The sequence below is a fragment of the Legionella steigerwaltii genome (genome assembly GCF_001468065.1).
Lineage (GTDB): Bacteria > Pseudomonadota > Gammaproteobacteria > Legionellales > Legionellaceae > Legionella > Legionella steigerwaltii.
In genome coordinates this window covers 1-44,402 of sequence record NZ_LNYZ01000012.1, presented here as the reverse complement: position 1 = coordinate 44,402, position 44,402 = coordinate 1, and the positions used below count along the sequence as shown (strand labels likewise).

The following is a 44,402-nucleotide window of genomic DNA, read 5'->3' as shown; positions in this document are numbered from 1 at the left end:
ATAAGGTTTGGTAGACCTTAACAGTGTGGCTCATCTAGGTGCCGGGTAAAAGGGAGGATGAGTCCATATCATTGCTTGCTGATTTAATTGTAATGCTCGATATGTTCGACTTATCATCTTTTAAGCATAACAAGAATATCTGAACATTAAGTCAGCATTTAAAGGGTTTATTGCGGGTTTATGGTTTTTTATCGTCTTTTATTGTTTGATCGGCAAAAATTCATAGTAGCAAGTTCGATTCCCGACATCCTGCCAACTCATAGATTTATAAAGAATTTTTATTAAATTGTTCCGCTGATTGTTGCTTCTTTGAAATGGTAAATAACTATCTGAAGAGGGGCTGTGGAATAACCTTCAACCATGGACTATACTGTTTTTACTGCCATCAAAAAGTGAGACTCATTATGGAACAAGGCACTCCAATGGAGTTAACAAAAATTAAAAAAATTGTTGCTGAGATTAAAGAATTTCCTACTAAGATTGATTCTGCAGAGTTGGCTAAAAATGCACGACACTTACTGAAAAAATATGCATTATTATCTGAAAAAATCGAGAGAAACGTATTAATTACTGCTGCGCATCAAAAAGATCTTGCTAAAATTCGTACAGAAGAGTTCAAAGCTATAAGGCGTACATTAAAAGAAAAAGCAAATTTAATCCTACGTGCAAAAAACAACAAGGATGTTCAAAGTGAAAAACTTGCGAAAAAAGCCGTAAAAAAACCAACCCAAAAGGCCTCAAAAGCAGCTGATGCGTCAGTTGCAAAAGAAACAAGCTCAAAAAAAACGGTGAAAAAATCATCACCTAAATCTAACAAAACAGCTGCTCCCAAAGAAGGCGCATAATTTCATTCTGTCGCAAAGAGCGTTCATAAACCATATATAGGGGGGGGGGCAAAAATATTTCTTAATAAACAATAGAGCTTCACAAGCTTTTCATTTAATCAATTTCATTTTCTATGAATAAGCCTAGGTTAAAACCCAAGCTGTTATTTCTTGCTAAACTTAGTAAATGGACAATAGGATTTAATTTTTGTCTGTGACTCATGTAAAAAGATACATGACCAATTTTTTCAGCTCTCAAAAGGAAGGAGATGAGTAAATGAAAAAACTTCATGTTTTACTAATTAGCACCTTGCTTTTCGGTTGGATGAACATTGGCTATGCAGATGAACAAGCGTGCAATAAAAGTTACGATTATTGTATGAGCTCATGCGAAAGCCAATATAACCATTGTACTGCGAATAATAATGAGGAATCTTACTGCAAGGAGCAATATCAACCCTGTATTCAAGGCTGCAGCAATACTCGAGATAGTTGTTTAACTCAGTAATCTTAAAAAGCTTAAAATGAAAACATTATACTTAAGTGTTGCATTGTTCCTTGTTATTGGATTTAACATTCCTGTTTATTCATCTTCAGAAGATGCAATAGCGATTAAAGGGAATGTACAATTATATAAACTGGCGGCTAATTGCCCGCAGAATTGTACATCATGCTGGGAACAATGTACTAAAGACGATGATTGTGGTGTTGGTCAAAGCTGTATTGCAACTGCTTGCGGTAATCGATGTGTTAAAAAAGCCGCAGATTAGCTAATCTGGGGATGGCCAAACTTGCCACAGCGCTGCAACGCAGCCTGTAGCAAAGGATTACAGTCTAAAACAAGGTACAAGAACGCATTGGGCTTGGTTTCTTAGTCGAAGGCTCTGCCTTTTCCTGCCCCTCTTTGTCATCAGCGGCATAAAATCCATGTTGGCTTAGCCCTGGATTGCTTGGGCTTGTTTGTGAGTTGACAGTCATGGACTCACCAGCAGGCAGAGCGTGCTGACTATCACCCGCTTTCTCCACTTCTTTTTCTCCTTCCTGCGCTGCAGATCCTGCATCACTTGGAGCGTGACTGCCTTTAAGGGCAGTCTCATCAAGGCCAAGTTCCCGACAAGTCAACTGGACCCGTTCCGTTACCTCGGTCGGCACACGTTCTTCCTGAAATAGGTCTGGGTGTCTGGCAAAATACTGGGCCACAAAATCCATTAAGGTCTTGGGATTTTCAGGATGGATAGATAACTTTGCATACTCTTCCCGTTCGGAAAACCCTTTTTCCAATAACTTAATAGTGTGCTTAGCAAAATTAAAATAAACGACACCCTCACCGTCAATGCTGCTGCATAGAGTGGGCTCCCCACCATCATAGTGGTTTAAATTTAAGGTCACACCCTTGGGAATAAGATGCTTATTCTCGGAAAAAAACCGTTTTGTGTACTCAAGGTTCGGTTGATGAGCATCAAACACATCAAAAACAATGTCTTCACCGGGATGCTGGGTTGCAGCATCAACAGCTGCCTTTTGCAGTTGCGCGAAAAGTAGGGCTGTTTTGTCTTGATCAAAGGGGCAGGTAGGGTGGCCTTCGTTGTCAGGATTGTCAATATAATTGCCGTTTTTTACTTCTGCTATCGCTTTATTGAATGCTGTTCCATAGGGTAGCTGATTATATAGATCAGCTAAGAGAAAGGGATCAAAGACGATGCCTAAATCTTGGCAAACAGTCTCAATTGTGGAAAAAGCGGAGCCTTTGAATCGATTATGAGTACCAACATTTGTTAAATCCACTTCATAAGATTGCCTGTTGGAATAAAGAAAGGCATAGACAGAATCAAAGTGTTTGTTTTGTTCCTTTAATGTATCGAGAAAGGCTTTGTTGTGTACTAAAACGGCATTGCCCAAATGCTTTGCAAAATTTTCATGATCCGCATTTAGATAATTCTTATTAAAAAGGCCGCCATCAATACCAAAAGAGATATAGCGTATGGTCATATAAATATCCTATAGAAATTAACTTATGAATTTTGTGAGAGTATTTTAAACAAAAAAACTTAAGAAACTATTAAATTTGTGTTCTATTTGAATGTTTATTAACCATGAATCCCGCGCCAAATGGAATAGAAAATAAGAAAAATGATGACTAAATGCTAAGTTATAGTTCAAACTATGGCTGTTTATTCTAATGGTAAAAATAGTATGGGTATCACAAATATTAATCACATTACACTTGCATGCACTGACATTAATAGGTCTTTCGTATTTTACAAGGATATCCTAGGGTTTAAGCCGCTCGTAAAATGGGATAAAGGAGCATATTTTCTTATAGGGGATTTTTGGTTCTGCCTCAATGTTGATTTAGCAAGGAAACCGCAGCCTTGTTACACTCACTATGCATTTAGTGTAAGCATTAACGACTTTCAATTTATAGCTAAAAAAATTACTGAATCCGGGGCATATATATTCAAAGACAATACTTCGTCAGGTGAATCACTCTATTTTCTTGACCCAGACGGACATAAACTCGAGATTCATGTTGGTAACTATCAAACCAGGATTACAGCTAAAAAAATAGATATTGGCAATTGGAAGAATGTAGAGTGGTTCGTATGATCAAAAATTGATTACCTCAATTGAAAATAAGCTATTAGATCTAACGCTCCGAATACGCCTACCTCCGTTGTAGCGATTTCAAGCGGGGGCCTATATATCAAATGGTTTTTGATGGGTAATCAAGCACTGGTATACTAAAAGATAGAAAGCGCAATCCCCAAAGACCGAACACGCTTGCACCTATTAGCAAATAAGCGATTCCATAGGGCAAGTGCAAGTTTGCTAATAAAAAATGTCCGATAACCGGTGAAAGGCCACCTACAAAACCCATGCTGAGATTATAAGATAATGATGCAGCTGTATATCGAAGATGTATGGGGAAATATTCTCGCATTAAAACTGGGACACAGGCTTCCTCGATACTATATACACAGAATAATAACATCAAGAAGAGTGGTTGTTGGTAAACATAAAAGGCATAAAATACAGGAATTGCGATGATAATATACAGCAAACAACAATAAACTAATAACCGCTTGGCTCCTAAGTAATCCGCTAATAATGCAAATGCAGGTACTAAAATAAGACTAATGCTAATAAATAGCGTTTCATATCGAACCGCTTCGTTTAAAGAATAATTTAATTCTTGTTGTAAAAAAGTACTCACATAGCCCATCAATGCATAGCTGCCCACAGCGCCCACATTAACAACGCAAAACAAGCGCCATAATGCTGGTCTATGATAGGTTAGTACCGTTTTTAAAGGATTATTGACTCTTAGCGAATGGGTTAAAAATTCCGACGATTCTTTTAAATTAGTGCGATAACCAAAACCAATCACCCCAATCAAGCCACCAAATAAAAATAGTAAACGATAACCCCATGCGGATACGGCCGTCTCTCCTAATAAGGCATTTAATCCAATAGTGCTCAGTGAGGCAATCATGATCCCGAAGTTAGAACCATTATTACTTAAAGCACTAAAGAAAGAGCGTCGATGTGGCGATGCAGATTCAGACAAATAAATCATACTTCCTGCAAATTCACCACCTAGACACAATCCTTGAGCAATACGACATAAACACAAGGATAACGTTGCAAAGGGGCCAATCTGGTTATAATCAGGTAAACACGCTAAAACAATGCTTAAACTGGTTAGGCCAGTGATCGACCATCGTAGTGCCAATCGACGGCCATAGCGATCGCCTAAATATCCAAAAAAAATCCCACCTAATGGTCTAAAGAAGAAACTTACAGCATAAACCGTTAATGTGCCTAATAAAGCCAAATGCTGGGCTGTTGGGGGGAAAAAATGCTGTGCTAAAATTGGCGCCAGCAATAGATAAAGCGCAAAATCATACCATTCGATAAAATTGCCACATACAGCAGCAAATAATGCGTGTTGTTTTAATTTCATAGTAATTACATGAAGGTGTCCCTGTTTGCCCCTACGATAGATAACTACAGAAAACTTGGTGCCATTAAGGCTAAAGTTACGTCATCTGCAATTATTGTTTCTCATGGAGGGAAACCGGCTAATGCAAAAATTTGCTGCATAATACCATCACGAGTCCTGCTTGCCTATTGGTAAGGTTAATCGCTGGTTTTGTGAACGATATAGATGTTCGAAATATTTTTGCTAAAAATAGCATTGTCACTGAGAGTGGCACTTTTGCTGAAAAAAAATCAAGTCTTAGTTTTACTGACGAAACATTGACGATCCTGAAAAGGAAAGTTGGTCTGGTTCGTCCTGTGGGGACATTTAAATGGGGGTGTCCTTCGCAGGGAAAAGACAGGCATTCTAGAGGGGCGTAGGTAAGGCAAATGGCTCCTTTTCAGTAGGCTTCGGTTTTATAACCTATACTTAATGTACAGAAGAAATCGAGATGTAAAATGAAAAACATTGAATATGTTAAAGATCCTAAAGACAGAGAACAAATGGTTCGTGCAGTCGCTGAGATGGTGATATTACAGCTGCAATTATCAGTATTCGGTGACCTAGTTGAAGAAAGAGACGAAGAAAGATATCGCCTTTATTACGACCTTATGCGGGACCAGGGAGAATATGATAAATTTAAGAAGCGACGAGCTACTTTTAATTCAGAAGAAGGAGAAATTTATCGTGAATTAAGTCATTTCGATCCTACAGTTGAGTATGGCCGTGAACAAAATATTAAAACGATAAATGAGAAAGTGAAACAAGGACTTCAAGACGCAGAAGAGAGTATTCATTTATATCGAAGCGTGATTCAAAGCGATTATGCCCAGCTAGGAGAGGATGATTTTACGCCGCAGCAGAAGAGCGATTGGGATAAAGCTCGGGTAGGAGAATATTTGTTTGACCCCACTATTTCAACGGAGGAAGTCATACGAAGATTAGTGATGTGGTCTAAGATAATGAACCCCAAAGGGGTTCCCGCTTTAAAAGCACTAGAGATAGCTTATAACAATTATAAATCTGCATCTGTTATGGGTAGGAAAGCAGCAGAGCAGGTATTAATGAACTGCTTTTATGCACTTGAACTCGATAATAAATCTCTAGGTCCTCTTTTGAAAAATTTTGAATCGGAAAATTTAAAACCCTTACAGAAATTTTTATTTTTATGGAGTATCAGCACAGCAGAACAAAAACAAATAAGAGCAGTGATGAGTTATCCTAAAGATTTTCAGAACATGTTCGATTTTGTAGCTAATAATTTAAATAAAATGAGCAACGCACAGCGCGATCAAATTTTATTTGCGATGAAGAGCTTAGAAGCTGCAGAAGCTCCATTTAAAGAGCTCTTAAGGCAGGGTATTACCCGGGATGAATGGGAGCATGTTGACGAAACGCTTGAAAAGCTGAGTAAAGAAATTAGCAGTGCAGAGATGGATTTAGATGATATTGATAGAGAGAACGAACCTAAAAAATTTAAGGCGCAACAATTGCATATAGATTATTTAGAAAGAAAAGAAGCTGCATTAGAAGCATTTAAAGCAATGCAAGGTGAGAAACCATATAAGGAACTACATGAAAAATTTCAGGAGGCTGCTAAATTATTTGTTGATGTGGTCAAAGGAATCCAACTTCGTTTGCCTGAGTCTCTGCCTCAGCCCCAAGAAGCAGCAGTAGCAGAAGAAGCAGAAGAAGTAGAAGACGAGTCAAGGGTTGCTCCACCGCCTTTGGAATTAATGATGCCAGTTCCAATGCCTATGGAACAAGGCGCGCAAATAGAAAAACCGCTTTCTATCCAAGGAATCCTTAAAAAATTAAATCAAATGGGTAGAGATATTTCTGAAGCAGATCTTCCTACTTTAGAAAGCCTCGCAGATGATCTAAAAAAATATCGAGAACGCATAGAGAATATTAAAACTCAAAGCCCCGTGTCTGAAGATATGCAGAAAAAAATCATAGCAGACATTGCAAGCATGCAAGAAAAGATTGAGGAACGAATTAATGAAATACCGCTCACGATCCATCATAGAGCAGTATAGGAAATATAAACCACCTATTTCTCGTTTTTCAAAAATATCATGCTCAAAACGCTTACATGAAAGCAAGTAAATTTTGTTGGGTCTCGACCTAACCAACTTGCTATAATGTCCTCATATAAATAATGATTTTTTTGATATGACTAAATGGCTTAGATCAGTTTTTATTTTTACGGTGATTAGTTTTTTTATATGGGAATTGCATTGTCATATGCCCATATTAATTCAAGGGGTTCAGGAGCTAGGGACTTATTCATTTATTGGATTTTTCATTCTTTATTGTTTTACCATGTTGTTATTTTTGCCTATCGAGCCTATCGTTTTAGCATCAGGAGCTATGTTTGGATTTTATTATGGTTTTTTGATAGCTTTATTTTGTGCCGTTGTGAGCGCAGCTATTGCGTTCATAATAAGTCGATATTTAGGCTTATATTGGTTGCCTCGCGGTAAAAATAAATTATTAGCTCAATGGTTAGAGCGTCTTGAGTCATTTGGATGGAAATCACTTGCTGTAGCACGCTTAACGCCTTTTCTGCCGTGTTCTATTGTAAATTATGGATATGGATTAACGAATATTCGGTTATTTGTTTATACAATCACAAACCTTATATTTTTTATACCCTATAAACTCATCATTACTTATATCGGCTCTCATTTATAGCGCAACCCGGAAATTAACTGCTTTTATGGGGACGGTCCGGGACGGACCGGGTCCGTCCCCATCAAGGTTATTACAAGTTGAATGAACTTCATGAAATTAGATTTACAAAAAAGCTGTATGTGTTATATCTATTAACTATGTATTGTTATGATGCAAGTTATGAGGTAGTTAGTAGATGCACTCAAAAAAAGAAATTTTTAAAGAAAAGAAACGAAGGATGACATCCAATTCACCTGTTGGAAAAAAAGAAGATTTTACTCTTGCATTCGAACAATTTCTGCGAACAGACCTCTTAGTACAGAATCTCAATACACCAGCCTCTTCAGCTTATGATCGAGTGAAACAGGAAATTGCCGATGCAGAGGAAGCGCTCAATAAAATAAAAAAAAGAAAACGCAGGAACCCCCAAAGAGCCACATTAAATGAAACGATCAATAAAAAGAGAAAATGGATAAAGGACGTAGAGACTGTTGAAAATAAATACTTCTTAGCCCTCTGGACTACAATGTTTCACGGTTATCGTATGGATGTAGTAGTAAATCAAAATGAACATATTAAAAGACAGGGACTTGCTGTCCAAGTAGCTAGTGAAGAATTTGCAAAACTATTGCAAGCGGTTCTCTTTCAAGAAATTAAAATAGAAGGAAAAGCATATTCTGCTTCGGATTTAAAAGAATACAAAAACATTCTTAACCGGTTTCATGAATCAGTTAAAGAAATAGTTATCGAAGATAAAAATGAAATTACTTCAGAACGAATTAGAAAACTTCTTGCGGGTAATGATTTAACAATCGAACACAAGTGCAAAGGTCATGCAATCTATACGCAAATCTATCAAGAACGAGATCAACTCGTCATTACCCATTGCAATCGTGGCAATGGCCAAAGAGCGAATCATAATTTAGTTTATCGCATTAATATCGCTGGCTTGGATTTAAATCAATTAAGAACAGCCATAAAAACTATAACTGAATTAGAAGTTGTAAAGGGTGATGAAGAGAACTATAAGAAATTTTACGATCAATATGATAAGACTCTTAAAGATTTAGGTTTCAGCTTTAGTTTAGGCAAACATGTAAAATCGCAAAAAATAGGGAATTGTGTTCTGGCAAATTTAAAAGGTTTATTAAAAGAACGGTTACCCGAAGATGTATATAAATGGTGCATTACGGAAATGAGGGGCCTAAGCACGGTTCAACATTTAATAAGTCCTATGCTGGAATCAGGAAAAAATCTAAAAAATAAAACATTTAATATAGATACTGAAGAGGATTTTTTTCACCTGAGGCAATTAATCCATTATATTTTTGACAAATCGGTAGAGGGAATAATCAATGCTCATTTTGGGAATTTTAGAAAATCTGAAAACCTAAAGAAAGCATTCAAGGCTCTAGGTGAGTATGAGAAAATTATTAATGAGAATAAGGCGCTGAGCTCTGCAAATAGAGCTGCTATAAAAAATTATATTCATTCCAAAATAGATCCATATAAAAAAGTATTCACCAATTCTGAAATGTGTAAACCAAAGATATTTTATGAGGTACTATGGAATGAGGCCCAGAAAATTGTTGCCTTATCCTCTGATGATTCGAGCAAAAAAGAATTTTTTAACTATTTAATCAGTAAAGCTACGAGCAACCCCAATTTTTTTACGGATATTTATGATTGTTTCTACAGCGAAAAAAAGGAGAATGGTGGTCCGTTAGTTAAATTAGTATTTACCCAAGCAATAGAATTTATTACTAATGATACAGTTCTAAATGATCCCGAATACCTTGCTGTCTATCAAGACTCACTAAGAAAAATACTTTTAAAAGAATGTGAAAAGTCGCCATGTGATCGCGAGCTGATTTCTATTTTAACGAAAACTCAACTCACATGTGTCAATCCAAATTTATATGTCTCAGCCTTTGCTGCGATGAGAGATCATAAAAAAACTGAGAATAAGTATGCTTCACTTCAATTAGTGTTAGATTCGGCTTTAAAAAATTCTCAATTTTTAGATTTATTCATTCGCAAGAAAAAGCCCCAAATGCCTACTTTTTTTAAACAGAAAGAAGAACACTTTGAACTTTCTACCTTTTTTAAATCGGCAGCGGAATTTATTATTGAAAATACAGAACTGCCTTTGACACAAGAAAAATTGCAACTCCATCTGGATAAAATTGTTCACAGTTCAATAGAACGTACAGCTGACAAAGATAAAGTAAAAAGATTTTTAGAATTGTTCTGTTATAAACAATTACTCGACTCTAAAAAAATCAATGAAAAAAATATAAGGTATTGGAAAAATCTTAATGTGCTAGCTCATCAATGCAAACAAATCCACTATTGTTATTCTGATGCAATTAAAGTAGCAGATAATGTACTTAGTAGTTATCGTAAATTAGAAACTTTATCCACTCGACCAGCATCGAAACGAGATGGAAAAGCATTTAATCGAGCCACGGATGTAACAACGATTTTGGGAACATCGTATTCGAATTGAATCAGATTTTTGCTCTCAAGTAAGTTATTGTTGGGTCGCGGCCCAACCTACCCGTTATTTGCAACTATACTCAAAAAGATAAATGACTTTTTTATCTGTCGTTAATATTTTTAAATTCATATTTTTCTTTTTGAGTATCAACCATGCAATGCAATCTTGATGACTCAAATTTTAAAAAGGCCTACTGATGAATTATGGAAAGATCCGCATAAATATATCTTATATTACCTTTCTTATACTATTAATCACTGCAAACTGTGTATTAATTATGTGTACGCTTGATAAAAAAGGTCTAAATCCCAACACGTCACCTTTGGTTTGGGCTTCGGCTGCGATCTTCCTGTCTTTTATTATGGATCGTATTTTAATGATGCTGTCTCAAAGTTTACAAATAAATAAAATTCCAAATAATGATGGGAAAAATAAGTCAACTATACTCTATGCAATTTTACATGTTACGTTCAGTATTATTTTATTAATTGTTGTTATCTATTTTTCAGCAAGGTTTATCCATTTTTGGTATAAGAGTTTATTCCCACCTAATCAGAATTTAGTTTATTCTCCACAATTTTTCGGACTAATTGGGGGTTATTTATTCTATATAATTGTCCGGGTTCCTCTAAAATACTTTTTTAGTTTCATTTATTCAAGTATTGGTAAAGTATCAAAATTACCCACGTATAGACTAATAAATGATGGCGTTGAAATTAACTTCAACATGATTGATGTATCCGATCCAAAGAAACAATATACTGCTTTTTTACACTTTAAAGATATTGAAAGAATCCAAATTCTGACCTATATGGATGCTCTTTCTTATTTTAGATACCAAATAAATGCTGATATACGACTTCAAGCTATGGAAAATAGTTTTTTGTTAGGTAAAAAACAACCGGATTATTACATTTCACCTCCAGCTGGAAATGGCACAAATGTCATAATAGAAGGAACAAATTTATTTTATTTTTTAACTTTTAAAACCAAGGATGCCACTGATCTAACCGATGCATTTAAAGCGTTTAAAGAACAGATTTCTTAAAATGGTCATTCCTGAGAGTCCAAATGATATCGAGCCCCCCTAAATAAGGATCAATTCTTGTATTATGGTCAGAGGCAATTCAATTCATTAATTTTAAAGCGATTTGGCTTTTAGAAAAACAACCAAACTTCTCACGTAAATTTTCAAAATGCCTTTCAATCGTTCGTCTGGATACATTCAGTATTTTTGCCGTTTCATCAGAAGTTTTTCCTTTGATATACCAAAATAATACTTCTTTTTCACGAGGAGTAATTTGAATTTTAGATTCTGATAAATAAAAAGATGCTGGGAAAGTTTGCTCTATAAAATTATTTTGTTTTAATGTCAAATCCCATAAATTAGCAAATTCAGGATCTCGATTTTCTTGAAATGGGTTTTGGTTTAATTTATTACGAATGAATGTAATTTTGTTTTCAAAATAGAGATTAAATTTTTTAAGTACATTGAGATTATTCAAATAAATGTGGTTAATATCCTGCTTTCCAAGCGGGGCATCAAAGGAATACAATTTAATGGTGCAATTATCCGCAATTTCTAATATACGAAACGAATGTCCATAATCAAAATGATTAAGAAGTTGAAATACGGGTAAGCTATATTGTTTGTATTCATCTTGATAAACGTCGATTAGATAAAACCCAGTTTTAGGATAAGTCTTTAAAATACTAGTAGGTGCACTTTTAACCAATTGTTGGTTAATACATTTCTCAAAATAATTGCTGTCACTTCCTAACCAAATCAAATTGCCTTGATTACTTATTTCAACATAGCTGAAATGATTAATACCTATTTCTTTAAATAGATCATTACAAATTTGATTAACATAATCGGAATAATTTATTAATTCGTTGGTGTTCATCAATTAACTAATAGCTCCGGATTATTCAAAAACATCGAGTCATCAAATCGACAAAGGACAATAATTTAACACATTGATCATAACAAGAGAATCTTCTTTCAGATTTGCAAAGCAAATTTTAAAAACTAATCTTTTTAGGAGTTTATTATCAACGACTTACTTAACTCCGAAGCAGAGATTGGGTAAAACCACCCATCCACGATTTTTTTTACCTGAATTAATATACGCCGATTTGGTTTTTGTTTATATATTATGAACGATATTTATTATTGGCGACATATTTTTGGTGATGACGATCTGCTGGTAACTTACAAAGCAGAAATAGAGCAGCTTTTGGCGGGCGATTATAAAAGCTTGTCGTTAGAAAAGCTTCATGGTGTTTCAGGGATTTCTATTTATAGCATCCGTGTGAATAGGGAGACACGCCTTTTATTTACTGCATACAAGGAAAAGTTATGTTTGCTGGATGTAGTATATAACCATGATTACCATAAGAATCGTTATTTAAGAAACCCTGGATTGTTAAAAGCTTTTCTGGCCAAGCTTGATAATCGCAATATTGAGATTCAATTAAACACTGAAAAGTTATCACTCTCCACATGCCGCAGTGACGAGTTAGAACAGCAATTACCCAATAGCAAAGAAAAGGGCAAAGTCATCGCAATTGATTACTACAAGCAAGATTTTATTCTCTTAAGTGAACAGCAGGAGCATGCTTTCCGTACCAAACTACCCGCTATCATCTATGGACCTGCTGGCTCTGGCAAAACCTGTGTGGCATTTTTTACCTTGAAGGATTACATCCAGCAAGTTGGTAGTCAAGAAGGTACATTTCCCGTTCTCTATGTAAGCCGCTCCAACGCATTGGTTGCAGAAATGAAAGCGCAATGGGTAGATAGCGTCACATCGCCTCAACGTGATTTGGTATCATTCTTAACTTATGATGAATTGTTTAGCAAACATTTGGTTGAGAAAAGAGGACTTGCTGACGATCAATATTTTGGCACCTGGTTAGTCCAAGCAATTAAACAGCCCAAATACAAATTGTTTGATAAAACTTTAAATTCCAAAGTAGTATGGCATGAATTCAGGATTTGTTCAGGATACACCAACAACGATTACCTGAATTTGGGTAGTCGACAAAGTAGTATCACCAAGGAGCAGCGTCAGCTAATTGTCCAGCTTTATCGTGACTATCAATCTGGTCTTATTCAAAAAAATTATCTTTCTACTGAGCTTAGTCCCATTACATCAAAAGCATCTTATTCACTGATTCTAGTGGATGAAGCTCAAGATTTTTCCTATGGTCAACTCGAAAATCTCTATAACCTGGCTCAAAACGGTCATATCGTTTATTTTTTAGGAGACCATCAAGTACTGTTTGATGGCAAGTCCCGTTTACCTTATTTGCGCCAAATGGCTTATGCAAAAAATAGGGGCGGCTTTAGTGAACACCAATTGTCAAGCAGTTACCGATGTTCAAAACCCATCATCGAAGTAACAAACACGCTTATCAAATTGAAATATCAAGTCACAGGCGGCGCTGCGGATAAGGCAGAGCTAGGTCAAATTGTTTCTACAAAGGAAGATAAGGATAAAGGTGAGCTGCATTGGATTGACAGCAAAAGTAGTCAGTTAAAAGCGCTCCAAGAAGAAGCCAAACACACTAATTTTGCCGTCATTACTTTTCCCGAATTTATCGAAGAAGCTAAAAGAGCACTAGGAACACCTCTGGTTTTTACTCCTGAGGAAATTAAAGGTCTGGAATATGATACTGTTCTTGTGTGGCGTCCTCTTGATGTGATTGACAGCTCAATCGCCTGTACAAAACTTAAAGAACGACAGGATCAAACTCTAGCAGCTGGCCATCGTGCCAAGGCAGGAGAGGCTGATGAAACGTGCCTTCCTTATTTTAACCGATTAATCACTTCGGTCACTCGTGCGCGTCGAAGACTTATCTTTGTTCAGGACAAACAACATCCTACCCAAATAATGCACGAAGCCTTACAAACTGTATTTTCACTAGAGACAAAGTCGCAAGTACTCTCGCCGATAGATACCGTATTCCGTTCAACCGAACAAGATTGGGAAGAGGAAGCACGAAAATTATTGCGCCAGGGTAATGAAGCCCAAGCACGTAACATTTTTTTAGAGACTCTTGGCAGCACTGAAGAAAAATTTAAAGAATTCCAACAAACAATGACAAAACCCTTTGTAGTACTCAAGCCTGCAGAGAATGTACTCGAAGAAAAAGCAGTCAATAGCGTGCAGCCTAAAACGTCTAAGAAAAAAAAGAAAGAGGAAGTTCTCAAACCCCAATCCACTACGGCAAATTTCTCTATCCTACCACCGCTTTTCACACCACCGACCATGACGCGAGAAGAAAAAGCGCAGCAAGAATTAATGGCTGATTTTTCAGAAAAACGACTAACTGTCGTTCTGTCTATTTTCCCGTTGGACATCCTTTTGCAAACCCCTGCGACCTCCAAACAGACACTGTGGCAATTTATCTTAAGTGATATTAATCGCACAAAGCTATTTACTAAGGTTATCGTAAACGATCATAAAATTACGGAAAAGTTTATTCAAGCTAATCGAAAGCAGCTGAATTTCTTTATAAACCGTATCGATCAAAATGGTAAAGAAATTCGAGATCATTTAAACAAATTGAATAGGGTTATTAATGATCTCGCCTTAATTTTTCATGCCAGGAAATTGTACACACCAACTCTGGCTTATGTTGCTACGCTAACAAGGAACATTGCCCGTCTTCGTGACTTACATCAATTAGGAGCCGATTTTAATAAAACAATTGATAAAGAAGTAACTCTACCCTTTGTCGCTGCTGACTGTGGTTTCGCCGATGTGCTTGAGAATCTTTATCAATATGGCGCTGATCTTAATAAAACAACTGGTGGAGTGACTCCAGCTCATATTGCTGCTCAAAAGGGTCATGTCAAAATAATTGAGAAACTTTATCAATGCGGCGCCGATCTTAATGCTGCAACTGCTGAAGGAATGACTCCAGCCTTTGTAGCCGCCCAGGAGGGGCATGCCGCCGTAATAGAAAAACTTCATGAATATGGTGCTGATCTTAACAAAGCAGATGATGAGGGATTTACCCCAGCCTTTATAGCCGCTCAGGATGGTCATGTCGAAGTCATTGAGCAACTTGGTAAGTCTGGCGCTGACCTTAACAAAGCAAATGTTGAGGGATTTACTCCAGCCTTTGTAGCCGCCCAAGAGGGGCATGCCGCCGTAATAGAAAAACTTCATGAATACGGTGCTGATCTTAACAAAGCAAATGTTGAGGGGTTTACTCCAGCCATTGTAGCCGCCCAGAATGGTCAAGCCGTCATAATTGAAAAACTTCATGAATGTGGTGCTGACCTGAATAAAGCAAGTATTGATGGCTCAACACCTATTCATATTGCAATAAAAAGAGATCAAATTGACGTCATTAAAACGCTGGATGCTCTCGGTGCTAATTTTAATCAACCCAAGAGAGATGGTATGACAACAGCCTACATTGCGGTTCAAAAAGGTAACATAAGTGTTATTCGGCTGTTGTTAGAAAAGAAAGTAAATTTCGATTCACCTTATTTAACCAACAAAAACGATTTGTTTAAATTTTTAAATATTGATTCACGAGATATCAAATCCAGTAATCAAAAAAATATCTTGTTAAAAATTGATCGTTTCATTAAGCGGCAAGGAAACAAAGGGGACTCATTTTCTATTTTACCCATTGAGCTTGCCGAGATTATGGAGCGCCAAGATATTATCGATTTAATAAAAAGCTATCAAACACAAAGTCGTCAGAGTTATAGTTTTTTTACTCTGAAAAACTCTTCTGAGGAAGTTACCAAGAGCTCTATCAGACCGGAGCCATGATTTACATTGAACTATTTGTAAATTGACAATTTTTTTTAAGGTATCCACATCGGCTATTAGACAGGAATGTATGTTAAAGAACTTATGGGGACGGTCTGGATCCGTCCCCAGCGCTCTTTTCATTGTCTCCATAAAAGAACAATTCCTAACAGGATAAATAAACAACTGATTACCCGGGTTAACCACTTTATAATTAAGAATACTTTAGTGGTATCTTGCATTGAGTTAAGTGCCCCATTGATAGTCAAACTAAACAGGACATTGGCTATTCCTCCCAAAAAAGCAAATAAAAATCCCATCCAAACGGCGTGAATGGTTGTATAACGATCATTAGAACTCATAAATTGTGGCAATATGGTCATGAAAAAAAGGATAATTTTGGGATTGAGTGCATTAATGACAGTCCCTTTTAAAAAAATCGAACCTTGAGCAGAAGAAACATTCATCGTTTTGGGTTTTATCAATTGTGATACACCAAGATAAATCAAGAAGCAGGCACTGGCATATTTTGAAATACTATGAAATGAAGGCCATTTAGCGAGGGTAGTGGTTAACCCAGCAGTTGAAGCTATAATATGCAGCATGGTTCCAAACTCAATACCGATAATCGAGAGTACGATTGCGCGTGAATTGCGACTTAATGTTTGCTGCGCCACATAAAACATAGCTGGCCCAGGCATAATATTCAATAAAATGGATGTCATTAAAATATAAGTCATAGTCGTAATATCCCTATTATTCTTTATGTTACGATTTAGCAGTAATGGATTTCTTGAAACTCTTGGCTCAAAAGACTGGCATCATGTGCTATGCGCTCTGCTTTTTCATGAGTTGCTAGTGCTCGATAAATGAGTTCGGCAATTTGTTGCATTTGCTTTTCTTTCATTCCTCTTCGAGTTATCTCTGTAGTGGCCAGTCTTAATCCTAGTGATGATGTATCATCACCAGGTAATGAGACATGATTCCCGATAATATTGCATGCTTCCAATCGACTAGCCGCACTAAATCCTCCGCCATATTTCTCAGCATGAATTAAAATTTGATGCGTCTGAGTAAAATTTTTTTCTTTGGCAAAAACGCTAATGCCACAATCATCCAAATGGGTTGCCAAGGCTTTCGCATTACCTACTACTTGCCTCATATACGATTCGCCATATTGATGAAGCTCTAATGCGGTTAACGTTAAGGCTGCGACTCGATTTAATTGGTAAGTGCCCACAAAACTGGGGAACGCAGTTGTTTCGATTGACTTAGTTAATCGCTCATCATCCCAAAGCAATAATCCACCTTGTGGACCGCTATATGTTTTTCCAGTAGAACCACTAACCAGAGTAACGCCTTGTTTAAACGGATTGGTAAAACACTTCCCTGCAATTAAACCAAGTTCATGTGATGCATCATAAAAAACTTGAGTCTTATATTTTTGTGCTATGGTACAGATTTCTTGTAATGGTTGTTCAAATAAGCAAATTGAAAACCCAAGGGTTATTAACTGAGGTCGATAACGGCAAACCAGATATTCAAGTTGATGTAAATCAATCGTGACCTGATCGGGTAGAAAAGGCATAGGCACAATGTTTAAATCCAACAAACCCGGCATACTTTGACTGCTATTACTTGAATCACCGCCATGCGTCGGCATAACGGTAATCAAGGTATCTCTGGGTTTTGTAAGAACAGAATAGGCAACCTGACATGCTTGTGTCCCACCCAATAGCCGATGTTCACAGAAATGACATTCAAATAAGCTCCACATTAATACATGACAAATCGATTCAAGTTGATCAATGTACTCACTTGCCATGAAGTAACGATTTTTTTTACCAATATGCCCACCCGCTGTGCGTGTGCTTAAATCACACGCAAGTAATGAGCGGGCAACCTGACTCAAAGAGCTTTCTGCTGCGACAAGATTGATGCATTTTTGGGTTCGCCAATGATCATTATTTTTAATTAAACCCAGTATAAGAGCCCTCATATGTTCAAAAGACTTACAATGCATTAAATCATGTTGCGCTTTTATAAATAACGCAGGGTCATGGGCTGTTTGCTTAGTTAGAAACATGCTGAGCAGCCTCTGCATTCACATTATCCCACCAGCGGTCATCAACAGTTAGAAATGGGTTTGATTGATCGCGAATACTGGCCCAGGTCATATTAAGCATAATGCGAGTTGCATCATATCTTAGGGGCAATGTGCGATGTAGGGTGGTATCAGCTTTTAAAAGGTACACATCTCCTGGAACAAATGAATGAGTGTAAATAGGGTTATCACAAAAATATTGATGCAAGTCGGGCGCTTCCTTATCCCAGCTCGTATGCGGGACGCACTGCAACATTCCACCACAATCAACAGGTGGCATTTCAACAATCCAGATTAAAGCAAAACTATAATCTCCCCAATGCCAACCGTGTGTATCACCGCTAAATTCTTGCTTGGTAATGACGAATTTTTCGTCTTCTTTAACGTTGGTTAATAATTTCTCTTGGGTGATTTTTTCTAAAAATTCCAATAAAGAATAATCCTCTCTAACTTCTTTGATCATCGTGCTGTGTTCTTCAATCAACTCACTCCGTACCACACTTAAATATCGAGGAGTATTGTCTGTAGTTTTTAAAAAAAGATCGCGACGTTCGGCATATTTTTCAAGTAAACCATAAATTTCATTATGAATACTTTGCTTAAGTTGTTCGCTAACGATATTGGGAATTTTAACCATGCCATGTCGCGAAAATTGTTCACGTAAATTTCGAATTTGTTTTGCAGTAAAAGTTGAGTAAGTGTGCGATGAAATCGTTTCATTTAATGAATTCATGATCAGTCCTTTTGGTTATTTTTTTCGAAAATCATTCTTCCATTATTCACCTATGGCAAGCAATACCATATTTTTGTAATATATTATTTCAATAATGAAATAATGATTTGTCGTGCTATCAGATATAGAAGTATTCTTACAAGTCGTAGACAGTAATAGCTTTTATAAGGCAGCAAACCTATTAAAAATTTCTCCTGCTTCGGTTACTCGAAAAGTGGCTAATCTTGAACGTGAACTCGGAGTGACGCTGTTAAATCGTAATACACGACGATTTTCATTGACCAAATACGGCGAGCATTGCTACACGCATTGTCAAAATATCCCTACAATTCTTGCAGAATTAAAGGGGGATATCGCAGATAAGATAAAAGAACCTTCAGGCTTACTTAATCTCTCGGTTTCTGTTTATTCAGGTTATATTGAATTGTTACCAATTGTTGCCAAGTTTTTGAAAGCTTATCCGCAAATTACAATTCAATTTATAAAAAGTAATATTTTCCCTGATTTGATCGATGACTCTTATGACATTTATTTTCGCTATAAAGAAATAAATACACGCACCTTACAATCAAAAAAATTAATTGAGCATCAAATGATATGTTGTGCTACACCAAATTATTTAGAATGTCATGGTATCCCGATAAAACCTGATGAATTGAAGAACCATAATTGTATTATTCATCAAATCAATTTATATGAAGGAGATAATTGGTTTTTTCGTCAACATGATAAAAACTATTCCGTTTCTGTAAATGGGAATTTACGTCTCAATAATTCTGCTCTGGTATTGGAAGCAGTGTTACAAGGAGTAGGTATTGCTTTTTTGCCGAGCTATTTTTTTCAAAAATTTATTGATCTCGGTGAACTAACAGAAGTTTTGACTGACTTTAGGCCCACACCGATGCCAGTATGGTTAGTGCATCCAAGACCAAAATATCTATCTCGAAAGCATCGTGTATTTATTGATTTTATCTTGGACGCTTACCATGATAATGCCAGCTAGCGCTATAAATCGAATTTTCAAAAAAGAAACGGAATAAGCGCTTTTCTTTCCTTAGGATAATTGGAAAAATGTAAGCGATACCAGCGATGATGAGTGATCGCCCTCGGAGCTAAATTGGCTATGGTCCACAAAGTAAAAGAAAAACCAGCAATTGACCAAGTCGCGACCCCCCAACCAATCCATTCAAGCATTTCACCAAAGTAATTTGGGCTGCTCAAAAAACGAAACATTCCACCATAGGGTATTTTGTAGGATCCGGTTTTTTTATTTTTATTAATCTCAAACAAAATGTTGTCCGAATTTACATTGATTACAAATCCCGAAATAAAAAGGAGCAAACCAACAATAAAATGGGGTGTTTGCAACGTTGAAAATGTAATTTCTTGAAAATGAGTGAGCCAATACGCATTCACAAAACCATTCACAGTTGTAAAAAACGTGGCGGATATCGTGATAGAAATTGGAACCTGTTTTGCATTGTTTAAGCGGAATGGATAGATTAATGAACGATAGACATAATGGAGTTGCCACATTCCGAAAAAAAACCAGGTACAAGCAGATGGTTTTGCCATTAGAAAAATAACCAAAAAGGTGATCACAGAGGGCAATTCCATAAAACACCAAGAAATAGGTGCAGGGATTTTAAGAGATTTGTTCCTTTGCTCATAACGTCCATAAGGGGCTCGTTTGAAAAAAAGCGTGAAGAATACCACGATGGCTAAAGCAATCCAGAAATAAAGAAATAAAGTTAGATTATTTTGAGTCATAATTTAATTTTGCCACACTGCGAAAACCAATGAAGCGTATCATTGATCGTCGTTTCGATTTCAGTTTTTTTGTACCCCAATTCATTTTCAGCTTTCGTACAATCTACCTTGGGTGGATACATCAACGTTTCAATGGCGTATTTTGTAAAGAGCGGTTCTGTATTGGTGATTCTAGAAAAAAACTCCATGAGGGGTACCACAAAGTAAAGCATGCTTGGGGGAAGAAACAAACGAGTCATTTTTTTTTGTTTTACAATGGATATCAATCGGGTCAAATGATGCATGTTTATGTCATGCCCGCCTAAGATATAACGCTCTCCAGATTGGCCTTTTTCAGCAGCAGTTATTGCTCCTTGAACCACATCACGAACGTCAACAAAATTATATCCTCCTCGTACTAAAATCGGGATGTGTCCTTTGTATATTTTAATTATTGCAGTGCCCATGAGAGATAATTTATAGTCATTTGGGCCAATTGTTCCTGTGGGACTTACCACAACCGCATTTAATCCTTGTCCACAACTATCAAGCACTATCTTTTCAGCATGGGCTTTAGATTGGTCGTAAATATTCACAGATTCTAAAGCAAGAGGGCAATTTTCATTTAACATGTGCGACGTGTTGGATTTTTTAGAACTTTGCGTTAGAGCGTGAATGGAACTAAAATGAACGAGCTTTTTTACTTGATTTTTAAGGCAAGCATTGACCACATTTTGGGTGCCTTGGATGTTTGTTTTACGGACTTCGTCTTCTTCTCGATTGGTAATAGAAATTTTTGCGGCTAAATGAAAAACTGTATCAACATCTTGAGTCGCATTATCCAAAGACTCCGGATGTAAAATATCCCCTTCGCACACTTCCAAAGGAAAATGAGTGAGGTATTTAGGCATTTCACCCCGCACAAGTATTCGGACATCATATTGTTTTTTAATAAGCTCAACAATGAGGTTATTTCCAATGTGTCCACTAGCTCCCGTGACCAATATTTTCATGATTTTTGACTTATATTTAGTTATATCCAGCCCTTTTTAAAAACATCAGGAGTCGGTCTTTCCGAAGACAAATAATCGAGAGAACGACACGATGCCTAAGCGGTCTGCATCGACCAGGGCGTTCACAGTCCCTGCAATGAACGTGTTGTAGAATTCTGAAAATCCTTTTGGAAAGAGACGAATCGTTTCCATGCCTAAAATCGCGCTCCCCACTGCCCGAGAACGAAGCGTACCAGCTAAGAGCTTGTTTTCGGTAAAAAAATAGCTCCACCCAAGGTCTTTTGAAATTTCTGTTTCAGAAAGTAGACTTAGGCCCACGCTGCGGGCCGCATCTACCAGATCTTTACTCGTGTGCAGAGGCGGCATGCCGGTTACAAATTCAATCCGCTCAACCAGCGCGCGATGTTGCGGATTATTCGCATCGTATTTAGAGGTTAGAACCGCGTCATAGACTACATATCGTGCATTCGGTTCCATTACCCGATGGACGTGCTCAAATACTTTTGGAAGCAGATTATTAGAAATGTATTTAAGTGAGTAAATGCTGTAAACCGAGGCCAGGCAATCATCAGGAAACGGCAAGTTTTGGGTATAATCACCCTGTTTGACTTCACACAAGTGATCCAGATTTTGTTCGCGATTGAGGGCATTCGCTCGATCTACTTCGGCCTGAGACAAGGTGACTCCAAACACTTTCCCCTGGGAAAGACGTGCAATATCACGCGCCGCGCCACCAAGACCGCAGCCCATATCGAGGGCAGTTTTCCCGGGTAAAAGACAGAGTGCTGAATTGATCTGTTTGTGTAAGTTCGAAATGGTTTCCTCGCGTGATTGTCCCGCATGATCGGGCGGATAAAAAACCCAACTGGTGCCATAAGCAATCTCAATCACCTCCGCCATGAGGTCATAATAATGGGAAGCAACGATTGCATGATTATGAGTCTGCTTCGCAAGAGAGAACAGGCGATCGTGCTCTTTAACAAAAGAACTCAAGTCATTCCGCCTTAAGAGGAAACGGAACGTCTTCATGTAATTGGTTAATAACGACATAGGTCTCCTCCTTGAATTTGAACTCACACAACAATTTTGTTTTCCTAACACTAATTATTGTTTGGATATTTATAATCTAGATGAAATAACTTAAGTTATCAATTAATTAGTCTCAGAATGAAAGACATATGTCTGATCCTAAAAATACTACTACACTTACTTTAAGGAATTTATCTTTTAAACAGGGAATGTAATCATGATAATAAAAAAATTGCTGATTTTGTTTTCTTTTTGCGTTTTATCAACCCCAATTTTTGCTGATCAGGATGCGAATTTTCAATCCTGCATGAAAGCGATAACCAAGCATGACACACCTGAAAACAACACCCCAGAATATAAAAAATTCAATGAAACAATGTGTAATTGTATGGTCGAGCAAATTAAGAATAATCAGGGTAATAGAGACAGTAATAAAATAACAAAAACATGCTTCTTTAATGCGTTGTTACATTATGCAACCGATAATTTAGATACAGCCACATCCGATGCTGACATGATGACCGCTTGCAAAAACATGTTGAATGTTAGTAAAGAAAAGTCGTCAGATAAAGAGATAAAAATGGTAGCTGATTTTTGTCAATGTGCTCAGCCTAAGTTACTCGATCTTTTTAAACAATCGGAATCGATGACGGATAAACAATACAAAGAGGGTATTTTTTCAATTGCCGATACGTGTTCTGCTAATATAGAGATAAAATGATGTTTATTGCTTTAATAAAACAATTATGAACATAGCTAAAGGATTTAAGTGAAATCCGGGGTACAAGCAACTAGGTTTACTTAAAAGGGGCCAGAGCAATTTTATTATCATAAACCTACATCATTGGACATAAAGGTATCTTTGATCTAATTTTAAAAAAAATGTTCAGGGAAAAATTATGAAAAATGTTTTTCGGTGTGTCGTAACTGGGAAGAGAAAAAATGGAAAATCTTTTATTTGTGACGATAAGAAAGTCTCTATGGGCCCTTTGGGGATTTTTGATTTTTGGGCAACCGATCAAATGCCAGCTCCAATGAGGGGGGACAATATTCTTGATGGGATTCCTACTCGACTTGAACCTCCGCCAAATGGAACGGTGTTCCGCTATTTTGTAATACCTCCGGTCGAAAAAAATCTCTCCCCTCAAGAAGCAGACCTGAAAGCACAAGCTGTTTTTGCAACTGCGGGCGCTTCGCATTGCAGGGTAGATACTCGTTTAAATCCTATGATGCATACTACTAAAAGTATTGACTATGTCGTTATTCTTAAAGGGGAAGTTACTCTTTTACTCGATGAAGGAGAGATCAAACTAAAGCCTTTCGATGCGGTTGTTCAGAGAGGAACTAATCATTATTGGATAAATAACAGCACAGAACCTGCACTTTTGTTAGGAGTTTTAGTTGATGCAAAAGAAAATCAATAATTTGCCCCTAAGACATATTGAAGGCTTACGCTCGGTATAAAAAATTTGTCTATAAGCGTATAGCAGTATTAGTAAGATTGAATTTCAATGTTAAGCATGCGACAAGCATTTAAGATTTCTTCAATGCACAACTCATTATCATTCGAATAATAAAAAAAATCTCTGTGGATGTTACTACTGGTAGAATTTAACGAACAGCCATAAATCGATGAAACGGCACTCTGTCTTCCGTCAGAAAGACTGGCCCCGCTGTAATCTGCAGATACAAAACAGGTCATTTCCTGGTTGTTAGAAAAAATTGAAGTCAAAAAAAATGAATTAAAGCACTGACACGCGAACACATTGTTACCAACCAATAAAACAGTTGCAATCACTAACATTAAAAAAGTATTTTTTAAAGTGAGTATCATGATAAGTACCAAAGCAAATCCATTTTTTAAATTATAGAACAATACGGATTGTTGCTTTTGATTTAAACATTATGTTAAACCTTAAGAAACTCTCTATGAGTTCCTTTGGGGATTTTTATCTATAATTTACAATAGGGTAAAAGATAAGTTACATCCACGTTTGTCTCGACTCAGTTTGAGGCGGCATATGAGATTCAGTACGTTTTTTATTCGTTCTGAAATGTGAACAACCCATTAATAAATGAGTGGTTATAACTCTGAGATTAAAGATGAAAAAAATGAGTTTTTTTTAATAATTTCTACTCTTTTGACCTATACCTACTATAAAGCGAGCCAAACCTTTCCTGCACATGAGCTACTGATGGTACCATGTACCACATTGCTGTTTTTGGTGATGATAGGATGGTTATTCATTTATCATGACAATCCGGACTGGGTTGAGCAATTCTGGCTCAAAGGAGCATGAGTTGTTGGCTTTTCAGCAACCATGCTGGCTATTTGGATGCTCTGTTCCCCCAGTTTCGTCTGTTTCCTCTTCATCTCTTCTTTCTTCATCTAACTCTTTAGTTCTTTTTACTAATTGTTTAAATTGTTTGTAGGTTTCTGAGTCGCCTATTGCAAAATATCCTCTATGCTCCTTCGCAGCAAGCTCTATTTCTTGGAGTAATTTCTTCTTGTCTTCACACCCATTAGCAAGTCTTTCGACTAAGCCTTTAAACTTCTCAATTTTAGTGTCATGCTTCTTCGTTTTGTATACATCTTCTTTTTCCATTCGTTGTAATGAATAAATTAGAAATTGACGCAAAGTTGAAGTGTATTTTCCCATTATTTTATAAGTATCAGACATGACGCCAGCAGGGGTACTTAAAAATTTTGCAAAATTTCTAACTTCTCCGGCTTGAAGGCCTTCACGTACCACATGAGAACAGTTATTGGTATATCTAGAATAATCGTCTAACGTATTTGGAACATGGCTAGGAATTTTATGTGCAATAGAAAGAATGATCTTTCTCAAAGGTTCATTTCTGTTTATACCGCTTATGGAAAACTCCCCATTGTCTGCTCTCCATTTTATATGCTTTTCATGCTTTATTAGCGTGTTTAAATCAGGTCCTGTTATTGAATGTATTTTGGTTGCGTGTTGCGTATCTTTGTAAACTAGAAAAAATTCGGGGGGATCGACTTTGCGACGGACTAGGACATAATCTCTTTTAGCTAAGTATTCTTCAATGATTTGTTGCTTTTCGGGATTAATTCCATCCTTATTAATGATGTCTTGATCATCAATTGCTTGGAACATTCCAGCCCCTAAACGTTTGCGCTTGGTTTCCCACCATTCCTTTATCCGATCGTAATCAATACCAGGGGAATTTCCTATCTTTTCTGGAAGTACACAAAACTCTGGCGCTGCTTCCTCAACCCCTGCAGGAGAGAACATTCGTAGGTCAAATTCAAGGCTCTCTACAGGCGTACCTGCTGTGGCAACATACGCTTCTATTTGAATGCTATCTCGAACTATGTATTCAAGACGGCCATTAACTTCCTTTAATGCTGCAGGAAAACTGTCTTCAACTAAAGGCTCTTCAGACGTTACCAATAATAGTCCACTATGTCCTTGGGAATAACTTGGTTTTCCATTTTCATCGCGAGTCGCCCATCCGCATACAATCACATATCTATATTTAGCCATATCGTAAAACTAATTGCTCTATATGTTTAAATATAGAGCAAACAAGGATGAAATGGGAAGCTGAACTATTAAAGAGGCTGGGCTGGAAATATTAATTATGCCGACTGGCATGCTTTATGGCCATTTCTTCCTTGATCCCATATCATTTCTCAGCCCCAATTAATTTACCGATATTGTTATCAAGTACTAATAATTTGAATATATTCAAGGCTGCCTTCAATCGTCGTGTCAACGGTATTGCTTGAGAACGAAGACTTAATCCAAAACCACCTTCGAGATAATAAATATAATGCCAATAGCCGCTGGGTATAAACAATGTTTCATAAGGTTCTAAAATACATGATAATTGTGTTGAAAGATATTTGATTCAGAAAGAGTAATTCGTGGAATAGGGTCTAATTGTAACTCTGACATAAATATACCCTCCTATGGCAAAATATAGTTAAAGTATAGATGCATTGATAACAAAGAAAAATCGCAGCAATCTCTGGGCTTTTCAGCCCAGCTTTTGTTTGCTACTACTGCATTGATAGATTGTCCGCTTTGTCTGGTTAAGTATCCATTGTATCCATAGGCATGGAGCTTGTTAAAAACGAGTGGCGATTCAACAAATCGGAAATAAACTCTCGGTTTCCCTTATATTGGTTAATTTCTCAACTTCATCCGCATGTAGTTTTCGAGATTCTTTCCGTTGATTTTCCTCATAAAAAAATGAAGAGGTACTTATCGAACGTTTAAGTAACTTGGGTTGCTTTTGAGCAAGCTTATCTGAATGATGTTTTGATTTAACCGGATGCAGAGGATGATCGGGATGAAAAAAACTCTTCGAATAGACCAATGGATTTAGGGTTCCAAGCAACTCCTCAGGGATGAGTTTTAATTTTTTTACATCTTCCTGTACCGTAGCTGAGAGCCACTCCCACAAGTGAGCTAATTGAATATTGGCTGCTTCCATACTAAATCGCTTCACTTCATCATCAAGATAGCCATAACGAAATCCACTAAAATGGATTCCCAGTGGTTTTAAAGCGATCATCACTCGCTCTAAATGCTTTTTCTTATCATCAAGCATCGTTATATGGCGGGGAACACGCCCTAATCGTGACAAAATCGAACGCAAATTTTCTCCTTTATCACCACCAGCACAAAAAATTATCCCGCCCTGACACGATGAGTCATCATCAGGAACAATACTGTTTCGCGAGAAATCAACGCCCATATCAGCGAGCTGCCTCAAGGTCTCGTGTCGAATCGAATATCCGCGTGCGGTTAATCCAATAACGGGTATGCCAATATCTTGTAATGCTTTAATGATTTTAACTATATTAGGTTCTACTGCAGTTGTACGAACAAAATGCTGTGCCGTATTATAAACTGACATCAGTGATGGCTTCGCAACGGCCGGTTCAATCTCTTTTTGTGTGACATGCGTAAATAATCCCTCAAACCATGGGTCTCCTCCAAACGCAATCAGAGAAGTCATGACCGTATTATCAAGATCTAAAACAAACCAAGTATCAAAATGAATGTCTTTTAACGCTTCTTTAAAATTTTCTAGCTCCATAATTTTTTGATACATCGTTATCTCCCTTTGGAAGCATGTTTCATCATTCTAAAAAAGAAGGCGCCGAGCACTAATTCCCGGCGCAATAGAGAAAGTTGATTATTTGTATTGGAATCGTTTTTGATTCTTTTCACTCTGTGTGTCGACATCCATGGATGCGGGTTTGAAAAATCCATGACGATGTAAGGGTTGATGGTATAACGCTTTTTTAGAGGTTTTATTCTTCGATTCATCATCAGAGAACAACACTTCAGTCTCTGAACCCTCTGTTTCCATACTTTGAGAATCAGATTCTGTTTCTTCTGCATCGGAATATTCTTCGGAGGCATCAGTATAATCCTCATCCTCTTCTTCATCCTCTGGAAGATCTTGATAACGTTCTTCCAGCTCAGCAATTTTTTGTTCCCAGCGTTTTAAACCAGGCAACATGTTCCTTGTTAAATCCGCCTTTTCTTTACCGGAGAATATGGCTTTTACTTCTTCGCTTTCCTCATCATCTGATTCAATAATTCGTCTTTTTTTAGTTTTTGAATTTATTTGTTCCGTGTTTTGAGTAGACTGACTCAAACCAGGAAGTGGTCTTATAGGGATAGGACGAATAAGTTGTGGGGATTTTTGTAACTCTTCCTCAATTTGCAAAGAATCATTAGCTTTATTATCAACAGACTTTAAGTCCTCAGAACGATCATGGGAGATATGATTACGTTTTAATAACTTAGCATGCTCTTGAGCAGTCATGTTAGGGATAATAATTTTAGATTTTGAAGCCAGTGTAATCACATGTCTTTTATCTTTATTCTCTTCCATAGCACGAACAACATCGTGAATATTGTTAATTGCTTTTCCATTAATCTCTTTAACAATTCCATGGAGATGCTTATCGTAACCCTGAGTGGCATCACATTTAAGGATTGTATTAATTATGACAATTTGTTCATTAGGATTTTTTTTGGGTGCATCAGGCAGTATGCAATTCTCTTCAACCAAATGCATATCCTCAAAAGCACACCCATTTCCTTCCATATAATTACGTGTGAGTGGAACAAAACAAATGCCAGAGTTAATGTAATAGGTTGGCATTTTGTCATGCTCTGCAACAGAAACTTTTTCGGTATCGCCCAAAATCGTATCTAATGCAACATCAATCTCCAACTCTTCAACTTCGTCTGTGTCAGAGTTTTTCCGCAAAATGTTGAGTTTTACACTATCTCCTATGAATTTAGATTGAGTCACATGAAAAAAATCAATACAGTTTCCGATGTCAGGAATATCCACCGTGCCTTCGTTGGAAATGGGTAAACCATCAATAGCGATTAAAATATCATCAGTTTTTAATTTGCTGTACGCATCTGATAAATTATCAACTTTTACAACGCGAATCCCCGTTCTTTTACCCATCCTATAAAATTCACGCTCACTATCATTTTCAAGTTCCTCGGTGACAATAGGAAGAGTTGGAAATCCACGATATTCCTTATTACTTAATGCCTCTTTTAGGAAATGTTCCATAATAGGCACAGGAATAATGTAACTTAATCCCTGATGTCCACCATAACCCTGAAAAGCGACTCCAACCACCTTGTTGCCTAAAAAAACGGGCCCACCGCTATTCCCGGGATTAATTGCTGCATCGACTTGAACTTGCAATAAACGTTGATCGCTCATTGAGTAGTCATCAACTTGAATACGAGAAACAATTCCTTTTGAAAGAGATATTTCAGTTCCTCCCATAGGGAAACCAACAACCATGATTCTATCTCGTAAACTCACCATTTCACCCAACTCAACTGGTTCTACAAGATTATTGAACTCCGGATCTTCAATTTCTAATAAAGCCAAATCACATTGATATGAAACACATTTGACATTTGCTTCATATTTTTTAGTTCGATTATTCGCTAGGCGAACTTGCAGGAATGTTGAATTTTCCGCAACATGAGCATTTGTCATGACATATTTTTTGCCTGCAGAATCTTGAACAATAAAACCAGAGCCTGAACAGGTGAATGACTCTGGACCACGCCAAGGATTATCATAATCGGCAACGAAAAAATCAGAATAAATTTGCACTACTGAGTGCTCATGCTGATTTTGAGTGGGGAATTTGGTAGGTTTTTTTGTAGTTTCTATTAGCTCATCATTGCTATTATCATCTGTTCGCCTTTTTTTCCTGCTGATTGAACGTGACTTAACAGGAAAAGTCTCATGTTTGGATCTCGTTTCTCGGCGTTCTTGAGCAACCTGTTTTGATTCTGATGCACTCATTTCAAGTTCTTCTTCAACTTCGCTATCATGCTTTCTTTTTCTACCTACTGCTTTAGAAGGGGAAGCATCGTGAGGAAATGACGATGCCACAGCATCCCTCTTAGTTCCTTGTGCTTTTGCTAAAATAGAGGAACCTTTTTTTGATGAAATAGTTGAAAGTCCTTCGTCTCCTTTAGATTTGTTGCTTTTAACTACCTGTTTACTCACTGGATCAATCTTATTTAGAATGTTGTAGGTTACTGCAGCTCCCTGAGCTAAATCGGATGCTTTCGCAAATAAAGGATAGGCTAAAAAAGGATCTATTTTTTGTATTAGCTCCACATAGCGTTCTTTCATTTTAATTCGTACATTAAAATCAATATGCTTTACTAATTCTGAATCAAGTAACATCTCAAATTTAGGTTTAATGGTTAATAATGATTCTGGGGCATTTATGGCAAACCATTTGACGATTCGTTCCAAAATCATCATCTGTGTATTTGCCCATTTTGGTGCGGCACCTAAATTCTCTTTGACTTGTGGATCCTTGTCCATTGGCATTAAGGACCAACCGTAAAGATGTAACCACTCAGGACGATAGCTATTTTTGTAAAAATTATCTTTAATATCTGCTTTAAAGGCTCGTTGTAACCGTTTTTTCATCTCTGGATGAAGTTCATCAGTCATTTTATCGAAAAAATGTTCATAGGCATCTCGAGCTGATTCCTCCATAACCGTATTTTGATCAGGAGTTCGTGTCTTAATGAGATCGCGTTGTGGAACAGATTCATGATCAACCGTTAAATCATACCCACCCTTAGTTATCTGTCCCATCTCTTCCAAGTCTTTTTTTAAATCCCTTTTAACTGACTTGGATAGTTTGTCGCTCAATAAAGGTGTTTCTTTAATTGAACCCCAAAAAGGTGGCTTACCTTCTTCAGGTGATGGAGAAAAACAAGCGATTTGAATCGGTTCCTCATCTTCATTTTCCCCAACTTTTCCATAAATAAAGCGCTTCGCATACATCGGTGTATGGCCATCAGGTGTTTGGGCTCGAAATCGATGCATTCCGCGATAAGGTTCAATCGCTTCGATATTTTCCAAAGGACGAACCGTTGGTGTTTCTTCATCATCCTCGGTTTGAGGCAACTCATATTGCAGAGCAACTGTTTTATCATTTTCCCGAGTGATCACTGCATGACCTATTTTTTTACTATTTGGTGCATAACGAGAATGTTCATTCTCAGAGAGGAAAGAAAAATCTTTAGCGGTAAACTTTTTATTGGTAGTTCTTTGAGGAGAATCATGCGGTGGGACGGTTTGTGTATTTTGTTGCACTTTCTTTGGTTTTTTCAGGTCTTTTTTTTCTTTTGTGCTTTCATTGGTATCCATTTTATCTTTTGTCATGATTTAACTCCTTAGTAAAGATAATGTAAATCCATTACAACTCTTTGCTAAACGGCAGCCGGATCTTTATAACAAATGAATATGACAATTTGATGACAGATATAATCGGTAATAAACGTGCATTGACACTGAGTTAGTAGATTGAATAATATGTGAAATTTTTTAGGGATAATTTTGTCGTATGAAAAAAATAACATTGCTTCTTGTAGAGGATGAAGAGGCAATTAGAGATATGCTCCGATTTTCAATTCCAGAATCCGAATTTGATATTATTGAAGCTGGAAATATGATGGGTGCAATGAATGCATTGGAACATTTCATTCCAGATTTAATTATTTTGGATTGGATGTTACCCGATAAAAGTGGCATTGACTTCATAAGGTGTATAAGAAAAGATGAGACACTGAGAAATATTCCCATCATCATGCTTACTGCTAAAGCCGAAGAAGAAAATAAAGTGAAAGGATTAATGGTAGGAGCAGATGACTATTTAACCAAGCCATTTTCACCCAATGAATTAATTGCTCGAGTTAAAACAATTCTGCGTCGCGGCTCAATAAAATCTACTTCTGGTGAAATTAAAATAGATTCTCTTATTGTCAATACGAACCGATGTCAGGTAACCATCGATACTCATGAAGTTAAGTTAACCCCCATAGAATATAGAATACTCCATTTTTTTATTTTACACCCGAATAAAACCTATACGCGTGATCAACTCTTAACACATATATGGGGTCGACATTCCTACATAGAGGAACGCACAATCGATGTACAAATTAAACGACTTCGAGGTAAATTGAAAAAACATGAATATCATGACCGAATAAAAACGGCTCGAGGGATAGGATATTATTTTTCTGGAAATAACCATGCAAAAGAATAGAGAGATTCCATTAAACAATCTCCCGAAGTCAGTAAAAACATACATTAAACATTTAGAACAAGTTAGAAGTGACTTCGTGGCAAATGTTTCACATGAGTTAAGAACGCCGCTCGCAGTAATTCACGGTTATTTAGAAACACTTATTCACAATGATAATTATGAAATATCCTACAAAAAAATATTTTTGCAAATGCATCAGCATAGTATACGCATGGCTGACATCATAGACGATTTACTCTTGTTGTCTCACTTAGAAAGTGATGATCATTTTTCAGATGAAAAAATCAAAATAAACGTTGCCGAAACTCTGAAAACACTCTGTATCGATGCAAAGAATATTAGTGGTGAAAAACAGCATAAAATTACCTTAAAAGCAATGAGTAATGTTTTTATTACTGGCTCTGAAAATCAATTGCGCAGCTTATTTTCTAATATTATTGTTAATGCAATTAAATATACCCCAGATAAGGGAAGCATTACTGTCGAATGGTACCTAGATGAAAAAGGCAGAGGAGTATTTAAAGTTACAGATACTGGAATTGGTATAGCCAAAGAAAATATACCACGCATTACGGAGCGATTTTATCGTGTCGAAAAAGCGCGCTCACGGGAGCGAGGTGGCACTGGACTTGGCTTAGCCATTGTGAAGCACGTGTTATTACGACATGATGCAGAGCTACAAATTGAAAGTGTTTTTGAAAAAGGCAGCATATTTACCTGTATCTTTCCGACTAACAGAATCGTAGTAGATAATTTTATCGGTCTTAGTATTTAAAGATATTTTTCAATGGAATTGATTATGAAGTATTTTTGGGGTGCAGTTTTTTTTACTTTAACACTCAAATCAGCACTCGCTGACAATCCCATTGATATTACCCTTGCGCCGCAATTTGGCTTACCTACTACAACTTTTGTTGACAACAGTTACGTTGCTGAATATACCTTTACCAATAATCTGCCTTTCCCAAAACAAATTTATCTTCAACCATCCATCATCGGATCAGGTTTTGATTATGATGGTTTTTGCAATGAAATTACTTTAGCCCCCAAAGGAAAAAAAGGCAGCTCGTGCACCACGTATATTAAATTTCAGCCAACCTCGAATGGTGTTTCCAAGTTTGAATTGACCTTACAATATGACAAAAATGTGATTCACTTACGCCCCTTATCAACAAGCTCGGCACAATTGTGCGGAACAACGGCTTATCCCTCTAATACGGGGTCCGTAGTTCCAGAACCTACAATAATCTCGAATCAGGTATGGAGTTTTTTAAGTAGTCCGCAGTTGCATCCGATGAAAGTTAGCATTGCTCCATACACCGCATCACAACTTGCTTCAGGGTTAATTTTGAACGCTCCTTATGCTTTTTCGGATGAGTCTACCTATGGCCAAACAGGTGCGCTCATAACAGATAATGATGGGAATCCCATTTGGTTTAGACCTTTAAGCAACGTCAGTTTAATGAATGCTGATTTTAAAGTGCAATTGTTCAATGGCAATCCGGTGTTAACCTTTTGGCAAGGTACGATCGCGACTCCTCCAGCCTATACCAATTTGCCTGCAGGAGGTGCGGAACCGGGTGCTTGTTTTTACATTCTTGATAATCATTACAATGTGATTAAAACCATTTCGGCACTCAATGGATTTACCTCCGATGAGCATGAGTTTTTAATCACACCTCAGAATACGGTGTTATTTTTTGGAACCAAAGTGGTTCCTATGGATTTGACACCTTATGGTGGTCCTCAACAAGGAGCCATCCATGACTTTTCAATTCAGGAAATTGATTTGGCAACCAATAAATTAATCTTTTTTTGGGACGCACTGGATCATATTCCTTTGACCAGCACACATATGCCTGCTTCAAGTGCAACAGAAAGCAGTAGTGTTTGGGATCCTTATCATTTAAATTCGCTTGGGCTCATCAGTGGGAGTAACGATATTCTCTTTTCAAGTCGCAATACGTGGACCATTTATCGTTTGAATAAATCGACAGGAAATTTTGTCTGGCAACTCGCTGGCGATGGTACAGGGGATTTTTCCATTCCAAATACTCAAGGTCTTTTTTCTTGGCAACATGATGCGCGCTTGCTACCTGGAAACATCATATCGATGTTTGATGATAATTGTTGTGAAAGTGACACGGTTCCTCCTGGTACCATCCCTTCACATGGCTTAATCTTGAGTTTAGATTTAACCGGTAAGGTCGCCAATTTTCAAAGTTCTTATTATCTTAATCCCAACGTAAATTCATCCTCTCAGGGCAATACTCAAAATTTAGCTAATGGTAACAAGTTTCTTGGATTTGGTAGCAACGGTTATTTTGCAGAATATGCTGCACAAGGAAATACTGAAAGTACCTCATGGGTTAATGTGTTTTACAGTGCGCAAATGCCCAGTGACAATATATCTTATCGATCTTATCGAAATACCTGGATTGGCAGGCCGGATTATCCACCGAGTATCACCGTGGGCACAGCCAATAACCAAACCACAGTATATGCATCATGGAATGGAGCTACTGAAGTTGCTGGATGGCAAGTGTATGCTGGAAATCAGCCCAATATTTTGGACTTGATTTCTAGTGCGAATAAAAATGGATTTGAGACAGCAATTAACGTTGGATCTGGCTGGACATTTTTTCAAGTAAAAGCAGTGGATAGCAAAGGACAGGTCATTGGTGTTTCAACGATTGTTAAAGCTTAACCATTAAAGTGTCAATTTATTCAATTTATTTTCAGGAGGAGAACAATACTAATCACATAATCTATAGCGTGATCCAATTCTTTTGCTGGGCTGTACTTCGTGTAGCCCAATCGTGTTAATTCAAATAAATTTTCTTCACTAGCTCCTAATCACTGAGGTTTAGGGTAACTAAATCGGAATCATTATTTCGCACGTATAAAATTGTCATTAAAACGCTCTTTTCGATAGTTCAGCATATTCTGCACAGTACTTAAGTTTAATTTAAGCCATTTAGGTATATAATTATACTAATTGGCTTGTATTTGGCAAGGTGTTGATGTTATGGCTATGTGGCAAGATGCTTATTCTCTTAAAGATTGGCGTACTATTTTAAAAAATTGTAAGCAACATGATGATCCTAAGGCCAAAAAAATAATTGATAAATTATCCAATTTATTAGAGGAATATCATAACATTTCAAAAACGAGCCTGAAAAAAATTCCTAAACGACAGGAAAAATTGGCGCAAATTGTAAAGGCTGCCCAAGAGTATAAAGACTATTTAGGCAATCAATTCATATCTAAAGAACAAGAAAAAACACCCGAGTCTCCAATTTCATTTGGACCTTGGCAAGTCGCTCCAAAAAAAGCGCGAAAAGATACAAGTCTTACAGGATCTATCGATCCATGGGTTCAAGGCTTACAAAAAAGAGCGAGCAAGAAAATAAATTATTTAGATAAGCTGGCTGAATATTATCAGAATGCAGAGCGCAAATATGTCAATAAAAAATCGCTACTTCATACGCTTCATGTTCGAGAAAGAAGCCATGGTAAAAAAAGATTTTTCTCTTTAAGCAGTGGCACTTTATTAGAAAGAGAAGATCCTGCTCATCGTCCTATTGAATTTATGCTTGATGACTTAGCAACGAAACGCAACACCGCTGAATACCCAATGAATAGAGCTTTTTATCAATGGGTTGAGAGCAAAACTAAAGTTCCTTTTTTCTTATGGTTGGAAAAACACCCGATTAGTACAACAACCAGAGATATTAGCGAAAATTGGATTGGCTCTTATAAAACTAAAATGGGTCCTGTTTACTATGATTCACCAGATACTGTATCGGTAAGAATTACAAAGAAAGATGGCGATGCCAAATTAATGGGTCAAAAAGCAAATTCTAAGGATTTACTTGAATTAAATACAAACGAGCTGGATGATTTTGTCCTTAAAATAGGTTGTCCGCAAGGTGCAACCGCATTTATCTGGGATGCAAAAGATAAGAATCATTTCTATACACATGTTCATGAAGCTGGAAAATATCATCACTCCACCATGACTTCAGGAAAAAAAGTAAGATGCGCTGGGATGTGGTTAGTAGAACAAGGAAAAATAACCGCTATTGATAATAGTAGTGGACATTATAAACCTACTTCCTTATCTTTTTATAAATTGATTCGTTTCCTGCATAGTAAAAATTTACTTGCTTCAGATGTACGGATAGCTGACTTACGTAGACCAGCGGAACCTAAGGCTGGTCATCATTTTTTTGGTGCCGTTCGAGACCGTTACACTAGCCTGAAAAATTATCTGGAATGGGCAGAAAACTTGCCAGAAGTGAAAAAATACTTAACGGAAAACGACATAAGTCCTTTAAACAAGCAAGATCAAGCTGAAGCCCAATTGATGGGGAAAAATAGTTAATGATCAGTCTATTATTTGCTATTTAGCTTTAGAATTGAGAGCAACTGGGAGTTTGCAATTGTTTCACATTTTTGTCGACGCCACTGTGGATGAGCCACGAGACGTCGAAGGCTAGAATAAAAAGAAGCAAGTGCTTGCACGGGTTGCTTCATGCAGGTCCGAAGAATGGAGACGCTTATACCTAAGCCGCTTTCTTGTTCTGTGAGAGTAGCTTTAGAAGCGCTTGAGCCGCTGCAGTAGAAGATGCGGGATTCTGACCAGTAATGAGACGACCATCCGTGATTACAAAACTCTGCCAATTGGGGGCTTTTTCAAAGTGTCCTCCCAGTCGCTTGAGCTCATCTTCAACGAGGAAGGGCACCACCTTTGTAAGATTTACTTCTTCCTCTTCACTGTTGGAAAAACCAGTCACACGTTTGCCCTTCACAATAGGTGCGCCTTTGTAGGTCACCCGATGAAGTACGCCGGGTGAATGACATACCAAAGCAACCGGTTTACCTGAATTGTAAAAGGACTCTATCAAGTTGATTGAAACGGAACTTTCGGCAAGATCCCACAGAGGGCCATGACCACCAACATAAAATATCGTGTCGAAATCTTCCGCGTTCATGTCGGCAAGCTTGGCTGTCTGGGAAAGTGCTTTTTTCGCCTTATCGTCCTTCTTAAATCGCTCCATAGCAGGAGTCTGATTTTCTGGCAAATCGCTCTTCGGATCGACCGGAGGCTGTCCACCCTTCGGCGAGGCCAATGTCAGTTCAACACCTGCATCGGCGAAAACAAAATAGGGTGCAGCGAATTCCTCAAGCCAGAAACCTGTCTTGCGCCCAGTATTGCCCAATTGATCGTGGGAGGTTAATACCATCAATATTTTCATTTTCGTTCTCCTTTCCGTGTTTTAAACGAACGTGAGCAGTGATTTACCTACGCGTGGAAGTGTAAAAAAACATGCTGACATGCTTTCTGAAACGTTCATTAGGTTAATTTTAGTTCAAGTTGATGTGATTTACTAATGAGTCTGCTCATAAGGCCATTAACAATGGTAAGCTCGGAAAAGGTCAATTATTTCATATGGATCATAAGCTATAATTAAAAAAGGATATAACACATTTCAGCTGGAGTTTAATCATGGATACTATAAACAATTACAAATTGCTTCGGGTTGTTTTGATTATTGTTGGACTGATTTTTATCTTTGCTATATATCCATTGACTGTTTTATGGCCTTCAGGCTGGGCTTGGCACTTAGTTGGACAAAACCTCTATTTGCAAATGATATTGGGTATTTATGTAACATTAGGTGTTTTTTTGCTCTTGGCAGCAAAAAATCCAATTCAACATTTGAGCTTAATTTGGTTTACTGTTTGGTCAAGTATAGTTCATGGGGGCATCATGTGCATCCAAGCATTATACTATCCACAACATTTCGCCCATTTATATGGTGATGTTCCCGCTTTATTTATTATCGCGATTGTATTGGCTGTTTTAACGCCACGTCGAAGCACTATAACAGAATAAATCGATGAGTAAATCTGTAAACGGTTACATCAGATCTTTTATTCTCGATAATATCTGCTTATGACATTGACATGCTGGGGGATTGATAATAAGCCTGTCGCTCTTTACTAATTAATTCAATCCATTTTTTGGGGGCGATTTGGCTGTCTCTCAACATGTTTACTGCTGCAGTGGGATTAGAACTTTGGGTGATTGCAAAATAAAAATATGAAGTCAATTTACTTCGAAATAAAGCCCAGCCGCTATTTGCCACACATTTTTGCAAAATAGAATAATTGTTCCCATCTTCCGTAATTAATTGTTGTAACTTTTGCATGGTTTTCGGTATACAACTATCAAAAAACGATGTTGTGCCTTGCCGATTCCATTCCTCATTTAATATAATTTTTTTTAAGATATTCAAATCGCAAATTTGTTGCTCTTGGGACACTGACTCTTCAATTCTCTGCTCCACTGGCTGATCTGAAATGAAATGTGTCCATTGCTGATAATAACAACGAGCATAAAAAAACATGCCGCCCAATATAAAATCTTTAACAGAATGAGCGGCATTCCAAAGAGCACTAAATACAGCTGACTTAACGTCTTTATGTTTGGGAAATGGAAGTTGATTATTATTCGATCGAATTAAATGCACACGACAGTTGTTAATCAAAGAATCATGCTGAATTTTAGATTTCGCATCATATTGATCCTGCCCAAGATTAATTTTCTCATACTTAGCAGCTAGTCCATCGACTATTTCTAAATGAAACTTATGATTTAAAATATGTTGATAGCCCAGGAAATGACAGTCGGGTTTTTCGCGCATCATATCTGCTATATATTGTCTCAATTTTGTCCCAACTTTAACATGTGGATCATAAAAGTCTGGATGCTTGGCTAAATTCATTACCCAAAAAACGTTAGCTTTATCTTGTTCACCAGCAGGGATATCTCTTAACATTATCCCCCAGGAATAACCGATAATCTGATCATTAACATCCTTTGCAATAAAACAAATAGTATCTTTATAACTTAGTGAGGAAGACAGAACTGTATCTCCTACAATGGGTAAATCACCAAAATTTACCCCATGTGCTAAACAATCCAACTGCTTAATTGTATGGACTGCTTTATCGAATTCGTCAGTATTATTTGGATCCAAAACCTGAATCTCTTTGAATCCGTATGGCTTACCTTCCATCAATTGTAATGAGAAATTGAACGTGCATTCCCCATCTAATCGTTTATGATGCATGATTTTAAGAGGATGCTGATTTCTACTTTTTAACAAGGTCGTCCATAATTGGCATAGATTTGTTATCGCTTCATCATTTTTTCGGGTTTCTAGTAAATTTAATAGTCGCAAGGTTAATCGATGTACATACTCTGTATGTGTATAAATGGCATGGCCACTTAAATCACCAACAGAATCTGCTGTCATTAATTTTTGAATTTCAGATAAACGATATTCAGAAGGATCTATATGTGATTTTAGAACTATTTCAAATGCGTTCCATGCTTGCTCTAAGAAATCAATTTTTGGATATGGCATCAAAATTCCTTTTATAAATAAAATACTCAAACGCATCATATACTATGCTCATTACTGACAATTGAGCAAGTAACATGTTGGGCTTTATCAGCCCAATCTGTTTATAGTCCCAGCGTTAGTACTTTATTCACATGCATGATAAAACAATGGGCGATGACTCAATAAATAGTCCATGACTCATACATGCCCTTAGCAGTAGGGAGATCTGCATCATATTGTTTTATTAGTGATGAATAGCTCCAAGTATAAAAAGCTAATCCATCGTCTCTTGAAATGATTATATACATTTGCTTATATTCTTTATCTTTATATTTGTAAGTAAATATTAAATATTCTCCATGAAATCTCTTGGGATTTTGAGGTAACTCCATCTCCCCTTGAGCTAATAATTTAGGTTCGGTGGTATTTGCAAAAATTTGTGATTTTAAATCATCTTTTACTTCCTGAATGGTTGAGTATCGCCCCTTATTTTTTTTTGTCAAAAGAGTTTGGATAGTAATCGTTGTATGAAAAGAATTAGTACCATTTTTCCCTCTAAAGAGAACAGTTCCTTTTCCTGATTTAATAGATTCCCAGTTGCTCGGATATTTAAGAGAGTATTTATTTCCTTTATTATCAAAATCGATCCATGCTGAACCCTGAGGGGTCGGATCGTTTAACAAAGCGAAGGTGTTATAACTTATATTGATTCCTGCTCCCGTATAACGTACCTTAATATTTAAAATTTTCCATGCTCCATCTTCCCATATTAAACGATATTCAATTGGCGTTTTTGCTCCATCTGTTGCAGTCAGGGTTCCTTTCACAAGGCCTATATTATTTTCAATGATTCGCTCGTTAAAAAATGCACTCTTATTATTTTTTAATGAAGGATACTGATTTATAAATTTTTTAAAATCAGAAAGAGAGGTGGTTTTCTGGAAATCTTTCGACGTATAGGAATATGCTTTTTCAATATCGCCAGTCTTTAATGCACTGAGTTGATGATTAATGGGGTAAGTTAGGCTACTTATCAGGAGAAATATGATTATAAATACCGAACCCACATAGAGTAGCAACCAGGCAAAAATTGCTCCAATCACCATTAGTGCTTTTTTAAATGAGGATGGATTTTGGGTTAGTTGAATCAAGTTGCCGTTTTTATCTTCAAATTTATTAGTAACTAAAAGGATTAAATCGACTAAATACCAAATACCAAACCCTCCTGCGGTAATGAACATTAATAAGCCGGTATATATTTTTCCTACATAAATTCGGTGAATCCCTAAAACGCCTAAAAATAATCCTAAAATAAGAACAACAACTGGTGATTTTTGCTGATTTTCTGGGATGGAATATGACTTCTGCATCTGAGGAAAAGAAGAGTTTGTTTCTATTTGTGCACCACATTTACTGCAAAACTGAGCATCTGGCGTTAAATTAGCTCCACAATGCTTACAGAATTTGGATGCGTCCATGCTTGTTCTCCAATCTTTAATATCGGGTCATTCCCGAAAGAGTTTTCTCAGAATGTCAGCGCATAAGAAAATGTAAATAAGTTTATTTTTATAATAGAATAAATTTTAATAAACTCAATAAACCCCTAATACTGCCGAATTGCATTATTATTTAATAATCGCGAAGAAAGCATATTAATTTATAAATGGATTTTGTAATGCCACAAATTCCAGCATTTATTATTCGAAATTTGACTAAAACATATTTAATGGGCGAAGTGGTAATTCATGCTTTGCGCTGCGTTAGTCTCGACTTATATCAAGGAGAACTCGTTGTATTTTTAGGGCCATCTGGAAGTGGTAAGTCTACACTCTTAAATATCATAGGCGGATTGGATGTGCCTTCATCAGGTGAAGTAATTTATAAAGATCATATGATTACTGCATCGAGTCAACATGATTTAACCCGCTATCGACGCGAGCATATAGGATTTGTTTTTCAATTTTATAATCTGATTTCCAACCTTACTGCTTTAGAGAATGTCTCTATTGTTACCGAAATTGCAGATAATCCAATGCGTCCTGAGGATGCAATTAAATTACTTGGTTTAGAAAACCGCATGAATCATTTTCCGTCGCAATTATCTGGGGGAGAACAACAGCGCGTTGCAATAGCTCGGGCTATCGCTAAGAATCCAGATGTTCTTTTATGTGATGAACCTACAGGAGCACTTGATTGTGAAACCGGTAAAATTGTTTTAGGAACACTTGCTTTAGCGAACAAAAAGCTGAATACCACTGTAGTCATTATTACCCATAATATAGTGATTAGCGAGATGGCCGATCGAGTAATTCATATAGCAGATGGTTCAATAAGTAAGGTATTAAAAAATAAATACAAACGAAAACCAGAAGAATTGCAATGGTAACCGCATTAAACAAAAAATTGTGGCGTGATGTTATAAAACTAAAAAGCCAAATTATTACCATCGCATTGGTCGTTTGCAGTGGAGTTAGTGTCTTAATCGCATCAGTTAATACCTATGTCTCTTTAAAAAATGCACAACAGGAGTTTTATGCGAATTATCATTTTGCAGATGTATTTGCTTCATTGGAACGAGCGCCGAACTATTTAGAAAAGCGAATAACAGAAATTTCAGGGGTATCCCAAGTAGAAACCCGAGTTGTAGAAGATGTTGTTCTTGACTTACCTTGGATGCCAGAACCTGCGGTAGGTCGTTTTATATCAATATCGGATAGAAATACATCAGGCCTTAATCAATTATTTTTACGCCAAGGAAGACTGCCAGATAGCAATCGTCAGGATGAAATATTAGTCAATGAAAATTTTGCAAAGAGTCATAATTTAAAACCCGGTGATAGTATTGTTGCGCTATTAAATGGATATAGAGAAAAGTTAAAAATTGTTGGTGTTGTTTTATCACCAGAATATGTGTATGCCATTCGTGGGGAAGATTTGCTTCCTGATAATCGTCATTTCGGCGTTTTTTGGATGAATCGAAAGGCGTTAAGTGCCGCGTTTGGAATGCAGGATGCATTTAATGACATTAACATTAAGCTTGCACCAAATGCCTCAGAACAATTTGTAATGACTCAATTAGAAAGAATTTTTCATTCTTATGGTTTGACTGTTAGCTATACACGAAAAGATCAGATATCCGATCGGTTTGTAACGAATGAAATAAAACAACAAAAAATTATTGCAACCTATATTCCTCCTGTATTCTTAATCGTGGCAGCATTTTTATTAAATTTAGTTACAGGACGTTTAATCAGTAAAGAGCGCGAGCAAATAGCAACTTTAAAAGCCTTAGGTTATCGTGATTTAGCCGTTGCATATCACTATATTAAAATAATTCTAATTATTATTTTCATTGGAGCACTTGGTGGCGTGTCATTAGGAGCTTGGTTTGGTAACTTAATGACCCATTTATATACCGAATATTTTATATTCCCAAAGTTTCCTTATATTTTTTCATATCTTGCAGCCATCATTGGCATCTTAATTTGCTTTTTAGCTGCTCTTTTGGGGGCATTGCGAGCGATTTATCAGGTAATAAATCTTATGCCTGCTGTAGCGATGAAACCGCCAATTCCTATGATGTATCGAGCAACTAGGATTGAAAAAATTAAATTTTTTTCCAGACTTCCCAGTAGCGTAAAAATGGTATATCGATATATTTTCCGCCATTTTTTACGCACGATATTGACCTGTGTCGGTATTGCATTAGCAATGGCCATCGTAATACTGGGATTATTTTGGCAAGATGCCATACGTTATCTCATAAATACCCAATTTATAATGGCGCAACGTGAGCATGCTCTAGTTAGCTTTGTTAATCCCATCAATAAAGTAGCTTTAATGGAATTGAATCAAATTATCGGGGTCACAAATAGTGAAGGCTATCGCATTGTACCTGCTCGATTCACCTATCAACATCGAAGCGAACTGTCCTCGCTGTTTGGCCTCTCTGAAAGTGCAAAATTAAAAGTATTATTAGACAAAAATCTTAATCGCATGACCATCCCCAAACATGCGTTGTTAATCAGTGGGGGGTTAGCAGAACGATTGCATTTGACTGTAGGTGATCGACTTGATATTGAACTACTTGAAGGGAACAAAGCAAAAACTCAATTGAAAGTACAAGGAATTATAAATGACTATGTAGGAATGTTTGCTTATATTGAAATTGAAGCACTTAACCGTTTATTAAATGAGGGTCGGTTAATCAACTCAGCAGCGATTACTGTAGACACAAAATATGTCAAAAATTTATATAAAGAGGTAAAAGAAATACCCAAGATAGGCACTATTACTTTTAAAACATCGATTATTAGGACATTTGAGGAAACTTTTGCGAAGCATATTCTTGTATTTACCACTATTCTTGCAAGTTTTGCCATCATTATTGCGGTTAGCGTTGTTTATAATAATGCGAGCATTACCTTGGCAGAACGAGCTAGAGAGTTAACTACGTTGCAAGTTTTAGGATTTACTCAGGGAGAAGTATCAACATTACTTTTTTTAAATCATATGATTGAGATAATAATCTCTACCCCTTTAGGATTAATTACTGGATATTTGTTGTCCTGGTCTATACTGCAATTAATGCAAACAGATTGGTTTAAAATCCCTTTTGTTATTGAACCTGAAACCTATATTATTGCAGTTATGGTTATTCTTTTCTCCAGTTTAATTAGTTTCTATATTATTCAGCGTAAAGCAGGTCATCTCAACTTAACCTCTGTATTAAAGGTAGCAGACTGATGAAGATAATGAACCTGAATTTGAAAAAATTATTGTGGTACTCGCTTGTAATAATTGTAATTTTTGTTGTTATTCTGTGGTTCTTTTCTCATAAAGGTATTGCCGTTGAAACGGCGAAAGTAAAGTATGGACCTTTTGTTCAGTATTACCCTGGCGTCTAAAAGTTATTGATTTTATGTGATATTCTACGCGCTTTTGACTAAATCAATTTGTTGAGATGAGT

34 protein-coding genes are annotated in these 44,402 nt (G+C 36.9%); 19 read left to right on the top strand and 15 right to left on the bottom strand.

Translation table 11 applies throughout. The features are described from left to right. The first annotated feature begins 404 nt into the window (after positions 1–404). The 3 genes from Lstg_RS07825 (at position 405) to Lstg_RS07815 (ending at position 1,594) form a co-directional block, all read left to right on the top strand. A complete protein-coding gene (locus Lstg_RS07825) occupies positions 405–845 on the top strand; it encodes a hypothetical protein (RefSeq protein ID WP_058477108.1) in 441 nt (146 codons plus the stop codon). Between the two features lie 256 nt (positions 846–1,101). Continuing rightward, positions 1,102–1,332, top strand: a complete 231-nt coding sequence (locus Lstg_RS07820) for a hypothetical protein (protein ID WP_058477107.1) — start codon at positions 1,102–1,104, stop codon at positions 1,330–1,332. Between the two features lie 16 nt (positions 1,333–1,348). Continuing rightward, positions 1,349–1,594 (top strand): hypothetical protein, encoded by a 246-nt coding sequence (locus Lstg_RS07815; protein WP_058477106.1) that lies wholly within the window; start codon positions 1,349–1,351, stop codon positions 1,592–1,594. 64 nt (positions 1,595–1,658) lie between these two features. On the opposite strand, the gene Lstg_RS07810 is transcribed toward Lstg_RS07815, so the two are convergent. Further along, positions 1,659–2,813: a hypothetical protein gene (locus Lstg_RS07810; protein ID WP_058477105.1), complete on the bottom strand. Its 1,155-nt coding sequence runs from the start codon at positions 2,811–2,813 to the stop codon at positions 1,659–1,661. A gap of 204 nt (positions 2,814–3,017) precedes the next feature. On the opposite strand from Lstg_RS07810, the gene Lstg_RS07805 reads away from it, so the two are divergent. Beyond that, the gene (locus Lstg_RS07805) at positions 3,018–3,431 is read left to right on the top strand and encodes a fosfomycin resistance glutathione transferase (protein ID WP_058477111.1); all 414 of its coding nucleotides are present in this window, start codon (positions 3,018–3,020) and stop codon (positions 3,429–3,431) included. Positions 3,432–3,528: 97 nt separating this feature from the next. Here Lstg_RS07805 and Lstg_RS07800 read toward each other — a convergent pair whose 3' ends face one another. Further along, positions 3,529–4,788 carry an MFS transporter gene (locus Lstg_RS07800; RefSeq protein ID WP_058477104.1) on the bottom strand — a complete coding sequence of 420 codons (1,260 nt, stop codon included), beginning with the start codon at positions 4,786–4,788 and terminating at the stop codon, positions 3,529–3,531. Between the two features lie 476 nt (positions 4,789–5,264). Between Lstg_RS07800 and Lstg_RS07790 the strand changes: the two genes are divergently transcribed. The 4 genes from Lstg_RS07790 (at position 5,265) to Lstg_RS07775 (ending at position 11,030) form a co-directional block, all read left to right on the top strand. Next, positions 5,265–6,845 (top strand): hypothetical protein, encoded by a 1,581-nt coding sequence (locus tag Lstg_RS07790; protein WP_058477102.1) that lies wholly within the window; start codon positions 5,265–5,267, stop codon positions 6,843–6,845. A 136-nt stretch (positions 6,846–6,981) separates the two neighbouring features. Next, positions 6,982–7,503, top strand: coding sequence for a TVP38/TMEM64 family protein (locus Lstg_RS07785; protein WP_058477101.1), 522 nt, complete (start codon positions 6,982–6,984; stop codon positions 7,501–7,503). A gap of 175 nt (positions 7,504–7,678) precedes the next feature. Continuing rightward, a complete protein-coding gene (locus Lstg_RS07780; RefSeq protein WP_058477100.1) occupies positions 7,679–9,991 on the top strand; it encodes a hypothetical protein in 2,313 nt (770 codons plus the stop codon). 268 nt (positions 9,992–10,259) lie between these two features. Continuing rightward, positions 10,260–11,030: a hypothetical protein gene (locus tag Lstg_RS07775; protein WP_238585397.1), complete on the top strand. Its 771-nt coding sequence runs from the start codon at positions 10,260–10,262 to the stop codon at positions 11,028–11,030. Positions 11,031–11,109: 79 nt separating this feature from the next. Here the strand turns inward: Lstg_RS07775 and Lstg_RS07770 are convergent, their stop codons facing one another. After that, positions 11,110–11,889, bottom strand: a complete 780-nt coding sequence (locus Lstg_RS07770; protein ID WP_058477098.1) for a helix-turn-helix transcriptional regulator — start codon at positions 11,887–11,889, stop codon at positions 11,110–11,112. Between the two features lie 252 nt (positions 11,890–12,141). Here Lstg_RS07770 and Lstg_RS07765 point away from each other — a divergent pair, with 252 nt between their 5' ends. Further along, positions 12,142–15,783, top strand: coding sequence for an ankyrin repeat domain-containing protein (locus Lstg_RS07765; protein WP_058477097.1), 3,642 nt, complete (start codon positions 12,142–12,144; stop codon positions 15,781–15,783). Between the two features lie 119 nt (positions 15,784–15,902). Here the strand turns inward: Lstg_RS07765 and Lstg_RS07760 are convergent, their stop codons facing one another. Genes Lstg_RS07760 through Lstg_RS07750 form a run of 3 tightly spaced genes read right to left on the bottom strand, consistent with a single transcriptional unit; the run spans position 15,903 to position 18,599 of the window. Further along, entirely contained in the window at positions 15,903–16,502 is a 600-nt protein-coding gene (locus Lstg_RS07760; protein WP_058477096.1) for a LysE family translocator, read from the bottom strand. 35 nt (positions 16,503–16,537) lie between these two features. Next, the gene (locus Lstg_RS07755; protein WP_058477095.1) at positions 16,538–17,848 is read right to left on the bottom strand and encodes an aminotransferase class I/II-fold pyridoxal phosphate-dependent enzyme; all 1,311 of its coding nucleotides are present in this window, start codon (positions 17,846–17,848) and stop codon (positions 16,538–16,540) included. Then, positions 17,835–18,599 carry a HalD/BesD family halogenase gene (locus Lstg_RS07750; RefSeq protein WP_058477094.1) on the bottom strand — a complete coding sequence of 255 codons (765 nt, stop codon included), beginning with the start codon at positions 18,597–18,599 and terminating at the stop codon, positions 17,835–17,837. Before Lstg_RS07750 ends, Lstg_RS07755 begins: the two co-directional genes overlap by 14 nt. Before the next feature lie 112 nt (positions 18,600–18,711). Between Lstg_RS07750 and Lstg_RS07745 the strand changes: the two genes are divergently transcribed. Beyond that, positions 18,712–19,602, top strand: a complete 891-nt coding sequence (locus tag Lstg_RS07745; RefSeq protein ID WP_058477093.1) for a LysR family transcriptional regulator — start codon at positions 18,712–18,714, stop codon at positions 19,600–19,602. 17 nt (positions 19,603–19,619) lie between these two features. Here Lstg_RS07745 and Lstg_RS07740 read toward each other — a convergent pair whose 3' ends face one another. The 3 genes from Lstg_RS07740 to Lstg_RS07730 are packed head-to-tail and all read right to left on the bottom strand — an operon-like array spanning position 19,620 to position 22,411. Further along, positions 19,620–20,369, bottom strand: a complete 750-nt coding sequence (locus Lstg_RS07740; RefSeq protein ID WP_058477092.1) for a DUF1295 domain-containing protein — start codon at positions 20,367–20,369, stop codon at positions 19,620–19,622. After that, positions 20,366–21,361, bottom strand: coding sequence for an NAD-dependent epimerase/dehydratase family protein (locus Lstg_RS07735; RefSeq protein ID WP_058477091.1), 996 nt, complete (start codon positions 21,359–21,361; stop codon positions 20,366–20,368). Before Lstg_RS07735 ends, Lstg_RS07740 begins: the two co-directional genes overlap by 4 nt. A gap of 45 nt (positions 21,362–21,406) precedes the next feature. Beyond that, on the bottom strand, positions 21,407–22,411 hold the full coding sequence (locus tag Lstg_RS07730; protein WP_058477090.1) for an SAM-dependent methyltransferase: 1,005 nt from the start codon (positions 22,409–22,411) through the stop codon (positions 21,407–21,409). Between the two features lie 196 nt (positions 22,412–22,607). Between Lstg_RS07730 and Lstg_RS07725 the strand changes: the two genes are divergently transcribed. Beyond that, positions 22,608–23,111, top strand: a complete 504-nt coding sequence (locus Lstg_RS07725) for a hypothetical protein (protein WP_058477089.1) — start codon at positions 22,608–22,610, stop codon at positions 23,109–23,111. Between the two features lie 178 nt (positions 23,112–23,289). Further along, positions 23,290–23,814, top strand: a complete 525-nt coding sequence (locus tag Lstg_RS07720; RefSeq protein WP_058477088.1) for a cupin domain-containing protein — start codon at positions 23,290–23,292, stop codon at positions 23,812–23,814. An 888-nt stretch (positions 23,815–24,702) separates the two neighbouring features. Here Lstg_RS07720 and Lstg_RS07705 read toward each other — a convergent pair. From Lstg_RS07705 to Lstg_RS07695, 3 genes are all read right to left on the bottom strand, one after another. Continuing rightward, positions 24,703–25,914: a hypothetical protein gene (locus Lstg_RS07705; protein WP_058477085.1), complete on the bottom strand. Its 1,212-nt coding sequence runs from the start codon at positions 25,912–25,914 to the stop codon at positions 24,703–24,705. A 604-nt stretch (positions 25,915–26,518) separates the two neighbouring features. Further along, a complete protein-coding gene (locus Lstg_RS07700) occupies positions 26,519–27,493 on the bottom strand; it encodes a DUF2608 domain-containing protein (protein ID WP_082650811.1) in 975 nt (324 codons plus the stop codon). Between the two features lie 84 nt (positions 27,494–27,577). Continuing rightward, positions 27,578–31,129 carry a S1C family serine protease gene (locus Lstg_RS07695; RefSeq protein WP_058477084.1) on the bottom strand — a complete coding sequence of 1,184 codons (3,552 nt, stop codon included), beginning with the start codon at positions 31,127–31,129 and terminating at the stop codon, positions 27,578–27,580. 181 nt (positions 31,130–31,310) lie between these two features. On the opposite strand from Lstg_RS07695, the gene Lstg_RS07690 reads away from it, so the two are divergent. The 4 genes from Lstg_RS07690 to Lstg_RS07675 all read left to right on the top strand — a co-directional run bounded on the left by Lstg_RS07690 (position 31,311) and on the right by Lstg_RS07675 (position 36,402). Beyond that, positions 31,311–32,015 (top strand): response regulator, encoded by a 705-nt coding sequence (locus Lstg_RS07690; RefSeq protein ID WP_058477083.1) that lies wholly within the window; start codon positions 31,311–31,313, stop codon positions 32,013–32,015. Further along, on the top strand, positions 32,002–32,790 hold the full coding sequence (locus Lstg_RS07685) for an ATP-binding protein (RefSeq protein ID WP_058477082.1): 789 nt from the start codon (positions 32,002–32,004) through the stop codon (positions 32,788–32,790). Before Lstg_RS07690 ends, Lstg_RS07685 begins: the two co-directional genes overlap by 14 nt. A gap of 24 nt (positions 32,791–32,814) precedes the next feature. Then, the gene (locus Lstg_RS07680) at positions 32,815–34,722 is read left to right on the top strand and encodes an arylsulfotransferase family protein (protein ID WP_082650810.1); all 1,908 of its coding nucleotides are present in this window, start codon (positions 32,815–32,817) and stop codon (positions 34,720–34,722) included. Between the two features lie 321 nt (positions 34,723–35,043). Beyond that, positions 35,044–36,402: a hypothetical protein gene (locus tag Lstg_RS07675; RefSeq protein WP_058477081.1), complete on the top strand. Its 1,359-nt coding sequence runs from the start codon at positions 35,044–35,046 to the stop codon at positions 36,400–36,402. 181 nt (positions 36,403–36,583) lie between these two features. Here the strand turns inward: Lstg_RS07675 and Lstg_RS07670 are convergent, their stop codons facing one another. Then, on the bottom strand, positions 36,584–37,276 hold the full coding sequence (locus tag Lstg_RS07670; protein WP_058477080.1) for a type 1 glutamine amidotransferase domain-containing protein: 693 nt from the start codon (positions 37,274–37,276) through the stop codon (positions 36,584–36,586). A gap of 251 nt (positions 37,277–37,527) precedes the next feature. Here Lstg_RS07670 and Lstg_RS07665 point away from each other — a divergent pair, with 251 nt between their 5' ends. Next, positions 37,528–37,917, top strand: a complete 390-nt coding sequence (locus Lstg_RS07665; RefSeq protein WP_058477079.1) for a DUF6632 domain-containing protein — start codon at positions 37,528–37,530, stop codon at positions 37,915–37,917. 58 nt (positions 37,918–37,975) lie between these two features. On the opposite strand, the gene Lstg_RS07660 is transcribed toward Lstg_RS07665, so the two are convergent. Both Lstg_RS07660 and Lstg_RS07655 read right to left on the bottom strand, forming a co-directional pair. Continuing rightward, positions 37,976–39,454, bottom strand: a complete 1,479-nt coding sequence (locus Lstg_RS07660; RefSeq protein WP_058477109.1) for a hypothetical protein — start codon at positions 39,452–39,454, stop codon at positions 37,976–37,978. A 158-nt stretch (positions 39,455–39,612) separates the two neighbouring features. Next, complete coding sequence (locus tag Lstg_RS07655; RefSeq protein ID WP_058477078.1) at positions 39,613–40,911, bottom strand: DUF4864 domain-containing protein; 1,299 nt, start codon at positions 40,909–40,911, stop codon at positions 39,613–39,615. Positions 40,912–41,108: 197 nt separating this feature from the next. Here Lstg_RS07655 and Lstg_RS07650 point away from each other — a divergent pair, with 197 nt between their 5' ends. Both Lstg_RS07650 and Lstg_RS07645 read left to right on the top strand, forming a co-directional pair. Further along, a complete protein-coding gene (locus tag Lstg_RS07650) occupies positions 41,109–41,819 on the top strand; it encodes an ABC transporter ATP-binding protein (RefSeq protein WP_058477077.1) in 711 nt (236 codons plus the stop codon). After that, complete coding sequence (locus Lstg_RS07645) at positions 41,813–44,179, top strand: ABC transporter permease (RefSeq protein ID WP_058477076.1); 2,367 nt, start codon at positions 41,813–41,815, stop codon at positions 44,177–44,179. The genes Lstg_RS07650 and Lstg_RS07645 overlap by 7 nt, the downstream gene beginning before the upstream one ends. The last annotated feature ends 223 nt before the right edge of the window (positions 44,180–44,402 follow it).

Coding starts and splice junctions, on each gene's coding strand:
- Lstg_RS07665 (WP_058477079.1), top strand. CDS start 37,528: ATGGATACTATAAACAATTACAAATTGCTTCGGGTTGTTTTGATTATT.
- Lstg_RS07720 (WP_058477088.1), top strand. CDS start 23,290: ATGAAAAATGTTTTTCGGTGTGTCGTAACTGGGAAGAGAAAAAATGGA.
- Lstg_RS07780 (WP_058477100.1), top strand. CDS start 7,679: ATGCACTCAAAAAAAGAAATTTTTAAAGAAAAGAAACGAAGGATGACA.
- Lstg_RS07705 (WP_058477085.1), bottom strand. CDS start 25,914: ATGGCTAAATATAGATATGTGATTGTATGCGGATGGGCGACTCGCGAT.
- Lstg_RS07785 (WP_058477101.1), top strand. CDS start 6,982: ATGACTAAATGGCTTAGATCAGTTTTTATTTTTACGGTGATTAGTTTT.
- Lstg_RS07760 (WP_058477096.1), bottom strand. CDS start 16,502: ATGACTTATATTTTAATGACATCCATTTTATTGAATATTATGCCTGGG.
- Lstg_RS07690 (WP_058477083.1), top strand. CDS start 31,311: ATGAAAAAAATAACATTGCTTCTTGTAGAGGATGAAGAGGCAATTAGA.
- Lstg_RS07810 (WP_058477105.1), bottom strand. CDS start 2,813: ATGACCATACGCTATATCTCTTTTGGTATTGATGGCGGCCTTTTTAAT.
- Lstg_RS07725 (WP_058477089.1), top strand. CDS start 22,608: ATGATAATAAAAAAATTGCTGATTTTGTTTTCTTTTTGCGTTTTATCA.
- Lstg_RS07660 (WP_058477109.1), bottom strand. CDS start 39,454: ATGCCATATCCAAAAATTGATTTCTTAGAGCAAGCATGGAACGCATTT.
- Lstg_RS07800 (WP_058477104.1), bottom strand. CDS start 4,788: ATGAAATTAAAACAACACGCATTATTTGCTGCTGTATGTGGCAATTTT.
- Lstg_RS07765 (WP_058477097.1), top strand. CDS start 12,142: ATGAACGATATTTATTATTGGCGACATATTTTTGGTGATGACGATCTG.
- Lstg_RS07815 (WP_058477106.1), top strand. CDS start 1,349: ATGAAAACATTATACTTAAGTGTTGCATTGTTCCTTGTTATTGGATTT.
- Lstg_RS07770 (WP_058477098.1), bottom strand. CDS start 11,889: ATGAACACCAACGAATTAATAAATTATTCCGATTATGTTAATCAAATT.
- Lstg_RS07825 (WP_058477108.1), top strand. CDS start 405: ATGGAACAAGGCACTCCAATGGAGTTAACAAAAATTAAAAAAATTGTT.
- Lstg_RS07755 (WP_058477095.1), bottom strand. CDS start 17,848: ATGTTTCTAACTAAGCAAACAGCCCATGACCCTGCGTTATTTATAAAA.
- Lstg_RS07805 (WP_058477111.1), top strand. CDS start 3,018: ATGGGTATCACAAATATTAATCACATTACACTTGCATGCACTGACATT.
- Lstg_RS07655 (WP_058477078.1), bottom strand. CDS start 40,911: ATGGACGCATCCAAATTCTGTAAGCATTGTGGAGCTAATTTAACGCCA.
- Lstg_RS07790 (WP_058477102.1), top strand. CDS start 5,265: ATGAAAAACATTGAATATGTTAAAGATCCTAAAGACAGAGAACAAATG.
- Lstg_RS07735 (WP_058477091.1), bottom strand. CDS start 21,361: ATGAAAATATTGGTCACGGGAGCTAGTGGACACATTGGAAATAACCTC.
- Lstg_RS07695 (WP_058477084.1), bottom strand. CDS start 31,129: ATGACAAAAGATAAAATGGATACCAATGAAAGCACAAAAGAAAAAAAA.
- Lstg_RS07650 (WP_058477077.1), top strand. CDS start 41,109: ATGCCACAAATTCCAGCATTTATTATTCGAAATTTGACTAAAACATAT.
- Lstg_RS07700 (WP_082650811.1), bottom strand. CDS start 27,493: ATGTATCAAAAAATTATGGAGCTAGAAAATTTTAAAGAAGCGTTAAAA.
- Lstg_RS07740 (WP_058477092.1), bottom strand. CDS start 20,369: ATGACTCAAAATAATCTAACTTTATTTCTTTATTTCTGGATTGCTTTA.
- Lstg_RS07645 (WP_058477076.1), top strand. CDS start 41,813: ATGGTAACCGCATTAAACAAAAAATTGTGGCGTGATGTTATAAAACTA.
- Lstg_RS07670 (WP_058477080.1), bottom strand. CDS start 37,276: ATGAAAATATTGATGGTATTAACCTCCCACGATCAATTGGGCAATACT.
- Lstg_RS07730 (WP_058477090.1), bottom strand. CDS start 22,411: ATGTCGTTATTAACCAATTACATGAAGACGTTCCGTTTCCTCTTAAGG.
- Lstg_RS07675 (WP_058477081.1), top strand. CDS start 35,044: ATGGCTATGTGGCAAGATGCTTATTCTCTTAAAGATTGGCGTACTATT.
- Lstg_RS07750 (WP_058477094.1), bottom strand. CDS start 18,599: ATGAATTCATTAAATGAAACGATTTCATCGCACACTTACTCAACTTTT.
- Lstg_RS07685 (WP_058477082.1), top strand. CDS start 32,002: ATGCAAAAGAATAGAGAGATTCCATTAAACAATCTCCCGAAGTCAGTA.
- Lstg_RS07775 (WP_238585397.1), top strand. CDS start 10,260: ATGTGTACGCTTGATAAAAAAGGTCTAAATCCCAACACGTCACCTTTG.
- Lstg_RS07680 (WP_082650810.1), top strand. CDS start 32,815: ATGAAGTATTTTTGGGGTGCAGTTTTTTTTACTTTAACACTCAAATCA.
- Lstg_RS07820 (WP_058477107.1), top strand. CDS start 1,102: ATGAAAAAACTTCATGTTTTACTAATTAGCACCTTGCTTTTCGGTTGG.